The organism is Dietzia timorensis (genome assembly GCF_001659785.1).
Lineage (GTDB): Bacteria > Actinomycetota > Actinomycetes > Mycobacteriales > Mycobacteriaceae > Dietzia > Dietzia timorensis.
Genome location: NZ_CP015961.1, coordinates 1,726,706 through 1,784,376, shown reverse-complemented (window position 1 = coordinate 1,784,376; position 57,671 = coordinate 1,726,706). Strand labels below are relative to the sequence as shown.

The following is a 57,671-nucleotide window of genomic DNA, read 5'->3' as shown; positions in this document are numbered from 1 at the left end:
TTCTACGCGCGCGATGCGTTCGAAGGGCTTCGTCTGATGGACGACGTGATGCAGGCCAAGAAGTCCGGCAATCCCGTCGCCCAGTCCGCCGAGGCCGCGGCGAAGGCCGCCGAACGCAAGGCCCGCCGCGAACGCAGCGAGCGGATCGCCGCCAAGCGCAAGGCCAACGAGAAGCCCGTGGAGATTCCCGAGCGCTCGGACGTGGAAGTAGATGTACCTCTGGCGACTCCGCCGTTCTGGGGCACGAGGATCGCCAAGGGGATCAGTGTCAATGATTACCTCGATCACCTAGACCAGCGCGCCCTTTTCATGGGCCAGTGGGGGCTTCGCGGTGTGCGCGGTGGGGAAGGCCCGTCGTACGACGATCTCGTCGCCAGCGAGGGACGGCCACGACTGCGCGAATGGATCGACCGGTTGACCACGGAGGGGATTCTCGCGAACGCCGCGGTCGTCTACGGCTACTTCCCGGCAGTCTCCGAGGGTGACGACGTCCTCATTCTCAGCGATCCCCACCCGGACGCCGAGGTAGTGCGCCGGATGAGCTTCCCGCGGCAGCAGCGATCCCGGTTCCTGTGCATCTCGGACTTCGTCTGTTCCCGCGAACGGGCCCGCGAGCTCGGCCAGGTGGACGTGCTGCCGCTGCAACTTGTCACCATGGGTCAGCCGATCGCCGACTTCGCGAACAAGCTGTTCGCCGCGAACGAATACCGCGACTACCTCGAGGTCCACGGTATCGGCGTGCAATTGACGGAGGCACTCGCCGAATACTGGCACCACCGCGTGCGCGACGAGCTCCGACTCCCGGACGGCGCCGTGTCGGACGAGGACTCAGAGGACATCAACGAGTTCTTCAACCTCAAGTACCGCGGCGCCCGCTACTCCTTCGGTTACGGCGCATGCCCGGATCTCGAGTACCGCACCGACATGGTCGAGCTTCTCGACGCAGGACGAATCGGTGTAGAGATTTCCGAGGAACTCCAGCTCCATCCCGAACAGTCGACGGACGCCTTCGTGCTGTACCACCCGGAGGCAAAGTACTTCAATGTGTAGCCAGCACCCGTCTAATCACTGATAAACCGACCACAGCACACTAAAATCGACACCATGCCAGAACGTTCCCGTGTGACACGGCAGAAACTGCTCGTCTCCGGCCGCCGCCATTTCGCTGAAGAAGGCTGGATGACGGCGCGCATTCGTGACATCGTCGCGGATGCCAAACAGTCCAACGATTCCGCGATCAACTACCACTTCGGGTCGCGGGCCGGACTGTTGCGCGCCATCCTGCGCATCGGAATCGAAGCGATGGAAGAGCAGCGCCAGAACGAAATCGACGCTCTCGCCGCCAGGGGCATCAAGGTCGACAAGAACCTCGACGTGTCGACGCTGTCCACGCTCGTCATCCGGCCGATCGCGGATGTACTGCGCTACAACGAGGGCGTGGAGTTCATTCGAATCGTCGGGCAGATCGGCCCCTACACCAGGGTCCAGAGCGCTCTACGCAACGAGGTCATGCAAGACACCGTGCTGCTCACGGAAGTCGAACTCCTCGTGGATTCGATCGCCCAGTCGATCGGAGAGACACCCGGACGCTACCGGATCCACAACTTCCTCATCGCGCTCATCGCGATACTCTCTGCGCGGGCGCTGGCGATTGCCGCAATTCGCCGCAAGAACTCCTCGGACGAAGACTACTCGGCCGAGGAAATCGATGACCTACTCGAGGAATCGGGCCAGCTCCGCCACGATCAGTTCGTCGACGAGGTCGTGTCCACGCTGTCCGCCGGGCTCGCTTCCGGGATCCCGAGCAATAACTAGCGACCGAGCCCCAGAGCGTAGAGGTACTTCGACAGCGCCGCGCGAGCGTCATCTTCCGCCGCGGAGATCCCGACGAACTGCAGCTGCTGCATCCGACCGAACACGTCCTTTGCGGCTGCGTCGACCGCGGCCGGGTCCGCATCCGCGGGCAATCCTACTGCCTCGGCCGGGCTTCCGGCGGCCAAGGCGCGACGTGCTATCGCCGTCAGCGGAGACTGCGGTGAGGACGCCACGAGTCCGCGATACGAGCGGAACAAGGCCACTTTGACCATCGCCGGGCGAGAGAAGAGCACCGCGAGAATGTGGCGCACGCGATCGCGGGCGGGGTGGTGGATGGCCAGTTGCTCGAGTTCCCCGGTGATCCGAAGCGCGCGCTGCATGGCTGCGAAGGGGAGAAGCTCACCACGAAGGTAGCCATCCAGCTCGCTCACACCGGAGGACGCGTCGAGCCACCCGGACAGTTCGGAGGCGCCACGTGCAGCGCGGTCGATGCCGTGGATCGTGCCGTACTCGCCGATGAGGTCGAGAATTATCTTTCGATCCAGCGCGCTGAAGACCCCGTCATCGGTGCGTTCGAGCTCTTCGAGCACGTCCTCGTAATCGAGGGAGCTGAGCTTGCCGAGCTGTCGGGAAATATGTTCGGTGACCTGACCGGTACGGGAGGCTTCGGCGAGGAGACCCGCGATGGGGATGACCGTAGACACCAGTTCCTCCATGCGGCCGGACAACACCCTCGAATATTCGCGAGCATGAGCCATAGGGTCTTTCGCGCCCATCGCACCCTCGCCGAAGGAATCGGCCCGGGCGAGCACACCGACCACGTTGAGCGGAGTAAAGCCGAGGCGGGACACGAAGTCGCGCTCGTGTGCCCGCGGCAGGCTCTCGAACACGAACACAGCGGCGTCAGCCTCTGTCGACGCCTGACGGGTTTGGTCATAGCCGGGCAGCAGCGCGCGCTTTGCGACCTCTTCGTTCTCGGCGGTGAGCGTGGCGAGCCCCGGGGTGTCGATGAGAGTCACGTCAGCGATGGCTCGGGAGGGCAGGAACCGGTCCACGTAGGAAATGTCCTCGACCGGGACCGGCAGTTCGGTGACGACGCCGGAGGCGTTCTGCGCGAGCATCCGCTCGCCGCCGCGTGTGACGACCTCGGCGCGCGACGGGGCGCCGTTGTGGAACACGGTGACCGCGTTGGTGACCTCGAGGGCGCCTGTGGCGGCGATGCGTTCCCCTACGAGAGCGTTGACCAGCGTCGACTTGCCGGCCTTGAGGCGGCCGACGATCACGACTCGCGGCGGGGAGAACAGGATCTGCCCCAGACGGTTGGCGTGGTCGATGAGGTCTCCGCCGTTCGCTGCCAGGGCGCGAAGGGCCTGGTCCAGCTCGGCGGTGACGGGATCCATATCGGGCGCGGTCACAGTGCGTTCCTCTGTTCCTCGGGCAGTCCGGCGATCACGGCCTCCAGATAGTCGATGTGCGAGGAGATGATCTTCGAATTCTTGCGTAAGCGCTCCGACTGACCCTTGCGAGAGCTCTCGTCGGCGCGCACGGCAGACTGAGCGGCCTGCAGGCGGCTCTGGATGTTGTCCTGCTCCCACCGAAGATGAGCGCGGTAGCGAACGACCATCTCAGTGCGCGAGAGATTGATGAGTGTGTCGATCTCACGACCGGCGGCGATACGCGCGCTATTACAGGACTCGCGCACCCATGTGTGCAGATGTTGCTTGCCGTTGCGCATCGCACGATAGGCGAGGTTGATGGCGATCCAGCCGCCTCCGACGGCCACTGCAGGGAACGCCACCATACTCAGGCCGACGGTTGCCAGGGCCGATGAACCAAGGGTGGCGAGGCCCGTGCCGCCGAGAACGCCGACGCTGATGACGCTCGGGTCGATGAGGTTGTCGGTCTTCTTCCCGACCTCACGGGAGGAGTACTGCTGCGGGCCGGCGAGTCCGCGGATCGCGGCGTCGGCGATCGCGAGCCACACGTTCTGGTCCTCGAAAAGCCGATCGCACTCGGATTTCAACGCCGCGGACATCGCGTGGATCGACTGCTCGATGGCCTTGTTGACGTCTGCCTCGATTTGCGCGGTGAACACCTGGGGCTTGCTTCGCAGGACGACGAGACCCGAGCGGTTGATCTCCTGCGTCCATTTTTCCTTGATCGACTCGAGCGCCAGATCGAACTCGCCGAGGACTCGCTGGCGAGCGACCGAGATGTTGCGCGAGAGGAACTGCTCCCATTCTTGTCCGTGGTCGCGTAGGCCCTTGAGTTCTTCTTTGCGGGTCTCGAGCTCCTCCACCACCTGAGACGGCTGCTCCGTGGCACGGATTTGCTCGTCGACGGTCTCGGAGACCTTCCTGAGCGCGGCAACACCGACGTTGAGGGCGACCGCCCGAGAGAGGGCGTCCGCACTGCGGGCACGCCTGGCGATGAGCGTACGCAGGGCCGCGATGCCGGAGGTCGACTCGATTCTCTCGCGACGCCCTGCGTCATCCAGCAGGAGCGCGGACTGCGCTCGGAGGCTTGAGACGCCGAGAACGGGAACCTCCATTCCGGCGTACTCGCGGATGAGGCGGCGGTTCTCCTCGACGATGGACCGCCAGCGGGTGAGTGCCTTGTCGATCTTCGACACGACGACAATGACCGACCCGACCGTCTCCGCCGCGCGGGTGAGGATGTCGATTTCCGGGGCGGTGATGGGAGTGGTCGCGTCGCACACCATGACCAGGATCCCGGCGCCGCGAGCCGAGGACAGGGCGAGGTCCACCGCTGCGTCGTCGAGGCCGCCGGCGCCAGGGGTGTCGACGAGAACCGCCCGCAGCTCCACGCCGTGGCCGATGTGGACGGTGGCATGGGAGGGGAGTTCGACGACGTCGGCGGCGTTGACTCGCGCCCCGGCGGTGGTCGACCAGGATCCGAGCTCGGCGAGAGCATGGGACTCGGAATGATCGCCGAAGTGCAGGTCGACGCTCTCGGACGATTCGGCGTCCACGGGAAGCACCTGGATCGGCATCGACGTGGACTCGTCGACGTCGGAAGGGAGGAGCCCGGGTCGTCCGACGAGGGCGTTGACCAGGGAGCTCTTGCCGCGCTTGACCTCGCCGACCACGACGACGCTCGCCGTGGACTCGGTGGCGAAGAATTTGGATTCGATGAGAGAGGCTGCGTCGGTCTCCCCGTATTTGCGTAGGATGCCCGCGCTGTTGCGTACATAGTCGGTGAGCGATTTCTTCGCCGCTGCCGGTGCCGACACGAAAGGCACTCCCTTCCGCTCCCGGGGGAGCGATTCACTCGTCCCGCGGCGTGAATCGACCACGCCGAGACGCTGTATGTACGCACGTTTCACCAAGCACCGTAATTGGCGCCGACAATCGAGTATCCCGCAGAGGTGGCCCAACTTCTAGTGCCGCGAGGCGCCCGGCCGGCATTTCTTTGCCTCCGGCGAGCGGTGCCGGAGCTCACGGGCCCTGCGGGGTGTGGCCCAGAACGCGTAGCGTGGGCGATTGTGACGACGCCGCGCGCAGTATTTCTCGACATGGATGGCACGCTCATCGACTCGGAAAAGCTCTGGGACATCGCCGTCGGTGAGCTCAGCGAGGCGATGGGCCGCCGGGTGGACGACGAGACCCGACGCCGCACCCTCGGCGCCTCGACGGAGACGTTCTTCGCGGTTCTGTCCGAGTACACCGGGCACGCCGTGGATACCGCGGAGGAATTCGAGCGGCTCAAGGCGATCTTGCATACGCGTGTCGCCGAGCTCTTCGGCACCGATCTCGAATGGCGCCCGGGCGCGCAGCAACTGCTCGACGGGCTCGCCGAGCGGGGCGTCCCGCTCGCCCTCGTGACAAACACCGAGTCCACGCTGATGGCCGCGCCCCTGGACGTGATCGGAAAAACCCGCTTCTCCGCCGTCATAACCGGGGATGCGGTGGCCAACGCGAAGCCGGCGCCGGATCCGTATCTCGCCGCCGCGGATGCGCTGGCAGTCGCGCCGGGGGAGGCCGTGGCCATCGAGGATTCGGTGACCGGCGCGAGTGCCGCGGTCGCTGCGGGATGTCGCGTGCTCTACGTGCCGACCGAGCCGGAACAGCCCGACGTCGACGGTGCCACACGAGGGGAGAGCCTCGTCGGCGTCGACCTCGACGTACTCGCCGACCTCGGCGGTGTGGGACAATAACGCGCGTGAAATCCTTCGATTCTCTTTTCGCCGAACTCGCCCAGCGCATCGCCGAGCGTCCCGAGGGCTCGGGCACCGTCGCGGCCTTCGACAAGGGCATTCATCACCTGGGCAAGAAGATCAACGAAGAGGCCGGGGAAGTGTGGATCGCCGCCGAGTATCAGAGCGACGAGGAACTGTCCGAAGAGATTTCCCAGCTGCTCTATTGGACTCAGGTGATGATGCACAAGCGCGGCCTGAGCCTCGACGACGTCTACCGCTACCTGTAAGGAGAACGCATGCTGCGCGTGGCCATGCCGAATAAGGGCTCACTTTCCGAGTCCGCCGCCCACATGCTCGCCGAGGCCGGGTACAAGCGGCGCGGTGAGGGCAAGGACCTCACCGTTCTCGACCAGCACAACGGCGTCGAGTTCTTCTTCCTTCGTCCCAAGGACATCGCGATCTATGTCGGTAACGGCCAACTCGACCTGGGGATCACGGGCCGCGATCTCGCCGCCGACTCGAAGGGCGACGTTTCCGAGCTGCTCGCGCTCGGTTTCGGGCACTCCACGTTCCGCTACGCCGGTCCCGCAGGCGAGGGCTGGGATGTCGACAAGCTCGCCGGGGCTCGCATCGCGACCTCGTACCCGAACATCGTGCGCGACGACCTGGCCGAGCGGGGCATGGAGGCGACGGTGATCCGCCTCGACGGCGCCGTGGAGATCTCGATCCAGCTCGGCGTCGCCGACTGCATCGCGGACGTCGTCGGCTCGGGGCGAACCCTGCGCGCACACGGGCTCGAGGCATTCGGCCCGATGTTGTGCGACTCGGAGGGCGTGCTCATCGGGCGCAGGGGCGCGGAGACGACCACCCAGATGCGTCAGCTCATCGCGCGCCTGCAGGGTGTGGTTTTCGCCCAACAATTCATGATGCTCGACCTCGACTGCCCGAAAGAGCTTCTCGATACCGTGACCGAGATCGTACCCGGCATCGAGTCGCCGACCGTCTCGCCGATGGCCGACCCGAATTGGGTCGCCGTGCGCTCGATGGTTCCGCGCGCCGACATGAACACGATCATGGACCAACTCTCGGCCGCAGGCGCAAAGGCGATCCTGGCCTCCGACATCCGGTCCTGCCGGATGTGATGACGGCGGAGGCCACGAATTTCGGTGCCTCCGACGTCATCGGCGAGCCTCCAGCGGCGGCAGCGGTCGGTCTCAGCCGACCTGGCGCGTGCCCGGCCAGCCCGGATATTCCGGCGGCGTCCCACCGAATGCGGGACAGTGGGCCTTGTGGTTGCACCAACCGCACAGCTTCGACGTCTTCGGCTCGAAAGTCCCCTCCTTGCCGTCACGCTCGATATCGGCCCACAGCGCGTCGAGTTCGCGGGCGGTCTCGGCGAGCATGTGGTCGGTGGGCGACAGCGTGAGGAACGATCCGTTCTTCAGATAGATGAGCTTGAGCTGGGTCGGGATATCACCTCGGATGAGGAAATACATGAGCGCGTAGAACCTCATCTGCGCGAGCGCCGTTCGCTCGTACCCCGGCCGGGGCGGCTTGCCAGTTTTGTAGTCGACGACCCGTACCTCGCCCGTGGGCGCGACGTCGATGCGGTCGACGAACCCGTGCAATGGGGTGCCGTGTTCTGTGGCGGTGACGAGATAGTCCTCACACGACGTCGGGTCGAACCGGGTCGGGTCCTCGACGACGTAAAGGCCGCGGACGAGCTGCGCCGCCTCGCCGGTGAACGCCTCGTGCTTATCCGGCTCGATGACGTCGGCGGCGATACCGCCCTCGGCGAGCGACTTCTCGGCCTCTGCCTCGGCAAGGGCGGTGGCCTTCGCCGTCGTCCGCTCGGACTGGGGAAGGGCGTAGAGATTCTCCAACGCCGAATGAACGGTGGTGCCGAGCACCTGCGCCTTCGTCTTCGGCTCCGGCAGCTTGTCGATAGTGCGGAGGCGATAGAGCAGCGGGCACTGACGGTAATCCGAGGCTCGAGAAGCCGACAGGGCGAGCGGCCGCGGTCGCGCGACCTTCTTGGGTTCGGGCATGCCCGGGAGCTGTGCCGTTTCGGGCGTGGTTTCGGATTCGGAAGTACTGCTCATACCTGGCAGGGTAATGGGCACGAGTCGAAAGAACCCCAACCGGCGCGGGATGCCGTCGCATCCTGCGCACAGACAGAAAGGTCTAACCACGGTGCAACGCTCAGGCGCCTTCGTTCAGGGAGACCGCGTTCAGCTCACAGACGCAAAAGGTCGCAAGTACACGGTCGTGTTGCAGCCTGGTTCGGAATTCTTCACCCATGCCGGCGCCGTCCGGCACGACGACCTGATCGGCACCGCCGAGGGAAGCATCGTCACCTCGACCGGGGACGCCGCGTATCTCGCGCTGCGCCCGCTGCTCACGGACTACGTGCTATCCATGCCGCGCGGCGCCCAGGTGATCTACCCGAAGGACGCCGCGCAGATCGTCCACGAGGGAGACATCTTCCCCGGGGCGCGCGTGCTCGAGGCAGGCGCCGGCTCCGGGGCACTGACATGTTCGCTCCTCCGCGCCGTGGGCCCGGAGGGCGAGGTGATCTCCTACGAGATCCGCGAGGATCACGCGGTGCATGCCGAACGAAACGTGAAGACGTTCTACGGCGAGCACCCCGAGAACTGGCAGCTTCGCGTCGCAGACCTCGCAGACACGACGGTCGAACAACTCGGCGGGCCCGTCGACCGAATCATCCTGGACATGCTCGCGCCGTGGGAGACGCTTCCAGCGGTGCACAAGGTACTCCGACCCGGCGGCGTGCTCATCTGTTACGTCGCGACGACGACGCAGATGTCCCAGGTCGTCGAGGCGCTACGCGATCAGCAGAATTGGACCGAGCCGCGGGCCTGGGAATCGATCAACCGAGACTGGCACGTCGTCGGTCTCGCCGTCCGACCCGAGCACAGAATCCAAGGTCACACCGCTTTTCTCATTACCGCACGGCGGTTGGCGGACGGCGTGACGACCATCAAACGGCAGCGTCGTAGCGGAAAGCATTAGAGTAGGAAGGTACGCCTTAGAACTGATAGGGCCCAACAACACAGTCGTCGATGAAAGAAGGTGAGTTGCGTGACGGACCGCACTCAAAGCGGCGATTCCTCCTCGGTGGCCCAGATCTCGCGGGAAGAACTAAGCGGCCTTCGCAGCAAGCTGCAGCACTCCGAGCGGAGCGCTCGCGAGAAGACCATCAAGGTGGACGCGCTGTCGTCCCGCAACGCCAGGCTCGCAGACCTCCTGAAGGATGCGCGCGACCAGCTCGAGGCGCTCAAGGGTGAGGTCGAGCGGCTCGGAACCCCGCCGTCGACATACGGGGTCGTCGTGGCGCTCGGCGAACCCGTCGCCGGCGAGGACGACACGGTGTCCATGTCGAGCGCGGCGCGCGGCCGGATGGCGCAGGCGGACCAGCTCTCCGGGGCCAGCGGAACCTTGCCGGGATCGGCGAGCTCGGACATCGAAACAGCCGAGGTCATGACTTCCGGCCGGCGCATGCTGCTCACGATCTCGCCCAAGGTCAAACCCGCTGACCTTCGCCCCGGCACAGTCGTACGGCTCAACGAGGCCCTGACCATTGTCGAGGCGCTTCCCGAGCAGAGCGGTTTCGGAGTGACCGCCACGCTTCGTGATGTGTTGTCCGACGGTGAGCGCGCTCGCGTCGTCATGGGCAACGACGAAGAGCACATAGTTTATCTCTCGCACGAGCTGCGCGGCGAGCGGCTGCGTGGCGGGGTCTCACTACTCGTCGACACCAAGTCCTCGTTCGCGTTCGAAGTCGTTCCGAAGGCCGAGGTCGACGACCTGCTGCTCGAAGAGGTCCCAGACGTGTCCTACACCGAGATCGGCGGCCTCGGGCGCCAGATCGAGGAGATCCGGGACGCCATCGAGCTACCGTTTCTCCACCAGGACCTCTACCACGAGTTCCACTTGTCACCACCGAAAGGACTGCTGCTCTACGGTCCTCCCGGCTGCGGCAAAACGCTCATCGCCAAGGCAGTGGCTCGCTCGCTCGCCGAGGCCTCCGCGCGCCAGCACACAAACACCGCAGGTGACGGGAGACAAGACAAACTCACGGACTCCGACGTCATACCCGAATCGAGTTTTCTGTCGATCAAGGGACCGGAGCTGCTCAACAAGTACGTCGGCGAGACCGAGCGGCACATCCGCAACGTCTTCGAGCGAGCCCGGGACAAGGCCACCGACGGACACCCCGTCATCGTGTTCTTCGACGAGATGGACTCGATTTTCCGCACCCGCGGCGCCGGGGTGTCCTCGGACATGGAGACGACCGTCGTACCTCAGCTGCTCGCCGAGATCGATGGCGTAGAGGATCTGCGCAACGTCATCATCATCGGCGCCTCGAACCGTGAGGATATGATCGACCCGGCGATCCTGCGCCCCGGCCGCCTCGACCTCAAGATTCGCATCGACCGTCCCGGCCGCGACGAATCCCGCGACATCCTGTCGAAATACGTCGTCGGAGCTCTGCGGTTCGAGCCCGCCGAGGTCGGCGACGCCGATCCCTCCGCCCACGCGGCCATGATCACCGACAAGATCGTCGAGCACCTGTTCCGCAGGGAGCACTCGACGCACTACGCGACACTGCGGTTCGCCTCGGGCAAGACGCAGGACCTCTACCTCGCGGACCTCGTGTCCGGCGCCATGCTGCGCAATGTCGTGGATCGAGCGAAGAAGCTCGCGATCAAGGACATCGTCGCCGGCGACGGGCAGGGCCTCACGCTCGAGCATTTCCTCGACTCCGTGGACGCGGAATTCGGGGAAAGCACGGACCTGCCCAACACCTCCAATCCGCAGGAATGGGCCAGGCTCACCGGCGTGCGTGGCGAACGCGTCGTCGAGGTGCGCGCGGTCGCCGCGAAGGATCTCGCCGCCGACGCGAGCGCCGGGGCCGCTGGAAAGGATGCATAGATGACGTCGGAGGCAGAAACCACCGGGCGGATCCTCGGCACCGAGATCGAGTTCGGGATATCGGTACCGGGAGCGCCCCTGATTTCGTCCATCGTCACCTCCACGCAGGTCATCCGCGCTTATGACGAGCCGGAGGTCTCGCCGGTGGCGAACGCCCGATGGGACTACGATTCGGAGTCGCCGATGCGCGACGCTCGTGGCTTCGACCTGTCCGAGGCGCGCCCGACGTCCCTGATGGATCCCAGCGAGTTCGGAATCACCAACCGCGTACTGCGAAACGGCGCGCGTTTCTATGTCGATCACGCGCACCCCGAGTATTCCTCGCCGGAGGTGACCTCTCCGCGGGACGCGGTCCTGTGGGACAAGGCGGGGGAGCGGATCATGCACCAGGCCGGAGTCGACTCCGCTGCGACGGAGGGCAACGAAACCGTCCGCCTCTACAAAAATAATGTCGACGGTAAGGGCGCATCCTACGGCACACACGAGAACTATCTCGTCCGGCGCGATGTCGACTTCGACGTCATCGCCGAGAATATCGCTCCGCACTTCGTCACCCGCCAGGTGTTCACGGGATCCGGGCGCGTCGGGATCGGGCAATTCGGCGAACGCGCGGGGTTCCAGCTTTCGCAGCGCGCAGACTATATCGAGGTGTTCTCGGGCCTGGAGACGACGCTTCGTCGCGGCATCATCAACACACGCGACGAGCCGCACGCCGACGACGATAAATGGCGCCGGCTTCACGTCATCATCGGCGATGCGAACCTCGCCGAACTTGCCACCTTTCTCAAGATCGGCACTACCTCGCTCGTCCTCAATGCGATCGAGGGAGGAATTCGTTTCGACGATCTCCAGGCACTGGACCCGCCGCAGGCCGTGCAGACCATCAGCCACGACATCTCGCTCGCACGAGAGATCCACCTCGCCGACGGCCGGTCGATGACCGCTCTCGCGCAGCAGCGGGAGATCCTGCGCCGGGTCACCGAATTCTGCCGCGACCACACCGTTCCGGAATGGTCCGCCGATGTGCTGGCCGAATGGTCCGACATCCTCGACCGGCTCGCCGAGGACCCGATGGGCTGTGCGGATTGCCTCGACTGGCCGGCCAAACTTGCACTGCTCGACGGCTTGCGCACTCGCGATGGACTTGAATGGGATTCGCCGAAACTAGCCGCACTCGATATCCAGTACAGCGATATCGACCCCGACCGAGGCCTCTACAATCGTCTAGCCGCACGCGGCCGGATCCGCAGACTGCTCACCGATGAGGAGATCGAGGCGGCTGCGCTGACCCCACCCACTGACACGCGTGCGTGGTTGCGCGGGCAGGCGATCTCCAGGCTCGGCGAGCATGTGTTCGCTGCCGGTTGGGACCAGCTCACCATCGTAGATTCGGACGGCGAGCCCCGTTACGTGGAGATGCCCGATCCGTACGCAGGGAATAAGAAGGAGGTCGACGACCGAGAGCACTTGCTTTCCATCGACGGCCCCTCGCGCCTCGTCGCGGGCATATCCTAGATTCAGCACGCCAAGCCAGTACGAAGGGAAGCGTCCATATGGCTCAGATCAACACCACTCGTTCGTCCGGGGGAGAAGGCGACGACGAGGCCGGCCAGGTAGCGAAGGCAGCCAACACCTCCGAGGCGGACTCGCTGCTCGACGAGATCGACGACATCCTCGAGACCAACGCCGAAGAGTTCGTGAAGTCGTATGTGCAAAAGGGTGGACAGTGATCCGTCGTATCGTCGGTATCGAGACCGAGTTCGGCATCACCTCCGTCTCTGCGCGCGGGTCGAGAGCGTTGGGCGCCGATGAGGTAGCCCGCTTTCTCTTCCGCCCGATCGTCGAGCGTTCGCGTTCGTCCAATGTGTTTCTCGCCAACGGCTCGCGGTTATACCTGGACGTCGGCTCGCACCCCGAGTACGCGACGGCGGAATGCGACGGCCTGCGTCAACTCATCGCATACGACAAGGCCGGGGAGCGGGTAGTCGATGATCTCGCGGTCGAAGCCGAGCGGATGCTCGCCGAGCAAAGCATCCTCGCGAAGGTCTTCATCTTCAAGAACAACACCGATTCGTCCGGTCACTCCTACGGTTGCCACGAGAATTATCTCGTCGATCGAACGACCACGCTCCGCGATATCGCCGTCGAGTTGCTGCCGTTCCTCGTGTCTCGCCAACTCATCTGTGGCGCGGGCAAAATCCTCACAGAACCGAACGGGGAGGTGCGGTATTGCTTCTCTCAACGTGCAAAACACATGTGGGACGGGGTGTCCTCGGCGACGACGCGCTCCCGGCCGATGATCAACACTCGCGACGAGCCCCACGCGGATTCGAAGAAGTTCCGGCGCATGCACGTCATCGTCGGCGATTCGAACATGATAGAGGCCTCCACGATGCTCAAGGTCGCCTCCACGCGACTTGTTCTCGAGCTACTCGAGTCCGGTGTGTCGATGAGTCATCTCGCCATCGCGAACCCGGTGCGCGCCATTCGGGAAATCTCTCGTGACCTCACCGGCACTGCGGAGATCGCACTCGCCGACGGAACCACCACGAGTGCCCTCGCGCTCCAGCGCGAGTTCCTCTCCGCCGTCAAGACCTATTTTGACGGCGGCGGTTGCGACCGCTCCGACCGCGAGGATTACGCGGCAATGATCGAGCTTTGGGAGCGGGCGCTCGACGCTGTCGACAGTGGTGACTATTCGTCCATTGCCACGGAGATCGACTGGGCTGCGAAGCTTCAACTCATCCGGGCGTACCAGGACAAGGGCGGCCTCGAACTCGACGATCCGAAGCTCGCGCAGGTCGACCTGACGTACCACGATGTGCGCCCGGGGCGCGGGATCGTCTCGCTACTCGAAGCGCGGGGCAAGGCCGCGAAGATTGTCACCGACGAGGAGATCGAGGCCGCTCGTGTCGAAGCGCCGACCACGACACGGGCCAAGCTACGCGGGAAGTTCATCGCCGCAGCCGAAGCTGCCGGAGCAGAATTCACCGTCGACTGGGTACATCTCAAAGCCGGCGCCGGGACATCGACGGCAAGCAATACTGTCGCGCTGCTCGACCCCTTCGTCCAATCCGATGAGCGTGTCGACAGCCTCATCGCCACTTTTTCTTCCGTACCCTAGGATCCGTGTCCACCTCGAAGTCTCAGCGCCTGGTCAACTTGGTGATTTGTCTGCTCTCAAGGGAGCAATTCATCTCCGCCGAGCAGATCCGATATACCGTGCAGGGCTACGAGGATGCGTCGACGCAGAGCTCGTTCGAGCGCACCTTCGAGCGGGATAAGGCCGAACTCGAAGCGGCCGGGGTTCATCTCGAAACCGGCCCGACCATGGATAACGAGGCAACGCCGGGGTACCGGATTCGACGCGCCGACGTGGAATTGCCGCCGTTGGAGCTCACGCCGCGCGCTGCTGGTGTGCTCGCCATCGTCAGCGAGGTATGGAGCGGGGCTGCGCGCAATGCCGAGTTGACCGGCGCACTGACTAAGCTGCGCGCGGGCGGGATCCGGCCACAACTGGCGACTCCGGTTGCCGCCGACCCCGGCGATTCCCGGGAACTAGAGCTCGCCGCGGATCTTGCCGAATTCAGTACTAAGAACCTGGTGGTGACGTTTTGCCACACGGGCGCGGGCGAGCTCGATCCGCTGCCGCGGCGGCTTGAGCCGTGGCTCGTCGGTACCCACGAGGCGCATTGGTACGTCGTCGGTTACGACCTCGACAGGGACGACGTGCGCTGTTTTCGGCTGTCGCGGATCGCGGAGCTCTCACCGGTCAAGAACCAGACCGCCGAGCATCCCCGGCCGCCGGTCGAGGAGATCCAGCGCATTCTCGAGGAGTCCGTTCGGACCTTCGATCCGAGCATCGACGCGCGGGTGTGGGTGGCCAAGGGGTCGGGGGCGGAGCTTCGCGCCCACTCTCATCGTTCGACGGAATCCGCGCTCGGCGGCGTCGACGGGGAAGAGCTCGAACTTTCTTCGGTCTCACTGGTCACCATTGCAGAGCTCGTAGCTGGTGCCGGACCCAATGCGAGGGCACTCGAACCTCCCGAGCTCGTGGACGCGGTAACAGGGACCCTACGAGCAGCGTTGGAGGCCGTCCGATGACCCCCCGTTCGCCAGTGTCCGCGGACAAAATGCTCACCGTCCTCGCGTATTTTCGCGAACAAGGTGGTCCGGTCGCCGTAGCCGACGCCGCGCGTGAGCTCTCGCTTACCGAGAAACAACTCCGCGACACGTTGAGCCAGCTGTGGTGCTGTGGACTTCCCGGCCACGGGCCCGGCCAGCTCGTCGACCTCGCATTCTGGAGCGAGGTAAGCGACAAGGACCACGGTGGATGGGTCGACGACGCCTCCGACCCCGCTCACGAGGTGGATGCGTTCGACGACTACACCGACCTCGCAGAGGCCGACTTCGTCGAGGTTACCTTTTTCGCCGGGATAGACCGTCCCCTGCGGCTTACCTTCGAAGAGGCGATCACCCTCAAGACTGCGCTCGCCACATTGGTGGGTCGCCCGGAAGTCGTGGACCAGGAGGGGCTCGACGAAGCGCTGCGGATGCTGGGCACCATTTCGCCGGCCAACGCAAGCCTGGACGCAGCCTCGACCACGGCTCCGGCGCCGTCAACAAGTGAGAAAGCAGCCGAACACCTGCGGTCCGCCCTTGAATCGGGTTTGGCGGTCCGGTTCGTCTATCACTCGGCGGGCTCGGATTCGACGAGGATTCGTATCGTCGATGGCGGACGTCTGCACGTGCAGGCCGAGCATGCATATCTCCGCGGAGTGGACCGTGAGATCGGGGAGTGGCGTACTTTCCGCACCGACCGAATCGCGCACGTCGAACCTCTTGGCACCTCTCACCCGGTGGGGCCCGAACCGGAACAGGCGTCCACCACCCCGACACAATCCATTCGCGCGGTCGTTCCGGCCGGTTCGGCATGGTTTGTCGAGCAATACCCGTTCCGCGATATCCATTGGCGGGAGGACGGATCCGCCGAGGTGACGGTCGACTACTACAACCCGGACTGGTTGCGACGGTTCCTACTCGGAAACGCGACGACCCTACAGCCACTGGACGAGGAGCTACGTACGGAAATCGCCGAGCAGGCGCATGAGGCGCTTTCTGCGTACGGAAATTAGTGGCCTCACCCCGACGCTTAACCAAGTGTTAGCCGGGAAGTTGCTGTGAGGTCACTGTCTCCAATTGACCTGCATGACACCGTCTCCATACTCTTGAATCATCTTGAGCGGCACCCATTCCAGCAGGGGTGGAGTCCACCGCACGGCGGTCCGGCGATAGGGCTGCGGCGGGGTACGATTGTGCTGCGAGAAGCGAAAGAAACGGAAGGTACTCCCAATGGGCGGATTAAGCCCCTGGCATTTGCTTATTTTCTTGGCGGTAGTCGTGCTGCTCTTCGGCGCGAAGAAGCTCCCGGACGCCGCGCGCGGGCTCGGACGCTCGATGCGCATTTTCAAGTCCGAGGTCAAGGAGATGCAGCACGAGGGCAAGGACGGCGAGCAGCCTCAACAGGCTCTTCCGTCGAATGCCCAGTACCCGCAGGGTGATCAGCAGTACCAGCAGTATGCACAGCCGCAGCAGAACTTCCAGCAGCCCCAGCAGGCGTACCAGCAGCAGCCGCAGCAGCAGGGTGGTTTCCAGCAGGGCTACCAGCAGCCGCAGCAGCAGGGTGGTTTCCAGCAGGGCTACCAGCAGCCGCAGCAACAGAACGTGAATCCGGGTCAGCCCTACAACCCGGGCGAGAACGCCCCGTACAACCCGGGTACTCAGAACCAGTAGGCACATGCATGCCGCTCGACCCTCGTGTGCGGGGGTCAGGCGCGCTGGGGAAGGACGAACACGGCCACAATGAGCGACAGCGGAGTCTCCGCGCCACAGGCGCATCAGCCGGCTCCCGGCGATGGACCGGCCAAACCGTCCGCGAAGACTCGCCGCCGCAAGCGCACCAAGAGAGCTCCGGACGGCTCGATGCCGATCATGGAGCACATTTATGAGCTCCGGAAGCGAGTGTTGATTTCGGCGGCTGCGGTCTTGATCATGACCATCTTCGGCTTCATGTGGTACCAGTACTCGCTCGGACCTATCCAATCGCTTGGCAGTATTCTGACCGGCCCATACTGCTCTCTGCCGGAGTCCGCACGTGCGAGCTTCAACGCCACCGACGAGTGCCGTCTTCTCGCCACCGGCCCGTTTGAGCAGTTCATGCTGCGTCTCAAGGTCGCACTCACCGCCGGTGCGGTTCTTTCGTGCCCGGTGTGGCTGTACCAGCTGTGGGCGTTCATCGTGCCCGGCCTCCACCAAAAGGAGCGCCGCTTCGGGCGGATCTTCACCACCCTCGCCGCTTTGCTGTTCGTTGCAGGCGCCGTAATCGCCTATATCGTCGTCTCCCAGGCGCTCGACTTCCTGCTCACGGTTGGCGACGACGTGCAGGTAACGGCCCTTTCGGGTAGCGAATACTTCAACTTCGTCATCTACCTGATCCTGATCTTCGGCGTGAGTTTCGAGATTCCGCTGCTCGTGGCAATGCTCAATGTTGTCGGGGTGTTGTCCTACGAGCAACTGGCGAAGGCGCGGCGTGGCATCATCGTTGCCATTTTCGGGTTCGCCGCCGTCATGTCACCGGGCTCGGATCCGTTCTCCATGCTCGCCCTCGCCGTCGCCGTGTGCGTGCTGGTGGAGGTCGCCACCCAGTTCGCGCGCATCAACGACAAGCGTAGGGGCAAGAACAAGCGCGATTGGGATGAGCTCGACGACGACCAAGCGTCGCCGATCACTGCCGAGGAAGCCGGTACTTCCGGCAACGCCTACCAGCCGTCGTCCGTAGGTAGCCCGGCGCCGATCGGCACCGGCGCAGACCACTACGGAACCGCCTCTCTCGGTGTAGGTGGTAGCGCCCCACTACCTCCGCCCAGTGCCGCTCCAGGGCCCTATCCGAACCCCGGACAATCCGGTCCCGTGAATCCTGGCAACTATGACGACGTGCTTTAAATTCGTCGATGTACATGTCTCCGACGCACAAGTGATTTCTTGACTAACTCCTCTTCCGCCGGCAGCGCCACCGAGGGCCCTGACTCGATAGAGTCGCGTCCTCTGTTGACCTCATTTCTCACAGCATCGAACGTTCGGCCGGACGAGTTCCAGCAACAGGCTTTCGACGCACTCGACGACGAGCGGGATGTGCTCGTATCCGCCCCGACAGGGTCGGGCAAGACGCTCATCGGGGAGTACGCCGCACACCGCGCGCTCGCCCGCGGCGGCACCTGCGTCTACACCACTCCGATCAAGGCGCTGAGTAACCAGAAGTTCCGGCAATTCCGTTCCCGCTTCGGCACCGATGCGGTCGGCCTTCTCACCGGAGACCATTCGATCAACCCCGACGCCGACGTCGTTGTCATGACGACGGAGGTACTCCGCAACATGATCTACGCGGAATCGTCTATTCTCGAATCCCTCTCGTGCGTGGTGATGGACGAGATCCACTATCTCGGCGATCGCTCTCGAGGTGTCGTGTGGGAGGAGATCATCCTCACCCTCGGCACCCACGTTCAACTCGTCGGTTTATCGGCCACAGTCTCCAACGCGGACGAGCTGGGGGATTGGCTCTCAAGTGTGCGCGGCGATACCGCCGTGATCAGCAGCACCCATCGCCCGGTTCCGCTTCGGCATCTCCTCTTGCGCGAAGGCGAGATGGTACCGATCACCGACGGGCTGCTCCGCGAGAGCCGCGGAAGGGGAGAGGGCTATCACGATCGGCGCATGTCGACCAAGGGCCGTCCGCTGTGGGCCAAGCGTCTCGATGCGATAGAGGCTCTCGACGACGAAGAGCTTCTCCCCGCCATCTACTTCATCTTCTCCCGTGCGGGCTGCGACGGTGCCGTCGAGCAGATGCGCCGAAGCAGGCTCCGTCTCACGACAAAGGTAGAAGCACGCGATATCGGCGCGTTCGCCGACGAAGCGGTTCGCGAGGTTCCCGCCGCCGACCTTGAGGCATTGGACTACGCCGCTTTCCGATCAGGACTCACCGCGGGGATCGCGGCGCACCACGCCGGGATGCTTCCCCTGTTCCGCACAATCGTCGAGGAACTATTTTCCGACGGGCTCATCAAGGTCGTTTTCGCCACCGAAACGCTCGCCCTCGGTATCCACATGCCCGCCCGAGCGGTCGTTCTGGAAAAGCTCACCAAGTTTGACGGCGAGGGGCATGTGCCGCTCACTGCTGCGCAGTATTCGCAGATCACCGGACGCGCGGGCAGGCGCGGAATCGATATCCTCGGCACCGCCGTCACCCTCGACGATCCCGAGCTCGACCTCCACGTCCTGATCAATCTCGCCAACTCGCCGAAGTTCCCTCTACGAAGCGCGTTCGCGCCCGACTATTCGATGGCCGTCAACCTCGTGTCCACCATCGGCGACAAAGAAGCCGAGGCCCTCGTCGGACGTAGCTTCGCCCAGTTCCAAATAGACAAGGACGTCGTACGCGAAGCCTCCGCGCTCGAACACACGCGCCGTCAGGCCGCCGAACGCCGAGACGCACTCGACCGGCTCGACCCACCGGCCGAGCTCGACGACTACATGGCGCTGCGGGCGAAGCTCACCGCGCTCGAGCGTGAGCACAAGCAGAAACAACGCGAACACGCCGATGCCGAGATCGCGAAGGCGCTCACGCGAACCGATGAGGGCGACGTGCTTCTCATCGATCGCAAACGCCTCGCGTTCCTCGGAACGGTGCTTACGGTGAAGAGCGATTCGCCCACCGCTGCGCGCGTGCTGTGCCTTCTCGACAACGGTCACACCAAGTGGCTCGATGTCCGCGACTTCCACCGCCCGCCCATCACCGTCGGGCGTCTCGTGCTTCCTTCGGGGCGTCGCGCGACGACCGGAGGAAACCGTAAGCGACTCGTCGGACAGATGGATCGGCTTGCGCCGAAAGCTCGGGCGCGCGCGAAGAAACTCCGAAAGAAGGAGAACCGTCCCTCGGATCCCCGGATCGGCGCGGCGCGGCGAGAACTTGCCGCTCACCATCTGCATGGAAACGAAAAACTCGAGCTCTGGGCAAAGGCGTGGCACGCGTGGAACGAGGTCGCCGCACGAGAGCAGACACTGACCAGGCGCATCGAAGACGACCAGGCATCGCTCGCCCGGCGCTTCCGGCGAATCGTCAATCTTCTTCGTGAGTTCGGCTACCTCGAGCAAGGCCGGGGCGGACAGATCGTCGCGACCGAGGAAGGCGCCTTGCTCGCACGGGTGCACTCGGAACAGGAACTGCTCATCACCGAAGTGGTTCGCGGCGGCGCGTGGGCGGGCCTCGATTCAGCCGAACTCGCCGCGTGCGTCGCCGCAGTGGTGGCACATGGGCGGCGCCAACAAACCGTCCGGCCGCCGAGCTCTCCGAAGCTGCAGGAGGCCCTGGCCGCGACCGAGGCCTCGGCGAACAAGATTTCCGCAGCCGAGCGCAAACGCCAGCTTCCGCAGACGAGCGATATCGATCTCGCACTGGCCCCCGTGATCCACCATTGGGTATCGGGAGGTTCGCTGTCGGAGGTGCTCGCGGCCAGCTGGCAAGAAGGTGTGGACCTTACGGCGGGCGACTTCGTGCGCTCGGCAAGGCTTGTGCTCGACGGACTGATTCAGGTCGCCAAGATCGCCGACGATCAGACCGCGAAGAGAGCCCGGAACGCCGCCGACATGATCCGCCGCGGCGTCGTCGACGAGAAAATCACCTAAACACCTGAAAACCGTCTCTGCCCAGGGGCACCTGCACGAGCACACCGGCAGTGGCACAGTGGGGTCATGACGGAAAACAGCGAAAGCATCACCGTATCCCGCACGATCGACGCGCCGGCCGACAAGATCTTCGACGTCCTGTCGCTACCGGCCCGGCACAACGAGATCGATGGGTCGGGGACCGTCCGATCCGCGGAGGACACCGAACGGATCTCTGCGGTCGGCGACGTCTTCGTGATGAACATGTACGCCGAGAAAATGGGCGGCGAGTACAAGATGTTCAACCACGTCACCGGTGTCATCGAGAACAAACTCGTCAGCTGGCAACCGGCCCAGGAAAAGAATAAAGACGAACCCGCTGGCTGGGAATGGGTATGGGAAATCGAGTCCGAGGGATCGGCCGAGTCCAAGGTGACCTTGACGTACGACTGGCGCAAGGTCACCGACGAGAAGCTCAAGCAGATCCTCCCCGCGTTTTCGGAGGACGCACTCGAAGAGTCGCTCAACGCTCTCGCCAAGGCAGTCGCCTAGAGCGTTGACCCACACACGGCCCGTACCGACGTGGACATGTTTCCCATCGGTACGGGCTTTTGCACGCTAGGCGCCCACAACCTGATACTCCAGCCGGGCGAACTGGCCGTCCTGGCGTACACCGACGAGGCGGAGGCGGTCGGACTCAATACGCCTGGGAAGCAAAGGCGCGCCGCCTGCGAGCACGACCGGTGCCACAGTCAGGTAGATCGCATCGAGGGCGCCGGCATCGAAGAACTGGCCGACGAGATCGCCTCCGCCGACAAGCCAGATATCTCCGTCGCCCGCTGCGTCCCTCATCCTGTCGAGTTCGTCTGACACATGTCCGGTGACGACGCGTACCGCAGATTCCGGCGGCACCCAGAGTGTTCTCGTGGAAAACACGTGCACCGGCTTATTTCCGAAAAGCTCTGTCCATCGTCCCGGAGATTCCCGAATGTTCTCGTGCGCGAGTAGCCATTCGTAGGTGGTCGATCCCATGACGATGGCCGCGGCCTCTGCCATCGGACTGTCGGCCCACTCGTCCTTCTCGGACGGGCCGGAGGGTTCTTGCGGAACGTCGAACAACCACTGCAGAGAATGATCGGCGTCGGCGATGAAGCCATTCATCGAGGTGGCGGTGTCAAAGAAAATTCTGCCCATGTCGGAGACGCTACAGTCCCACTCTGACATACCATCGCGGATATGAAGTTGCTCTTGACGTCCCTCGGGATAGGCGCCGTACCAGGCTTCGTCGAAGGCGCGACGGGAAGAGCGTCAGAAGGCCTGCACCTCGGCTTCATCTGGGATGCTGCCGCCGCTGAGGCAGAGGACCCGGAAGGGCAGTGGCAGCTCGATCGCCTGGAGGCGCTGGGGTTCAAGGCGACCCGAATTCTGGCGGCCGACGCTACTTCGGCAGCGAATTTCGCGCGGACGCTGTCCCAGTTGGACGTGGTCTACGTTGCGGGCGGCAATTCGTTCGCACTTCTTGCGGCGCTCCGCGACAACGGGGCGGGACTCGCGCTCGTGGAGGCCGTCCGTGCGGGGCTGCCGTATATCGGGATGAGCGCCGGATCGGTCGTCGCGGGATCGGACCTCGAACCCATCACGCTGCTCGATGATCCGCGCGTGGCGCCCACGCTCGAGAACTACGAGGGTATGGGGATGATTCAGCAGGTCGTCGTTCCCCATGCCGACGGAAAGCTCACCCACTACCCACGGTCGATTTTCGAGCGCATCGATCGCGAATACGGGTCCCGGTTGCCCTTGCTCTATCTCGATGACGACGAAGCGTTGCTCGTTTCCGGCGGCAGCATTCGCGTCGTCGAATCACCGTAGCTCTGCCAAGCGTCTTTCGAGGTTCCGGATCGCGCGTTCTTGCCCGGTGCGCGCGATGAGTTCGTCGAGCACAGCAGGTTCGGTCGCACCGAGCGCACCGCTACGTGCGCCGTCACACTCGGGGGCGTGCGGGGACTCACCGAGAGCGACGATTCGCCTTGCGGCACGCACATAGTCGGCGGACGCGAGGAGGTTCTCCCGCTGGCGCGCGGGCATCTTCACCGATTCATCTTCGGCTGCGGCGAGGATCCCTTCGATATCGCCGTGCGTCGCGACGAGCGTTGCCGCGGATTTCGCTCCGATACCGGAGACTCCTGGGAGTCCGTCGGAGGGATCGCCGACCAGCACGGCGTAGTCTGCGTACCGCCTAGGGTCGGTGCCCTCCGGGAAGCCCACGCGTTCGCCCACATCGGCCGGGCCGTAGAGCACCCGCTTGCGCATTCCGGCACCGATATAGAGGACTTTCCTGTCCTCGCGGGCGATCTGGAGCAGGTCCCTGTCGCCGGTGACAATGACGGTGTTGCCCTCGGACTCGCCGGAGAAGGGGAGTGCGGCGAGAACGTCGTCGGCCTCGCCGTCGGGAATATGAGCGGTGCAGACGCCGAGTGCCTGGAGTAGCTCCCAGATGATGGGTACCTGGTAGTGAAGCGCCTCGGGCGCGTCTTCGCCTCCACTCTCGGCGACGCGCGCGGCCTTGTATTCGGGGACGAGTGCCACCCGCCAATTCGGACGCCAGTTCTCGTCTCGCGCCGCAATGAGCCCCTCCGGCGAATACTCGCGGAGGAACTCGGCGGTCATATCGCAGAAGCCGCGCACGGCGTTCATGGGCCTACCCTCGGAATCGGTGATCTTGTCCGGAATGGCGTGGAAGGCGCGGAAGTAGATCCCTGCGGTATCGAGTGCCAGGAGCGACGTGCGGTGTGGGGTGCTCATCTGAGAAGGCCTTTCGCCATCAGGGTTAGTCTTGGGACATGACTCCTTCAGTTTCGCACGAGTTCGCACGCCCCACTTCCGCACGTACGGCGAGACTTGCCTCCGAGCTTGCCGCGTCCGGTGTGGATGTGGCGTTCGCGTTCCCGGGGTCGGACTTGAAGTATCTGCTCGGCGAGGAACTCCATAGTCACGAACGTCTGACGACGTTGGTGGTGCCGGCACAGGGCACGCCCACTCTCGTCCTCCCGGATCTCGAGGCCACGGCCGCGGTTCACGAGCTCGCGGGGGCGGCAGGCGCTGCAGTGCGCACGTGGCAGGACGGCGAGGACGCGATCGCGATGGCGCTCAGCGTCGGAGGCACGCTCGACGGAAATGCATCGGCCGTCGCCGTGAGCGACGACGCGCCGGCGCGGCACGTGGTGCCGCTGCAGGATTCACTGGGGGCGCGGGTCCGTCTCCTCACCCCAGTTCTCGACACGCTTCGCGCGGTCAAGTCCGAAGAAGAAATCGCCGATCTCGCCGCTGCAGGTGAGGCCATCGATCGAGTGCATCGCCGGATGGCCGAGTTCCTGCAGGTGGGCCGCACCGAGCGCGAGGTAGCCGAACTCATCGACGCTGCGATCGTCGAAGAGGGACATACGCACGCCGAATTCATCATCGTCGGTTCCGGGCCCAATGGCGCCGACCCACATCACGACGTATCCGACCGCCGGATCGAATCCGGTGACATTGTCGTCGTCGACATCGGGGGTCCGCTTCCCAGTGGCTACAACTCGGATTCGACGCGTACCTACTCGATGGGCGAGCCCTCGGAACAGGTCGCGCGCGAGTACGCCGAGCTCGAGGAGGCGCAGGCCAGGTCGAGAGCTGCCGTTCGCCCCGGGATCAGCGCGAACGAGATCGACGCCGCGGGACGCCGCCATCTCGAATCCGTGGGACTGGGCGAACGATTCATTCATCGGACCGGGCACGGGATCGGGCTGTCCGTCCACGAAAGCCCCTACATTTCTTCGGATTCGGACACCGTCCTCGCTGAGGGGATGGCGTTCTCCATCGAGCCGGGTATCTATTTGCGCGGCTCCTGGGGTGCGCGGCTCGAGGATATCGTCGTCGTCACCTCGGACGGAGTCCGCGAGCTCAACAACGCGCCACGCGGTCTCACCGTCCTCTGATGGCTGTGCCCGGTCTCGGCGACCGTACGCGGCTCGCCGAACGACTAATTGCACACACGTGGCCGCACCTGCGCTTCGCGGATACCAGCGTCCCGACACCGGGAATGGACCATGCCGTGATCGTGCTCCGCGACGTGATCGATACGAGCGCGGGAACAGGCGATGCCGGGGCCTTCCTGGGGGATCTCGTCGTTCGTGCGCCGCTGACGTCGGACTACCGCGCCCAGTCCCACGCCGAGGCTGAGGTTCTGGAAGAGCTCCGAGCGGTGCTGGCGCGACAGGGGAGCGGGGTACGCATTCCCCGGCCGGTCCTTCGCACCACCGATGGCACGATAGGTGCCCAGACTTTTGTAGAGGGATCGCCGATCACCGCTGCCGCGTGGGACACGATGGCTTCGGCTCAGCAGGAGAAAGTCGTCGACGAGTTCGCCGAGCTATTTGCCGCGATGCATACGCGCGACGTCGATTCGGCGCCGTTCAACACCGTGGAGTCATGGTGGCTGCCCACAGAACATCGGGAACTCACCGAGGCGGTTCGCGGGGAAGGTCTGGGGCACACTCGACTCAATATCTCCTCGCCGAGGGCCTTACCGGCCAAGGCAGCAAAAGTCGCCGAAACGGCCCCCAAGGTGATTCCGGGCGAACTCTCGGATTCGGACAAGGACATCATCGAAGAGATCATCCGCGACGTGAGCGCCGTGCTGAAGACTCCGTTCTCACCACGACTGGTGCACAGTGACCTCTACGATGCCCATGCGTTGTGGGACGGAGATCACCTCGGAGTCATCGATTTCTCCGATATGAACAGAGGCGATCCAGCGATCGACTTCGCACATCTTGTCGATCTCGATCCCACGCTCGCCGACGTGGTTCTCGCCCGCACGAAAGCCACAAGTGTCGACGGGATTCGTCCGGAGTACGACGACGACATTCTCGATCGCGCATGGATCTACAAGAGATGGGACGCGGTGTTCCTGCTCATCGATCACCTGCGCACCGGGTTCACCTCTGCCGAGGAGGCGCGGGAGGCATTCGCCGCGGTGAGGAACCCGCGACGCCCGGGAGCGGTCTAACCGGGTAGGCGAGGGGAGCGGCCGAGCAGGTATGCCGTTCCGAGCACACGGTCGACGCGAATTTCGACGACCACGCGCGCAGGGTTCGGGCGGGGCTTCCGGTAGCGCTCGGCATAGAGCTGCTCGGCCCTGCGCACCTCGCTCTCCGACGTCAGCAAGCGAACCGCCCCTTCCAGCGACAGCCACCTCCGCCCATCTACCTGCGCGACGACCGCGCGCCCACCGCGACGCGCATTGGCCGCCTTCTGATTTGCGCCGGAGGTGATGACGCGAACGCACCGTTCGACGGGATCATAAGTGAAGCCGATGGCGGCGACGTGCGGAGATCCGTCGCGGCGCAGCGAGGTCAGCGTCCCGAGGTGCCGCTCGGCCAGGAACTCGAGGGCTTCGGCGGTGAGGTCGGAAGGTGTGCTCATACTTTTAAGCCTCCCACGCCCGTAACCCGGACGCACATGCGAAGATGGACGTATGACTTTCCCACCCGAAACTCCCGACACATCAGCCACAGCCGCTTCGGCGCGTGGCGAGGACGCACGCGTTGTGGCCGTTTTCGGTGGTCGAAGCGAGATCGGCGTCGCGATCGCCGAGCGGCTCGCGCCGGGGGCTACCGTCGTACTCGCCGCGCGACCTGGCCCGATGTCCGACGCGAAGGCAAAGGTCGAGGCCGCCGGGGCCGCGAAGGTCGTGTGCATGGAGTTCGACGCGGATTCGCTGGACTCGCAGCGGGAGCTTCTCGGGCGCATCGAGACAGAGGTCGGCGCGATAGACACCGCGGTCCTCGCCTTCGGGATCCTCGGAGACCAGGATCGCGCCGAGGCCGACGCGGCACATACCGCGCAAATCCTCCACACCGACTTCTCGGCGCAGGCCACGCTGCTCATCGAACTGTCGAATCGGATGAAATCCCGAACACCGAAACCGGGCGTTGAACCGCGCAAGGCGCGCGGCACGATCGTCGCGTTCTCCTCGGTCGCGGGCGTGCGTGTTCGCCGCACCAATTTCGTCTACGGCTCGGCGAAGGCCGGGCTCGACGGTTTCGCCCAGGGACTTGCGCATGCCCTGCACGGCAGCGGGGTGCACCTCATCATCGCGCGACCGGGATTCGTCATCGGCAGGATGACCGAGGGCATGGATCCCGCGCCGTTCTCCTCGACGCCGGACGAGGTAGCCGATGCCGTCGTCGAACGTATCCACGCGGGCAAGGGAACTTCGCTGTGGATCCCATGGCAGCTGCGTGCGATGTTCTCCGTAGCGCCGTTCATCCCGGATGCGTTGTGGCGCAGGATGCCGCGATGAGAGGCGCGGACGCTCGAGGAGAGGACCGGCACCTCACTATCATCGGAATCGGCGTCGATGGCCTCGCCGGCCTGAGCCCACGTGCGCGGGCCGCGCTCGATGGCGCGACGGCGATACACGGTAGCCCCCGCCAGCTCGCGCTCCTCGACGGCGCGGACGCGCTCTCCGCTATCCCGCGCAAGCCCTTGTCGCGCCCACTCATGCCCGGCCTCGTCGGCGACGTCCGCGAAGCGCTCGACCACGGCGGGGTATTCCTTGCCAGCGGCGACCCCATGTTCTTCGGGCTCGGCGCGACCATCGCGCGAATCGTTCCGGACTTCGGCGGCCACATCGTATCCATACCCTCTCCGTCGTCGGTCTCCCTCGCCGCCGCGCGCCTCGGGTGGCCGCTTGCCGAGATCCCCACGGTCAATCTTCTTACTCGTTCGCCAGCGATGCTGCTGCCGCACATGTTTCCCGGGGCGCGCTTCTTCGTGCTCTGCGCGAATGCCGAAGGCCCGGCCTCGGTCGCCGAGTACCTCGCCACCCAGGGCGCCGGGCGAGCGCGGGTGCACGTGCTCTCGGATATGACGCCGGACGCCGGTAAGCACCACGTCGCCACCGCCTCCGACCTCGCGGAACACACGGTCGGCGAGTGGTCCGACCTCGTGATGCTCGCGGTCGAGATGCCCTCCGGTACCTGGGCCGGGCCGCCACACGGACTCGCTTCGCGCACGCCGGGGCTTGCCGACGAGGTCTTCGAGCACGACGGCCAGCTCACCAAGCAGATCCCGCGCTCCGTCGTCATAGGCCTGCTTCGCCCTTATCCCGGCGCGCTACTGTGGGACATCGGCGGGGGATCGGGCAGTATCTCGATCGAGTGGATCCGAGCGGCAGCGGGGGCACGCTCAGAATGTTTCGAGGCCGATCCCGACCGCCGGGCCCGCATCGAGCGCAATGCCCGTGGTCTCGGAATCGACGTGGACCACCACGTCCTCCAGCTCAGGGGCGCCGCACCGCAGATCGCGCCCACCACGAGTTACGCCCCACTCGCAGACGCGCCGGACGCGGTGTTTATCGGCGGCGGGGTCACCGCCGAAGGCATGCTCGACTGGGCTTGGGGAGCTCTCCGCGCAGGTGGTCGCCTCGTCGCGACCGCCGTAACGGCCGAAGCCGAGGCCATCCTTCGCGCCCATCGCGACGCCCACGGAGGGCAGATGTTGCGCCTGGGTGTCGAACATCTCCGCCCCCTCGGTCGGTATTCGGGCTGGCAACCCACACGTAACCTGGTAATTTACTTCTGCGATAAGCACGAACAGCCGAACGCGGGCGAGAGTGCGCTACAGGAGGGAGGCCCGGAGGCGATATGACCGTCTACTTCATCGGTGCCGGCCCTGGCGCCGCGGATCTGCTCACCGTCCGCGCACAGCGCCTCGTGCGCTCGTGCGGTACCTGCCTCTACGCCGGCAGCATCGTCCCGCCCGAGGTGCTCGCGTTGTGTCCGCCGATCTCGCGGATCATCAACACCGCCCGGATGCCGCTCGCCGAGATCATCACCGAGCTGCGCGACGCCCATGCCCGCGGCGACGATGTCGCCCGTCTGCACTCCGGCGACCCGAGCCTGTATTCGGCGATCTCCGAACAGCTCGACGCGCTGGACTCCTACGGAATCCCGTGGGAAATCGTTCCGGGCGTTCCTGCCTACACTGCCGCAGCGGCGGCCCTGCGCACCGAGCTCACCATTCCGCACATCTCGCAAACCGTCGTGCTTACCCGGGTCGACGGCCGCTCGACATCCATGCCCGAAGGGGAGGACCTTGCCTCGGCGTGCGCCTCGGGCGGCACGGCGGTCATCCATCTGGCAGCGCATCAGGCCGAACGCGTGCGCGACGAGCTGCTGCCGGTGTACGGCGCCGACGCTCCGGTCGCGGTCGCCGCATATGTGTCGCGGCCGGAGGAAGTACTCCTACGCACGACGCTGTCCGAGCTACCGGAGAAGCTCGCCGACGCCGGGATCACGCGCACCGCCGTCATCATGGTGGGAAAGGTTTTCGCCGACGGCGTGCGCACAGGCAAGAACCCGCTTGTTGACGCCGAAGGTACCGAGCACTCGAACCGGTCCTTCCTCTATTCCGATTCCCGCCCGAGAGACGCGGAGGGCCGCACCCTCTGCGACAACGGCGAACCCCTCGACACAACGGAAGTAGAAGGGGAGCCAACGCGTCTGCGTCCCGTGCCCGACGCCTACGAGGAGGCCGAGCGCGCAGGTCGAGAGGATTCCGTCGAAGACCGCGGGAGCGGGGAGAACGCCGAAGTCGACGCGTCGCAATCGGGTGACGAACAACGAGGTTCGGACGACCCGGTCGACACGGAAGAGTTCGTCCCCGAGCCGCTCACGGCAACGCCGCTCGAGCGCACACGCGACGAGGTCGACGAGTCCGAACTCGCCGTTCCCGACCCCGTCCTCACGCCCGAACATAAGGCCGCCGTCATCGACTCTCATCGCCACGATGGCCCGCCGAACAAGATCCTCATCCTCGGCGGCACGGCGGAGGGCCGCAAGCTCGCGGATCTCATCACCGAGGCAGGCCTCGACGTGGTCACCTCGCTCGCCGGAAGAGTCAAGCGTCCGCGGCTTCCGCAGGGGGAGGTTCGCATCGGTGGCTTCGGCGGTCCGCAGCGCATGGGCCGCTACCTGATGGAAAGTTCTGTCGATCTCGTCATCGACGCCACACACCCCTTCGCGGAAAAGATTTCCGCGTCCGCCCTCGAGGCGTCGACCTCGACGGGGACGCCTCTACTGCGACTCAATCGGCCGCAGTGGACTCCCGGGGAGGGAGACAACTGGCTGTCTGTCTCGTCCGCGGAGGAGGCTGCCCGTCTCGTGCAGGAACGGTTCAAGCGCCCCCTGCTCACCATCGGTAGGCAGCAGCTCAGCGCCTTTGCCGGAGACGCGCGCAGCTCGTACCTCATCCGCTGCGTCGAGCCCCCGGAGGGAAAGCTGCCGCGGCGCTACCTACTCATGTTCGACCGAGGACCGTTTGATTTCGATTCGGAACATTCGCTCCTGCGACGCCATCGCATCGATGTAGTCGTTACCAAGAACAGCGGCGGGGACGCCACTGCGGCCAAGTTAGAGGCTGCACGGTCACTGCACATACCGGTGATCATGATCGAACGTCCTCCCTCGCCACCCGTGCCGACGGTCCACACCGTCGCCGAGGCGGCGCAATGGATCGTCGAGGTGTTTGGCTCCTCCCGCGTTTAGGGTTTCGGCTCCGAAAGACCACACGAGGATCTCTGGGAGCAAATATGAGCCGAATCTTTTCCATCAGCCCACGTTCTGGACACCGTCCGCTGACTATGGGGCAGTTGATGGCTCTTGGGCCGGCGGACCTGCGCCCTTATAACATCGACTTCGACCACGTCGAAAGCTTCCTGGCGGCGTCACCTGCTCAGTTGGTGAGCACGTGGGGTATCGATCCGTACAGTTCGCGCGGGTTCGAACTGGAATTCTCCGGAGGGGCCTATCGGGCAATAGTGAGCACTCCGTCCTCGCCCAACGATTGGCGCATCACGCTCGATTTCCTCGCCGCTCTGGCGGGACACCTGGATGCTCCGATCCTCGATGAGGACGGCACGGCGTATTCGCCGGACTCCATCACGGCGTTCCCATTCACGAGAGACATCGGCATCGGGCTCGCCTCACTGCAGTCTTCGCTGGACAACGGCAATACGGTGATGCTCGACGGGGTGCGAAGGCGGGTCGCCGTCACCCCTGCCATGCTGCGCCGCATTACGGGCGCGCCCTCGCCGGCGGACGAGTTCGGGGAGACCATGCGTGTCATCCAACAGCTCGATGCCTACGACGCGAGCCAGATGGTCGCGCGTTCACCGAAGGGGGAGATCCTCGGGATGTACACGATCACCCAGTCGGTACGCACGATTCTGCCTCTCGCGCCGACGGTGTCGCGCGGGATCAGAGAGCAGATCGGCACGAACACTGCAGTCGATTGGAGGATCAACCTCATCGCCTGCGATGGCCCATCCGATCGCGCCGAGTCCTACGTTCCCGCGGGCGAGGTGGCATACCGCGAAGCCGTGGAGCGGCTTCCACGGGACAAAGTGCGCGTGCTCGACGGTGCCTCGATGCTCATCGAGGCACTCGACCGCGATGAACTCGACGCGCTGCGTGCCTAATAGCTACGGGGAGTGTAGGCGCGTGGCCCAACGCTCGTCTGCATCACGCGCGTGCGGCTGGAACCGACAATGAGCAGCGTGCGCATGTCGACGGTGTCGGGATCGAATTCGGCTGCGCTCACCACCTCGACCTTTTCCCCGGGGCCGCCGATGTCGCGGCCCTGGACGATCACCCGATCGTCCCCACCGATCTCGCGGACGAGTTCGGCGAGACGGCGGACCTGCTCGCGCCGGCTCTTGGATGCCGGATTGTAGATGGCGATAGCCAGGTCAGCTCCGAGCAGCGCACGCAGCCGCTGCTCGATGACTTCCCACCCCTTGAGTCTGTCCGAAAGCGATACGAGCGCCAGATCGTGGCCGAGTGGCGCACCCGCCTTCGCCGCTACAGCTGTAGCAGCGGTAACTCCCGGCAACACAGCGATCTCTACATCTGAATAGTTGCCGGCATCGGCGGCCTCGAACACCGCGGTGGCCATGGCGAAGATCCCTGGGTCGCCGCCGGAAACGACCACCACTTTCTTGCCTGCACGGGCGAGATCCAACGCGAAGGTCGCACGCTCGATCTCGACGCGATTGTCAGAGGAGTGAACCCGAAGCCCTGGGCGCTCGGGCACGCGCGCGGTATAGGTGGCATAACCAACCAGGTCGGAGGCGTTCGCAAGGGCAGCTTCGGTCTCCGGCGTCATCCAGTAATCGGGTCCGGGACCGGTGCCGACGACTGTGACGCTCGCTGCACCTTCATCCGCGCGCACCGTGGCGCCCTCGGCTGCGCCTTTCGCGACGCGCGGGGCTGCCGCGCTGTGGCCGCCGCGCGCCCGGGTATCTGTGGGGCTGGGGATGACGGCGGCGGAGAAATACGGCACCTCGTTCGGGGCCACCTCGGCAAGTGGCGCCACTCGCTGCTCACTGGTCGAAGCTCGCTCGACATACCGAGCCTCGGCCAAGCGGCCGGACGCCTCCAGCGCGCTACGCACCTTCCCGAATGTGCGGCCCAGCTTCATGATGACGGCGGAGTCCGTGTCCGCGAGCCGCCGAGTCAGCTCCGGTTCGTCAAGTGTGCCCGGCAGGACGGTCAGTATCTCCTCGTGCTCGGTGAGCGGGCGGCCTGCCGCCGCCGACACTGCTGAAACCGACGTGATCCCCGGGATGATCTCGCACGGATAGCGCTGTTCGAGTCGGGTGTACATGTGCATGAACGAGCTGTAGAACAGGGGATCACCGGCGGCGAGCAGGGCGATGGAGCGACCTGCTTCGAGGTGCGCGGCCAGTCGCGCGGACGCTTCTTCGTAGAACTCCTCGATCGCGGCAGCGTATCCGCCCTCGTGATCGGTGTCCTCGACGGTGAGGGGATACTTGAGCAGCTCTTCGATGTGGCCTGGGCGCAGATGCGCCTCGGCGGTACGGCGGGCGATCGACCTGCCGTGGCGTGCGGCGTGGAAGGCGACTACGTCCGCGGATTCGATGATGCGTGCGGCCTTGATGGTGATGAGCTCCGGGTCGCCGGGACCGATGCCGACGCCATACAACGTTCCTGATTCGGCGCTCATTCGGCCACGCTCGCTAGTGCGTTCACGGCAGCCGCGGTGATAGCGGAACCGCCCCTCCGGCCACGCACGGTGATGAAGGGCACGCCGAGGTCGGCGGCATCGCTGGCGAGCGCCTCCTTGGATTCGGCGGCGCCGATGAACCCGACCGGGCATCCGATAATGGCGGCGGGAACCGGGGCGCCCAGCCTCAGCATTTCGAGCAGATGGAACAGCGCGGTCGGCGCGTTACCAATTGCGACGACCGAACCACCGAGTCTCGGCAACCATGCCTCGAGTGCGGCTGCGGACCGGGTGGTGCCGATGTCCGCGGCCAGCGCGGGCACGCCTTCGTCTCGCAAGTGGCACAGCACTTCGTTGTCTGCAGGGAGTCGGCTGCGGGTGATACCGGAAGCGACCATGTGGGCGTCGGTGAAGATTGGCGCCCCACCGGCGAGGGCCGCCCGGGCACTGTTCACCACGTCATCGGAATACTCGACAACACCGGCGAGATCGGTCTGGCCGGCAGCGTGGATCATGCGCACCACGATCCGGGAAACATCCTCCGGGAAACGGACGAGTTCGGCCTCTGCCCGAATGGTCGCAAATGAGGCGTCGTAGATCGCCTGGCCATCGCGTTCGTAGTCGTAATGGAAGACGTGGTGCTCTCGGCCTCGCGCGTCGGTCACTTCTCGTCCTTAGGTGAATCGTGTGTGGCGTAGCCGTCGGGGCCCGCCTGGTACAAGGTGGATTCGTGGTCCCAACCACATGCTCGGTCGCAACCGACCCAGTGTTGTCCGACAGGCTCCAGCCGCAATTCGTTGGCCGCGGCACGGATATCGCTGTGGACGTCGGCGTGAGACTTACTGCAGCCCGACGATCCGATGCAGGCGGTTGCATGCACCCAGGGAGAATTCGCATCAAAGATCAGTCCCATGGGGGCGAGAACGCGCACGACCTGTTCGGCCTGGGCCTCGCTGAGACCGTGGATGCCGACAATTCGGTCGGGTGAAACCGTGGTGTCGGTGTCGATCGCGCCGAGGAATTCGGCGAGGCGGTGGTCGATGATCGCCAGCTCGGTGACCGCGAGAAGGGATACCGATCCATCCGGTGAATCTATCCAACCCACCGGCGGATGAGGCTCGGGAAGTGGATGGACTTCTCCTACGCTCTGCGTCAATCCGGCTGCGTCTGAGGGAGAGTCCGTCGTGCTCTCGTGCAAACGCGCCGACGAAAGAACGCTGAGGTGTGGGTCGGTGCCCTGCGCGAGCCGCCAATCGTGTTCGGGAATGGAAACGAAGTGCTCGGCGAGGTCGGCGAGGATCACTGCGATCGCGTCGAATCCGGCATACATACCCACCGCCTCACCGGCGACGAGTAGTTCCAGAGCGCCGGCGCGGTGCCAGCGCGCGCCGAGATCGGGACGACGTTTCGCGATATCGCCTGCGCCGTCATCCAGCCCGAAAAGGAATTTCCCCGACAGTCCGGCGAGGGCGGGTCGGGAAAGAAGTTCTGTCTCCAACCGTGGAACGAGACCTCCGATGGGGCCGTGTCCGGAGAGACGTCCGGCGAGGGGTGAGGCGAGGATATTGCGGGCTCGGTCGTGGGTGTCGCTCGGAGCGAGTCCCGCTTGGGACAGGAGGCCGAGAAGCTCCTGTTGATCGGTGTCGGCCAGTCCCCGGATCTGCACGTTGCCGCGTGAGGTGAGGTGGAGGTTGCCGTCCCCGAGTCTGGCGGCCGCGGCAAGCGCCTGCCAGGCGATCGGGGACATGCGGCCGCCTGGTACGCGAACGCGGGCGAGCAATCCGTCCGCGGCCTCGTGCAGGCGGACCACGCCTGGGCAGCGATCTTCGCGGGTCGCGGAGGTGTCCGATGGGCAAGTCACCCATCCAGGTTAAGCCGCGTGCAGGCTAGGCTGTCCACTAGCCCGCCGATCGGGAAGCCGGTGAGATTCCGGCGCGGTCGCGCCACCGTGAGATCGGCCCGAAAACGGATCGATCGAGTCGGACCTCGACGTGCGGGAGAAGTTCGCACACGCGGCGGGCTCCGGATTTTTGCCTCGCGGGACGCGTACCCACCCACGGAAGGTCACGATGACGATTTTGTTGCTGTCCACCTCGGACACCGATCTGCTCTCTGCACACGCCTCGGGCGCCGACTTCCGGGTAGCGAACCCGGCACGCAACAGCGCCGAACGCAATGCCGAGCTCGCCGCCGATTGTTTCGTGGTGGTGCTGCGTTATCTCGGCAGTAGGCAGTCGATCGAGGAGCACACCGAGGCCATCAAGGCCACGGGCTCCCAGCTCATCGTGGTTTCCGGCGAGCAGGCCCACGATGCGGACCTGATGAGCGTGTCGACCGTGCCGGCCGGTGTCGCGAGAGAAACCCACGACTATCTCGCCCACGGTGGGCCGGGCAATCTCCAGAACCTGCACGCGTTCCTTTCCGACACGATCGCATTGACCGGCGACACCTTCGAGCCGCCGCAGGAAATGCCCGCTTGGGGTTACCTCGACGGGGAGTGGACCCCCGCCTCCACGGGTCTGGCCGCGGAGATCGCCCCGAACGCCTCCGCGCCGCGCGTTGCTGTCGTGTACTACCGTGCGCAGCATCTCGCCGGCAACACCGCGTACGTCTCCGCGTTGTGCGACGCCATTTCCGCGGCCGGTGGCCAGCCCGTGCCGATCTATGCGGCCTCGTTGCGCCAGCCCGCTGAGGGGCTGCTGGATGTTCTCGAAGGCGTGGACGCGGCGATCGTGACGGTGTTGGCCGCGGGAGGAGCTACGCCGGCGCTCGCCGGTGCCGGGGAATCGGATGATTCGTGGAACGTGGCGCACCTTGCCGCCCTCGATATCCCCATCCTGCAGGGATTGTGCCTGACCAATAGCCGCGCCCAGTGGGCGGACTCCGACGATGGTCTGTCCCCGCTCGACGTGGCCACGCAGGTGGCGGTGCCCGAGTTCGACGGCCGAGTGATCACCGTGCCGTTCTCGTTCAAGGAGTACGACGACGAGGGCCTGGCACGCTACGTGCCCGATCACGAGCGGGCCGCGCGTCTCGCGGGGCTGGCCGCTCGGCACGGCCTGCTCGGAAAGATCGACGCAGCGGACAAGCGGGTCGTGGTCATGCTTTCCGCCTATCCCACGAAGCACGCACGCATCGGCAATGCGGTCGGCCTGGATACCGGCGCCTCGGTCGTCGAGCTGCTGCGCGCGATGCGGGAAGCCGGCTACGATCTCGGCTCCGCGTCGATCCCCGGTTTGGACACCGAGCACTCGGACGATCTCATCCACGCGATTATCGCCGCCGGCGGGCAGGATCCGGACTGGCTCACCGAGGAGCAGATGGAGGCGAGCCCTCACCGCATTCCCGCGGAAACCTACCGACGCTGGTTTGCCACGCTCCCGGACGAACTGCGCACGGAGGTCGTCGACGCGTGGGGAGAGGCGCCGGGTGAGCTCTACGTCCATGACGACACCATCTATCTCGCGGCGCTGGAGTTCGGCAACGTCCTCGTCATGGTCCAGCCGCCGCGCGGATTCGGCGAGAACCCGGTTGCGATCTATCACGATCCCGATCTAGCGCCGAGCCACCATTACCTCGCGGCTTACCGTTGGCTCCGGGAGCCGGCCGCGAACGGCGGCTTCGGCGCGCACATCGTGTGCCACGTCGGAAAGCACGGCAATATGGAATGGCTGCCGGGCAAGAACGTCGGGCTTTCCGCGGAGTGCGGCCCCGACGCCGCGATCGGGGATCTTCCGCTCATCTACCCGTTTCTTGTCAATGATCCCGGAGAGGGCTCGCAGGCCAAGCGTCGCGCCCACGCGGTCCTCGTCGATCACCTCATCCCGCCGATGGCGCGAGCCGAGTCCTACGGCGACATCAACCGTCTCGAGCAACTGCTCGACGAGCACGCCACCGTCGCGGCGATGGACCCGGCGAAGCTCCCCGCGCTGCGCCAGCAGATCTGGACTCTCATCACCGCCGCTCGGATGGACCGGGAGCTGGGGTGGGAACAGCGCCCAGACGAAGAGGTCTTCGACGACATGCTCATGCATGTCGACGGCTGGCTGTGCGAGATCAAGGACGTACAGATCCGCGATGGACTCCACACTCTCGGCCGCGCTCCGCAAGGCCAGGAGCTCGTGGAACTTGTCACCGCGATGCTGCGGGCGCGGCGCATGTGGGGAGGGGACAGATCCTCCGACGGACTACGCGAGGCACTCGGGCTGATTGAGGACGGCTCGGAATCGCGTGTCCGCACCGACGAAATCGAGCAGCTGGCGGCCTCGCTCGTCGCCGGGATCGCAGAGAAGGACTGGGATCCGGACGCGGTAGGGGACGTTCTCGGCGCCGCGACGCTTCCGGACACGGCCAACCGCGAGGCCCTTGCCGATCTACTCGACTTCACCTGTCGGGAAATCGTTCCGCGCCTCGCGGCGACCGCGGAGGAGATCCCTCGTGTCCTGCACGCCCTGGACGGCGGGTTCATCCCGGCCGGCCCTTCGGGTTCGCCGCTGCGCGGGCTCATCAACGTGCTGCCGACCGGGCGCAACTTCTACTCGGTCGATCCCCGCGCGCTGCCGAGTCCGCTCGCGTGGGAAACCGGGCAGCTCATGGCGGATTCGCTCCTGCGACGTCATAAAGAAGATACGGGTGAGTACCCGAAATCCGTGGGGCTGTCGGTGTGGGGCACCTCGGCGATGCGCACCAGCGGCGACGACGTGGCCGAGGTTTTCGCGCTTCTCGGCATCCGTCCACGCTGGGACGAAGCGTCTCGACGTATCGTCGGGCTCGAACCGATCCCGCTCGACGAGCTCGGTAGGCCGCGCGTCGATGTCACCGTGCGCATCTCCGGATTCTTCCGCGACGCCTTCCCGCACGTGCTCGCGCTCATCGACGACGCGGTGCGCATGGCCGCCGCCCAGGACGAGCCGACCGATTCCAACTTCCTGCGCGCCAACGTCGACGCCGACACCGCCGCAGGGGTCGATCCCGAACGGGCCACCGACCGCGTATTCGGTTCGAAGCCGGGCACCTATGGCGCTGGCATACTCCAGGCGATCGATTCCGGGAATTGGCGCGACGATGCCGACCTCGCGGCCGTCTACACCGAGTGGGGCGGCTACTCCTACGGGCGCGGCCGCGACGGAGTGCCCGCGGGCGCAGACATGCAACGCGTGTACGGCCGAATCGACGTGGCAGCTAAGAACGTCGACTCCCTCGAACATGACGTGCTCGATTCGGACGACTACTACCAGTTCCACGGAGGCATGGTGGCGACCGTCAAGGCCCTGCGCGGTTCGGCGCCAGCCGCGTATGTCGGAGACTCGACTCGACCGGACTCGGTGCGCACGCGGTCACTACTCGAGGAAACCTCCCGGGTTATCCGCGCGCGCGTGCTCAATCCCCGGTGGATCGAGGGTATGCGCAAGCACGGCTACAAGGGCGCATTCGAGATGGCGGCAACGGTCGACTATCTCTTCGGTTTCGACGCGACGACTTCGGTGATCGACGACTGGACCTACGATGCGGTCACCCGCGAGTACGTCCTCGATCCGGACAACCGGGAGTTTCTGGAGAAGTCCAACCCCTGGGCAATGCACTCGATGGCCGAGCGGCTCCTCGAGGCCGCGGACCGTGGCCTGTGGTCCGAACCCGACCCTCAGGTGCTCGAGGATCTACGCGAGGCGTTCCTCGATGCGGAGGGAAAAATCGAAGGTGGAGACGAATAGCTGCCGTGGCGGCCCACGCCTCGCGCCGCGAGCGACCACGCCTGTGCGCCATAATTGAACGCATGCCACAAAAATCGAGTTCGTCGGAAATTGCACGCCAGCTCGGTCCGACGTTGATTCACGGGGCACGCGTCCTCAGTCCCGCCTCTCGCGACGCTACCTCGCTAGCCGTGGATAACCGTTCCGTCGCATGGATCGGCCAGGACGCGCCAGGCCCCACGCTGTTCCCGGAAGCCTCTTCCGTCGATGCCGAAGGCGCATGGTGCGCGCCCGCGTTCCTCGAATTCGCGCCCGGCGACGACGCCGGGGCGGACGCGTCCGCAGCGGGCCGGGGCGTCGTGAGAATGAAGGCGGATGCTCCCGTTTTGCAGAACCCCGGCTCCGCCGTCATCGATTCGTTGGTTGCCGGGGACCTCGACAAGCTCACGCTCCGGGCGGATCCCGCGGCAGGCGGTCTACAAGGGGTTCTGGACTTCCTCGCTGCCGCGGCGGAGAAGGCGGGGGACGTCCGCGTGGCCGGACGCGCTCCCGCAATCGTGGGTCTCGGGGCCGCCGATCTCGGCGCAATCTCGTCCGAGCAGATCGATCAGCTATCGAAGTACGGTGTCTCGCTCGTGCTCGCACCGTTACTGGGCGATGGGGTATCAGGGGCGGACCTCATCGGTCTTGCGGCGGCTGGGATTCCGATGGCCGGAACGTGCTGGGATGGTGTCGAGTTCCGGCCCTGGGATGCGCTCGCTGCACTCACCGGCGTAGGCGACGCGGCGCCCGCTCCGGCGCGTGCACTGTCCCCGCGCGCGGCATTCACGGCGGCGACCCGAGGCGCGGTTCGAGCATTCCTCGGGCAGGGAAGTGGTCTCGGAGTCCTGCAGCCAGGCGCACCGGCCTCCTTCGCGTTGTGGCACACGGGCGAGCTCGTCGCCAAGGCCGCCGACGATGCCGTGCAAAGGTGGTCCACGGATCCCCGGTCGGGGGTTCCGCCCATGCCGGATCTGGAAGGACCGGCTCCCACGTGTCTCGCGGTGGTCGATCGCGGCGAGGTGCTGTTCGAAAGCGGTGTCCTTGGCACGGCCACGGGTTCCGGATCGGAGAAGGCACTATGAAGCTCGGGAAGAAGCCCGCCGCAACGAAGGACGCCGCAGGTAAGGCCGAGGGTGTAGAGCTCACCGCCGGCTACTCTCGGTTCCTCACCCTGCTGAGGTTCGGCCTGGCCGCGCTGGGCGGCGTCCTGGTGTTCCTGTCGTTCCCGCCAGTCGCCTGGTGGTTCACGGCGCCGTTCGGAATCGCGCTGTTTCTCGTATCGCTGACCCCCTGGGATATGGGGCCGAAGCCGAAACCGGACAGCAAATTCGAAAGGCACACCGCGCACATTCCGGGATCGTGGATGGCCATCGGACTCGGCATCGTGTTCGGGATGGCGTTCTTCGGGCTGCTCTTGCCATGGGTGGGCATGTACGTCGGGTGGTATGCGGCGGTCGGTCTGTCGCTCGTGGAATCGCTGTATACGGCGCTCTTCGCTCTCGGCGCATCGTTGATGCTTCGGGTACTTCACCGCTCGACGATGACCACGCTCACGTACTTGTCCACGGCGCTGTTTCTCCCGGCGTGGTGGCTGGCGACCGAATTCCTTCGCTCGTCGTGGCCCTGGAACGGATTCCCGTGGGGTCGGCTCGCATTCGGTCAGGCCAACGGCCCGCTCGTGTTTCTCACACCGATCACCACGACACCCGGACTCAGTTATATCGTCGCGCTCATCGGCGCAATGCTCGCGATCTTCGTCGTCGCGTGGCAGTGGCGTCATGTCACCGCGCCGAGTAGTTATCGCGCCCCGATCACGCTCGCGGGATATGTGGTCGTCTTACTCTCGGTGACCGTCGGCCTCGCCTTCACGCCGATGGCGAGCGGCACCAGGCATCCGGACGACCAGGTTCCCCTCAATGTGGCAGCCGTGCAGGGCAACGTCCCACGTACCGGACTGGACTTCAATTCGCAGCGTTTCCAGGTGCTACAAAATCACGTCGACGAGACGCTGCGGCTGGCCGATGATGTGGCCTCCGGACGCGCCGAGCAGCCCGACATCGTGTTGTGGCCCGAGAACGCTGCCGACGTCAATCCCGTCTACAACGAACAGGCACGCGAACTCGTCGACGAGGCCACGGATGCCATCAATGTCCCGATCATCGTCGGTTCGGTCATTCCGACAGGAAGCGAAGAGGAGCCATCGGCCACAAACTCGATGCTCGTATGGGAGCCGGGAAAGGGTGAAACAGCCCGGCACGACAAGTACTTCGTCCAACCGTTCGGCGAGTGGCTCCCGTGGCGCGGCTTCTGGGAATCGATCTTCCCCATCGCCGAGCGCGCCGGATATTTCGAACCCGGCCCGCCTGACTGGACTCTTCGCGTCGGGGACACGAAGATCGGCGTCGCCACGTGTTTCGAGATCGCGTTCACCCGCGCGGCGACAGACGCGGTAAAGGACGGTGCCCGGATCCTTACGGTACCCACCAACAACGCAACGTTCGGCGAGTCACCGATGACCTACCAGCAGCTCGCCATGAGCCGCGTCCAGGCCGTAGAGCACCACATCCCCGTGGTAGTCGCCTCAACCAACGGTGTGTCGGCTGTGATCAACGAACGGGGACGAATCGAGTCGGAGACGGAGTTGTCCACCGCTGACGTGCTCACCGCGTCGTTCGGCGACGTCCCCACTGGTACGCTCGCTACGCGACTGGGAGCGAAAGTCGAATACGTCCTCGCGTTCTTCGGGCTTCTCGGGGCACTGGGCGCCATGCTCGTGCTCAATAGACTTCCGACCCTCGAGCGTCGCCGTCGCCATAGCACCGTCTAGGAAAGAGGGAGAATGAGCAATTCCGAATCGTTGGTGATCATGCCGACATACAACGAACGGGAAAATCTTCCCTCGATAATCGCGCGCCTCTTGGTGGCTGTGCCTGACACAGATGTCCTCATCGCCGATGACAACAGCCCTGACGGCACCGGGGAGGTTGCCGACGAACTCGCCGCGGGCGATATCCACGGCCGGATCCATGTACTCCACCGCAAGGGCAAGGAGGGACTAGGAGCGGCATACATCGCGGGTTTCCGTTGGGCACTCGAACGTGGCTATGGCGTCATCATCGAGATGGATGCAGACGGCTCGCATCCGCCCGAATCACTTCCCACGCTTATCGGCGCCGTCCAACAGGGAGCGGATCTCGCGATCGGTTCGCGTTACGTGCCGGGCGGCCGGATCGAGAACTGGCCGCTGAGCCGCCATCTCATCTCGCGCGGCGGTAACCTGTACTCCAAGATCATGCTCGGCGCCGAGGTCAACGACATCACCGCCGGGTATCGCGCCTACAAGGCAGAAGCTTTGGCATCCCTGGATTTCGGTACGATCGACTCCGCTGGCTATTGCTTTCAAATCGATATGACCTGGCGTCTGCGACAAGCCGGATGCCGAATCGTCGAGGTGCCCATTACTTTCGTAGAGCGCACTGTCGGGCAGTCGAAAATGAGCGAATCGATTTTCCGCGAAGCCGCGGTCAACGTCGCCCGTTGGGGGTTCGAGCACCGCGCATCGCAGCTGCGATCGCTCTTCGGGCGCTCGTAGCCGGCCGGTCCAAGGGCTCGCGAAAGGAGCATGCATGCACGAGACTCAGTCCGACCCCACCGAGTTCTGGGAAGACCTTTACGCCGGAAAGTCCCGGTGGAGCGGCAACCCGAACCCCGTGCTCGTTGACGTCGTCGGAGCTCTTTCCCCTGGGAGAAGCCTCGATCTCGGCTGCGGTGAGGGTGCGGACGTGCTGTGGCTCGCCGGTCAGGGCTGGGACGCGACCGGGGTCGATATTTCGTCCACCGCCGTCTCCCGGGCGCGTGCCGCCGCAGAGCAGAACCGGGATTCGATGCCGGGGTCGGCTACGTTCGATTCCGGAGATCTAGCACCGTGGCTGGCTCGTGCGCGGGTCGAGGCTCTTGGCCCCCTTGATCTCGTGACTGCAAGCTTCTTCCAGTCGCCGCTGGACGATTTCGACCGGGTCGGAATCATCAACCTCGCCGGAGAAATGGTGCGCCCCGGCGGCTATCTCTTCGCTCTAAGCCACTTTGCACCGCCGGACTGGGCCCCAGCTGAGCATCGCGGCCACGGCGACATGCCAACGCCCTGGGGCGAGGTGCTCGACCTGTCCGTCCCAGCCGGATCCTGGACTGTGCAGATCAGCGAGGTACGAGAACGCAAGGCGACCGGGCCTGAGGGCCAGATCGGGCACATGAAGGACACGGTCGTGCTTCTGCGCCGCGAGCGCTGAGCACGCCCCGCGCGGCCCGCGGCCCCAAGGCGGGGTAAATAGAGATCGGCGGACACCTTTTCGGTGTCCGCCGTCATCGATGAGAAAACCGCGTGGGAATGGGCCCCGATCTGCTAGCGGCTGCCGGCGCGCCGACGCTTCTTAAGCACGTCGAGGCGCTCCTTGAGCAGATCGTCGAGCTCGTCCATGGAACGACGCTCGAGCAACATGTCCCAGTGGGTACGCGGCGGCTTCACCTTCTTGGATTCTGGGGCCGGGCCGTCGAGCAGCTTGCCCTCCTGGCCGTTCTTGCACATCCAGGTGCCGGGGATCTCCGCCTCGTCCGCGAAGGGGATCTCGTAGATATCGCCGTTCTCGGTCTGGTAACGGGCTGTGCGGCGCGGGGCGAGATCGTGATCCCGGTCCGTCTCGTAACTGACCGCACCGAGGCGACTTCCGCGCAATACTCGATCTGCCATAAAAGGGCTCCTTCGCTTGGTGCCTAGATGTTTCCAGCATGTATAACGCGCGAGACTGGGCAATTGTTCCCGCTGCAACTTCCCGCGGGGCCGCGAGCCCCGCGTGCGCGCGTGTAACGTCTCCGCGTATTGTAGCCGCCGTGACCGACGAACATCCAGACTCCCGGGCAGGGGACGACACCGCGGCGCATCTTGATGATGTCGCACCGTGCCAGTGGTGTGGTCGCCCGGTGTCGCAGCCAGCGAGCGGTCGCCGCCGGAAATACTGCAAGCGATCGTGCCGTCAGCGGGCATACGAACACCGCCAGATGACGTCGCGTTTGCACCTTCCCGAGGGGACCGTGGTGCTCACCGAAGCCGAGGCCACTTCGATTTCGGAGCGAGCATTCATGCTCCGCTGTGCCGCCGAAGACCTCCAGACGGCAGTGGACGAGGGCGCAAGCACGAAGGAGATCGGGGACCTCGCGGCCAAGTTGGTGCGTAGCGCCCGCGAAGCCGAGCGCATCAGATGAGTCGACAGGCGATTTCGGCGCGCGATACACGGCAAGTTCTCTATCCGCGGTGGTTCGTCGCACTGCACGGCCTCACCAACCGCTGGAAGCTACGCGATTCCGGACTGATCGGGGCCGCGGTCCTCGCCTGGATCTCGTTCATGCCCTCGCTTCTGCCGAGGGTGTGGTACTTCCAGGGCCTTATCACCGGAATCGCACTTTTCACCGGGTACGTTCTCGCGATCATTATCCGCAGTATCCACCTGCGCTACGTAGCACCGCAGATCACGCTCACCGACAGTTGGCGCCGGATCGGCGATTCGCTCATCTACTGGTCGCACAAACTCATCCCGTTCCTGGTCATCGTGTACGTCGTGATCGGCTCGATCTCCGCGGTGCGGTGGCACGACCAATCCGCGGCACTCGTCGACGCATCGACCCAGTCGTGGCTGCTTTACCTCGGTATCCCGGTGATCGCGCTCGCCGTGTTCTTCGTCATCCTGACAATTGGCAGGGAAGTGGTCTGGCTCGTCGCGTGGGTGTCGCGGTTTCTACAACGAAGGCTCCGGGTCCCGCGTCCGGCCGCCCGGTTCGTCGGTATTGTCGCCGTAGTCATCCTGGCACTTGGGCTGGGACAGGGCGTCGTGCTACGCGTGTTCTTCGAAGGCGCGAACATGCTCTTCAGCGCGCAAAACGACAACGCCATCGACGGCGTCACCGAGCCTGCCGAGTCCGAACGTTCGGGGAGCCCCGACTCCGTCGTCGATTTCGAGGACCTCGGGATGCAGGGCCGTCGGTTCGTCGACGGCGGGCTGCGCGCCGACGAACTCTCCATGCTGCTCGGCGAGGAGGCGAAAGAACCGATCCGGCTGTATTCGGGAATCGAATCAGCATCCGATGACGACGGACGTGCCTCACTCGTAGTGGACGAACTCAACCGCACTCGAGCCTGGGAACGGGAATCCGTGGCGATCGTCCCCACCACCGGCACGGGATGGATCAACCCGAACGCCGCACAGGCCATCGAGTTACTCGGCGCAGGAGATACCGCGATCGTCGGCACGCAGTATTCGTTCCTGCCCAGCTGGATTTCGTTCCTCGCAGACCAGGACAAGGCCCGTGCGGCGGGAAGTGCACTGGTCAGCGCGGTCGCCGCGTGGCGCGATTCCCTTCCCGCCGATGCGCACAAACCGAAGCTCTACGTCTACGGGGAATCGCTTGGAACTCTCGCCGGCGAGGGTGCCTTCTCCGGTCTGCGCGACATTCGTTCGACCGTCGATGGAGTGCTCTGGATGGGTCCGCCGAACTCGAGCACGATCTGGAACTCGCTGGTCTCACGAAGAGACCCGGGCACGACAGAAGTAGAGCCGACGTACGCCGACGGTTTGCTGGTCCGGTTTTCCGAGAACCCTGCCGAGTTTCGCGAAGGAGTGGGAGAGTGGCTGTCTCCCCGGATTCTCTACGTGCAGCACGCCACCGACCCGGTGGTGTGGTGGAACAGCGATCTACTTTTCGAACGTCCCGATTGGCTCGAGGAGGAGCCGGGCGAGGGGCGCCATCCTGATATGACGTACCTACCCATCGGCACCTTTTGGCAGGTCACCGCGGATCTTGGCAACGCCGTCGGGGGAGGCCAGGGCTACGGTCATTTATACGACAACGAGATCATCGACGGTTGGGCGACCATCACCGAACGGCCAGGATGGGGCGAGGAGGCCGCGGAGAGGTTCCAGCGACTGCACAATGAGGCGATGGAGTCGCAGCCGCGCGGATAGCTACCGCTCCGTGATCTCGATGCTCGCCGCCAGTTGGGTGAGGAGCGAATCGATTCTCGCGTCCATCTGGCGCCCTCCGTCACCGAGTTCCTCGGACGCGTTGAGCATGAGAGTGCGCACCTTCTCGATCCGTGCATCGTTCCAGCGGGCGGCGTCGAGAGTGCGAGTGCCGATGAGCAGATAGCCGATATTTGCGATCTCACGACCGTTGTGAACAGCGTCCGAACCACCCTCTTCGGTCGTGACGGCGCCGGCCACAGAATCGAGCAGTCGGAGATCGGTGTACAGGGAATCTCGCGAATCCGAATCGTCAGGCGCCGAGATGAACGCTGCGGCCGAACGCAGTGTCCGCGATGTTTGGGCACGAAGTACCTTTGCCGGCATCGCGCGGCCGAACAACCAGATCGCGATGAATGCCGCGACCACGCCGATCACCGTGTCGAGAAGGCGTTCGGCCATGATCGGCCACGGGTCGTCGGGTATCTGGCCCCCCACAGAAATGAGGAGCGCGAGCGGGGTAATGAACAGCGTGGCCAACGCGTACTGCTTGGCGACGAAGAGTTCGACGAGCAATTGCAGGGACACGAGGATGACCACCAGGCTCCAGGGGGAAGGCGAGGCCCAGACGATCAACGTGAAAAGCCCGATACCGAGGACTGTGCCCGCAAGGCGGTTAACGGCGCGGTAGGACTGGATGATGCGTGCGCCACCCATGTGGAGCGCCACCGCGGCGAAAGCCGTCGACCAATAGATGTGTTCGCCGTTTAGCGCGAGGGTCACGAGCCCCGCGATGATCGTCGCCACGGCGACGCGAGAAGCGGTCACCAGGTTCTCTGATGGCCACGAAAGAGCATGGGACAGTAGGACTCGCGCCTTCGGCCGACCGCTCGATGCTCCTGCCGACCCCACCATGCGGTCGAACAATCCCGACGACGCGTCCGAATTCAAACGATTGCCCGTGAAGTAGTGCGCGGCGGCATCGCCGAGCCGGACGTTGAACCGGTACTCGGCGCTTTCGACGTCGTCGCGAAGCGCGTTCAGCGTCGTCATCCTTCGCCCCGCCCATGGACCTCGAGGAAAGAGGGGAGCGGCATCATCCAACGCCGTCCAGGCACTGTGGAGTGCGGCAGACGCCTTCCGTTGCAGCGGCCGCGCCGATTCTCCTGGCGCGGACTCGGCGTACGTATCAACAGCGGCGATGGCGGCGCTGACCGCCTTCTTCTCCGGCAAATGCGGCTGCGTTGCAAGCTCTGCCATAGTCCCGACGACGGCCACCGCGCCACCAACCAGGGTCATCAGCAGCACGTGACTCGCCGGCATGTCGTGCTGATAAACCATGTAGTTGACCACGCCACAGCCGAGCATCAAGAAGTACGCTGCCGGCGGACCAACCAGGAGCGCCGTACAGGCAAAGCTCGCCGCGGACGACAGCACGATCACCGCGACGAGCAGAAGCGGGGAGCTTCCACCAACGGCAATTCCGAGAAGCGCACACACGAACAGCGCGAGCGCCACGGTGGACACGACGATCAGCCGTCGACGGTACGGCGCATCTGGAGCATAAAGTACTGCGAACAGCCCGAGGCTTGCGAGGAGAGCGAGATCGAATCGACCGAACGCCGTAAAGGCAGAAAGGGTGATCAGCTGGATGATGGCCACCTTTGTGGCGGGGCGTCGCCTCGAAGGAAGATTATTAACGCTGAATGCTGCACCCAGATGTCGGAGAATTACGGTCACGTGTGTACCGTACTCCTCACGACCAGCATTCCCGCAGATGGCAGGGTAGTGGCTGCACCTAGCCGGCCCATTGCGCTGCGTGGTGCGTTATCCGTATCGGCCCCGAAGAAGGTGGAGTGACCATGGAGAGCCTCCTGCTTCCCACGCAGATTTCCATTGCGTCCGCAGCGGGAATGTTGCTCCTCGGGATGGTTCTCGGCATCTGGAAGTTTTTCGGAATGGTGAACAGCGAGAATGGTCTCGCACACCCTTACGTCGATATCGCCCATCGGGCAGCCCTCATGTATGCGGCAGCGACATTGATCCTCGTCCCGCTCGCGCAATTCAATGAATGGTCAACCGTGGCCAACACGATCGCCGTGAGCGTCGTAGTATTTCTCTTCGTTGCGAACATTGTTAACTATGCGTTCCACGGATGGAAAGAAGACACCACCAACCAGGTCCATCCGGTCACGCCGTTGGTTATCGGCGGCATAGTCGCGATTATCGTGGGGGAGATCGGAGGAGTCGGATTCTTGCTTGCCGGATTCCTCGACACCCAGTTCGGCTAGGCCCGTGGCAGCGGCGTTTCCCTGCCCTCAAGCGTGCGCTGGAGAAATGCGAGATCGAGCCATCGCCCAAATTTGACGCCGACCTGCGGCATCCGCCCGACGATCTCGAATCCGAGTTTTTCGTGGAGCGCGATCGACGCCGAATTACTGGCGTCGATTCCTGCGACCATAACGTGAACGCCAGACTGCTGGGCACGCTCTATAAGCCGTTCCATGAGCATGGTTCCGATGCCTTTGCCGTGCTGATCGCTGCGTACGTACACCGAATGCTCGACCGTATGCCGATAACCATCGAACGGGCGCCACTGCGAATAGGTCGCGTAACCTAACACCTCGTATTCGTTAATTGGCGAACTACACACAAGTACAGGAAACCCCGCATTCGTTCGTTCCACGAGCCATCGTGCACGGTTATCCTGGTCCACGGTCTGGTCGTTCCAAATTGCTGTCGTGTTTTCCACGGCATCGTTGTATATCGCGGCGATCGCTGCGACATGGTCAGCGGTGGCGTCGTGTATCTGCACCCGGTCCTCGATTCTCATGCAGCGACTGCGGCTAGGCTTCGAAGATTACCCGGAGCGAGGACATGCACATCCCGGCGTCTCCCATCACGCCCAGCCTGCCGCCAACTGACCCACGAGCCCGTTGGTAATCATCTCTACCGAACAACCGTGAGACCCCATTCAACCGCTATACATTCGTCACTGTGACGTTTTTGTGGTACATTCGGGGCCGGCGGAGAGACGGTTCCCAGCCGGGGCTCCAGCCACTCCGGTGACCCAAACGCAGATTCAATGCCATGTCGACTCAATAACGACTTCGACTTCATTTTCATACCTACGACATGGACCAAGTTCAGAATCGGCTGTCACGCGCGCGAAAGTCGTCGTTCCACCGAGAACGACGCCACGACAGCGACCCGCAGAATTCATACGGATATCGACGGACTAACACCGGGATCGACAACACCGGCTCACAACTCGCGCGTACGACACGGGGAGCCCCGAATGACGGCTTAATGAAGTCGGGCGGGCTCTTGATCCCGCCCTCGCAGTTAGTCACTTCGCCGATAATCTACATTATGTAAAGTAATTCATTGCATATTCCATCAGATGAAACCTCGTCGGCCCTCCAACGCCGTCCCTCTGGCCCAAAGATCCCCAGCTACAAGCCAACGACCCGAGCAAGCCGAACCAATCAAACGTCAGTGCTCGGCAAGCTTCCCGTGAATAATTCACAACCCTTCTACCTGCACGCTTGACATGCGTGTTTCATCTGTTGCACCATTGTTGCATCTAATGAAACGTCGGAGGTGTGCGAGTGTGGACCACGTAGTCAAGCTAGTACGTCCGCTAGATCCTGCAGAGCACTACTTTCGCGAAATGCTGTCGGGCTGGACGAATCAGCAGATGGCTCGAAACCTGAACACCTCTACTATCGAGTCAAGATCCAGCATTGTTCAGCGATTCGTGTTGAGTACCGAAACCTACCCGTGGGAATGGACACCGAAGGTCGTTGACGAATACTTCTCGGACCTCCGGGCCGAAAACCAGCTTCAGCGGTCAACGATTCGCAGCTATCAGGGCGCTCTTCGGGCGTTCTGTTCCTACGTCAGCGAGCCATCAAATGGTTGGGTCGATCTATGTATCGAAGAATTTAACGATCACCCAACGCAGGTATTCTTCGACTGGAACACAGCTCAGCACGTGCAAGACTACGAAGGGTCCCCCACTAAACGTGCATTCACCAAGACCGAGCTGCAAGATTTCTTTGACTATGCAGACGATCAAGTCGACAGGATTCTGAGAAACGGACACAAGGGTGCGATCGCCGCATACCGGGACTCCATGGCCTTTAAGATCGCCTACTCGTACGGACTACGTGTTAATGAACTGCGGCACCTCCGCCAAGAGGACTTTTCAAGAAATCCTCACGCGCGCGAGTTTGGGCGCTTTGGCCAATTGAATGTCTTACACGGAAAAGCGTCACGTGGTTCGAGCCCCAAGCGTCGCGGAGTATTCACCGTGTTTTCATGGACCCCAGATATTGTTGAAGATACTATAGGTCTCGCTGGCGACAAATATGGAGAACGTTCTCTACTATTCCCCACTGAGCGCGGAACCTTTGTATCATCCTCCGTGCTTTGGAGGCGGTTCAGGCTTTATTGCGACGAATTGGAGCTGCCGCCTGGTCTCGATTTCCATTCGTTTCGCAGATCGTATATTACCCATCTAATAGAAGATGGATGGGACCCGTTGTTCGTTCAGAAGCAGGTCGGTCATGAATATGCGTCCACAACGGCTATCTACACGTGTGTAAGTAGTGACTTCCGAACCCGCACTCTTCGATCCGCGCTCAACGACACTATCGTTAGGTCCTCAGACAGAAAGAATAACCTCCAATGAGACTGATTGAATACGACTGGCACTTATCAGAAATCATGGCTAGGCAGGGCATCCGTAACAGCACAGATCTAGTTCCTCTACTAGCGGAGAGAGGAATCAACTTGTCTCGCACTCAGGTGTACCGCCTTTCCCACCAGAAGCCCGAACGAGTCAGCCTTGTCGTCGTCGGCGCGCTCTGCGACATTTTCAGTTGCGATATCGGGGACCTTCTGACGTTCACCGTCGCGGCGAAACCTATTGCCAGAACAGGAACAACGGCGTCGAGAGGTAGCAAATCCGGTAGTACGCTCGCACCAAGACGGGTGAAGATTACTGACGATGAATGATTCGGCTGGTAACCGTCCAAGAACTAAAGGTCGACCTCGTAATAACACTGGAAAATATAGCTGTGGGCGATGCGGTCTCAAGTTCAATCATGGAATCGCAAATTTCCCTGAGGGCCGCCTTTGCCTTACCTGCTACCGCAAGGCGACTGATACCTATGGACGCTGCCCACATTGCGGCCAACACCGGATGCTGCCTGGAGTCTCTCCTGCGACCGATAATCCTATCTGTGCGGAATGTGCTGGAATCACCCGGAACCTTCATTGTAAGACCTGCGGTAAAGAGCGCCGCCCCTATCGGGGCGGGTCGTGCGCCACCTGCGCACTTCGAGCAGATCTTTATGAAATGATGGGGAAACAAGCAGATGTAGATAAATTCGCAATTCTTACCGAAGCCCTCTGTGCAGCTGATAGGCCAGAAAGCGTACTCACATGGAAACTGAATCCAAAAGTATCGCAATTTCTAAAATTTCTTGGAGCAGGAAACTTCGAATGGGCCCACACCACGTTTGATGAATACATCCGCGAGAATCCCAAATCAAAGCGAGAAGTTGAACACGTCCGAGCAATTTTGATAAAGAACGAAGCTCTTCGTGCTCGTGACTACGACCTTCACGCTTTTGGTCAATGGTGGAAAAACAAACTTCAGACCGTCGACTCACCAAGTTTCCGCAAAGTCCTGAATCAGTTCATATCTTGGGATGTGACCCCTCGCATCAACGAGTCGATCAAAGATGGCCGCAACACGCGGCGCGCGACGCACGCTGCCAAACAACATGTCTCAACCACAATCGACTTTCTAAACTGGCTGCACTCTCAGGGCTTCGAAGACTTGTCACGCGCTCGGCAGCCCGATGTTGACTTTTGGCTCACGTCAGGGCCATCAACGCGTAGAAACCTCCGCCCATTTCTTTCCTGGACTTCGCGTAACGGCTATACAAGGAAGCTGAAGGTTCCAGTATTTGAAGCGTCAAATCATAAGCTAATCTCTAAGGACGAACGTAGTTACTGGATCATGACCTTTATTGAAGATGATTCAATACATTTGCATGTCCGTGTAGCTGGGCTATTGCTACTTGTTTTTGCGCAACCTTTAGCGAATATTGTTGAGCTAGAAATTAATGACGTCACGGACCTCGATGGGAAGCTTTTCCTGAAACTTGGAAGTCAAGCAGTACCGATTCCCTCCCCGATAGTAGGTCTGTTCCGTGACTATCTTGATCACCGACCGAACCTTAGAGGAGCGAATGCCGGAAGCTCTTGGCTTTTCCCTGGTGTAAAAGCCGGCAGATTCATCACGGTCGATTCAATCAAGGAACAGTTTAGAAAGATTGGTTTCACTCAGTTCCTCGGGGCACGCTCAAGTTCATTTGAAGAACTTCTGGCGATCGCACCCGCTCCTCTTGTGGCGGACGCATTGGGATACTCGTACAAGTCTGCCGATAAGCATTCTTTGGTTACAAATCAATCTTGGGCGCATTACGTTGGGGTTCGCACAAAGAGGGAAACAGAACAAAAGGAGCCGTGAGTAAGAACTGCTAGAGGGACCGCCGGATCCGTTGCGCTACGATGCTCCGAGTTGCGAAAGTGGGACTGGCCACGCTGTCTTAGGTGCTCTCGTTCAACTGCAACTGGCTACACTCCTCGATCGACTGCCCCACACCCATCGAGATAGAAGAATTGTACGAGTGGGAAATGACCTCCCGTAGCCAGCCGGCATTGGGAAAACTCGCCCTCCCTATATACACGTTCCTATTCGGGAATGAGACTCGACTCAACAGATTGCGCTTGAGCGTCTGTCGCTCCATTCGCGAACCGCGTCCACTTACCGTTGGATACGTTTGTCCGTGTTGGCGAACCTCTCTGCCGCGACGCCAGCTTCGAGAAGAAGTCTGAACATCAGAAGCCCACGGCAGGGACTGATTGAGGCCGGTGATCTGTTTCACCGCTTGTGTTCAAGTCGAGTTCTCTAGTCAAGAGTATCCACGGAGGGCCCAGGATTTAGCTCCATTCCTTTCCGACAGCTTCGCACATCACGGACCGTCGCGTAGGAGCTTTCTCAATTGACTGCCATTGCGCCACCCCGGTTCCGCAGCTATTTGAACAGGCTCGGCCTGCGACCCTGACGATTTCCCGCATGATTCTTGTACCAGTTGGGTGCAGCGACGAATAAACAAAAACGGTCCCTACTTTTGACCACGAGATCGTAGTTGTCCACCAGATTAGGGTCGGCGTAGGCAAAATAGAGGATTGACTCGATAGCCCAGCGTTTGGGCTACTTGCCATTCGGATTCGCACCTATCGCTTGTTTGGCCTTCCATCGCTCTACTTGTTCTCTGTATTCGAAGTTGCAAGCCTTGTCGTTGCGTCTATACGTGTCGCGGAGTTATCGCAACTGTTCTCTCAAGTAGGTCTTTTGGTTCTGGGTCCACTCAGACTAATTGATTCGCAAATAGTGAGGTTCTTCCGGAGTTGTTCTCCCCGCACGAGCTTCGCTGGCAAGTAAAGGATGCGAATGTAATCGTCGGTGTCCACGATAGATTCCTTGTAAAAAAGCGGCGCTGCCGCGCAAACCGAAAGTTGAAAATTTCTCCTGCGTAAACGCCGATGTTGAAGTCCCGTGCGCAGCGAATGCTGAAAATCAACAAGGTAACCCTAACACTTTATTTTCCATCGAATGACTCAGAACACTGGCAGTCGAACAATCGGGATTACTCGCGCCACCGCCGGATCCGGTGGACGCCTTAGATCAGAAGCCACCCCTTAACGCGGCGCCCTCATGCGACAGCGCTGTGCACATCTTCCACGCGCACTCCACATGGCCGAAGCACTGACTGGAATCGGCGAACAAGGGTCAATGCGCTCACATCACGTCGACCGTCCCGTTCCGAGTGTGTGGCTGCAGGCCATAATGAGTACATGCGTATATCCCCGGATCCATCCTCTGCCTGCCTCAAGCGGCGCCGAATCGCGGCTCCCGTCGCAGCACTCTTGCTCACCGCGGTCGCGGCCCCCTCCGTAACGACATTGCTCGTGACGCCCGCTGCCCAGGCACACTCCACAGTCGTCGCGAGCTCGCCCGGGCAGAACTCCACAGTGCAGACGCCACCGAAGGATGTCAGCATCACGTTCAACGAGGACATCTCGCCCGAATTCGTCAGGCTCACGGTGATGAAGGATGGGTCCGACAGGGCAAAGGGGGCACCGAAGGTGGAGGTCGCGAAGATGTCCGTGGAAGTTGGCGAGCTCGATCCCGCTAAATACACGGTGGGCTACCGCGTGGTGAGCGCCGACGGTCACCCGATCCAGGGTTCTTACGAATTCACGATCGCCGGGTCCGAATCCAGCTCCTCGAATGCGGGTTCCGCGCCCGGCGCGGGCTCTTCCACCGCGCAAAACGGCCAGGCCGGCGCGGAGACCTCGGCGGGAGAAAAGCCTGGTGGCGAGACCTCAAACGCGCAAACCGGAGAGACCGCCGAGAAGACGGACAGCTCCTCTCCGTGGCTCGCCTTCGTTATCTTCGGCGCGATCGCTCTGGTACTCATCGGCGGCTTGTATTTCTTTGCCCGCCAGTACAAGCGACTCCAGGAAAGCTCCGACTCGGACGAGAACTACGGATAGCGCCGGGGCAGGGATACCGAGGTAAACGAATCAGTTCCCGCCTACTATCGAATTCCCCCTCTGGAACATGATCGCCCGCCCGACATCCGGTAGGTACGGCTGAGACGGATGTCGGACCGACGCTCGGGACGAACAGCGAGACCAGCGCTCGCTTCAAAATTGCCTCTCGACGCTAGGAAATCCTCTCAGATACCACGCCAGGGTGGATCGCACCCTTCCAACTGTTCAGCAATCGATGTATAGTCACTGCATGCTGACTATTGCTTCACGGGTCGATGTCATGAATCGGTTGGGTCGAGCCATGGCAGATCCGACGCGTTCACGTATCTTGCTTTCCCTACTCTCGGAACCGGGCTATCCCGCGCAGCTCGCGCGGACTTTGGACTTATCACGAACCAACGTGTCGAATCACTTGGCTTGTCTGCGCGGGTGCGGGATCGTGGTTGCCGAGCCCGAGGGGCGTCAGACGCGGTATGAGATAGCTGATCCGCATCTCGCTTCAGCATTGACCGCGCTCGTCGACGTCACTCTTGCCGTCGACGAGCATCAACCGTGCGTTGATCCGGTGTGTGCGGTCCCGGGGTGTTGCGATTCAGTTGACGACAAGCTCGATGCGAGTCACTCGGAGGGTTCGCGGTGAGCCGGGAATGTTGCGGCCCCGACGAGCCGGTGGTTCCCGTCGCCGTCGATTCATGTTGTGGCTCACCCGAGCCCCTCCCTATCGATGACGGCGTCGATCTTGCTCCCTGGTGGCGCGATCGCGCATTGGCGTTGCCGGCCGCGTCAGGCGCCTTAGTGGCGATAGGGCTCGTGCTGGAATGGCGCGGGGTGGGCGTCGCCTCGGTGGTCATTTTTTCCCTTGCGCTTGTGGCGGGAGCGCGGACGTTCGTGCCCTCCACTCTCAAGCGATTGTTCACTGCCAAAGGCCGCGGCAGAATGGGCGTGGGCTTGTTGATGACAATCGCCGCGATTGGCGCGGTGCTTCTCGGGCATGTCGGCGAAGCGGCAGCTCTGGCATTCCTGTTCTCAATCGCTGAGGCGTTAGAAGATCGCGCCATGGATCGCGCCCGGCTGGGACTACGCTCACTTCTCTCGCTGATCCCCGAAACGGCACGGGTCCACCGATTCGGCGAAGAACAGTCCGTCTCGGCCGTCGATGTGAGGGCATCGGACATCCTCGTCGTTGGTGCCGGGGAGCGCGTCGCTACGGACGGAGTGGTGTCCAGGGGTCGCTCTTGGTTGGACACCTCTGCCATTACGGGCGAGTCGATCCCGGTCGAGGTCGGGCCCGGCGACGAGGTGATTGCCGGTTCCGTTAATGGGTCGGGCACCCTGCGTATCGAGGCAACGGCAGATGGAAAAGACAACTCGCTGACGCAAATCGTGCGTCTGGTCGAGCAAGCTCACGCGAACAAGGGTGAGCGAGCGAGGTTAGCTGACAGTATCGCCCGGCCACTTGTTCCCCTCGTACTTGTTGCGGCGACATTGATCGCCGCCTTCGGATTCGCCGTGGGCGATCCGGGCACATGGATTGAGCGCGCGCTCGTCGTCCTCGTGGCGGCTTCGCCGTGCGCGCTCGCTATCGCCGTGCCGGTCACGGTGATCTCTGCCATTGGATCGGCGTCCAAGCTCGGGGTTGTCATCAAGTCCGGCGCCGCGTTCGAACGACTTGGCACAATCCGAAAAGTCGCCTTCGACAAGACGGGCACCCTGACACGAAACCAGCCCGAGGTCGTCGAAACTCATTGCGCTAGCGGATACGACGAGTCCCAAGTCCTCTCTTTAGCGGCCGCGCTCGAGGCGAACAGCACCCACCCACTTGCACAAGCAATCATCACCTCTGCCAACGAACGACTGGAAGCTGTCGAGGTGCAAGAAAGTCCCGGGCTCGGGATCACAGGTCGGGTCGAGGGGCGAAGTGTCCGCGTCGGAAGCCCACGTTGGATCGATGCCCAAGGACTGTCCGAGAGTGTCGCGTCGCTGGCAGAACAGGGCATGAGTGTCATTGTGGTCGAGGTAGCGCACCGAGCGATCGGTGTGATCGGGATTCGCGACGAGCTGCGCCCCGAAGCAGCCGAGGCAATCGCCCACATTAATGCCCAGGGCATTTCAACCATGATGCTCACCGGCGACAACACCCGCACGGCCAAGGCAATCGCACATCGAGCCGGCGTTGACGAGGTTCATGCAGAACAACTCCCGGCCGACAAGACGAATCATATCCGGCATTCCGCAGCTCAGGTTCCCACTGTGATGATCGGCGATGGAATCAACGATGCTCCCGCATTGGCCACGGCGACAGTGGGCATCGCGATGGGCGTCACTGGTTCTGCCGCCGCGGTGGAATCTGCAGATGTCGCGTTCACCGGCCACGACCTGCGACTCATTCCTGACGCATTGGCGCATGCGCGTCGCGGCAGGTCGATCATGACGGGGAATATCGCTCTTGCTCTCGCCATCGTCGCTGTGTTGTTCCCTTTAGCGCTTTTCGGCGTTCTCGGCCTCACCTCGGTCGTCTTAGTTCATGAACTTGCCGAAGTAGTCATCATCCTCAACGGAATTCGCGCAGCCCGCCCACCGCGCCATTCTGGCCGACAGGTACCGACCGAGTCTTTGGCTTCTCCTCTCTCCCTAGAAGCGAGTCCCCGGTGAATCGCAATTTCAGACTCTCAATTGTGACGATCGACTTCGCAGAAAAGGCCCACATTGGCACGGACTGTAAGAACGACATAACGCCACAACGCTGCACCCCACGCAGCTTGAACAAGGAAATGGTAGCTCCGCGAAGACAGTCCCCACTTCTCAGAGGGAAGGGACGCGGTGTTCGTCGAATTCCTCGACTCCGATTGCGAGGAGCGCCTTGCCGATATCCGGCAATTGAAGAACTTCGCAAGGAATACTGCGCCCGTGTGACCTTCGTAGTTCGGCGCATGCCTTCGCATAAAAGCTCTACGCATGCCGCGTTAGCTATACACGGTGCAGATAACGCATGGCGGCGCGAACGTCACTCGCTTGCCGAACGCCAACGTTCCAACAAGCCTAAAAGGGCGTCGGTCGTTTCTTCTGGCCGAGTCAAGAGGCCAGCATGGCCCGCGTTTTCCACGGTCACAATCTCTGTACGCGAACCCAAGTGCCGCGCGACTGCAGAGGCTTCGTGAGCCGGAAACAGCGAGTCTTGGCCGAAATAGAGCAGTGATATTCGAACCGAGTCAGGAAATGGCGACCCAGTCGTTCCCCCAGAGTTCTTCCAGTCCAATGCGACCTGCGCCTGACCGATCTCACCATGAGGCTGTGCCCACTGATCTCCCTGGTGGGCCAGGAGTTCCCACCACTGCTTAATTGTCTCGGGATTGGTTAATTCGTCCCCGCCCAACGCGGTCATCAAAGTCATAAGGCGGCTGAAGTGCACGGGAACTTGACCCGCTTGTTTCGCGAACGCATTCTCTGCGTCAATGAAGCCATTGCGCACAATTCCATCGGCGCCGCCAGCACTTGCCATCAATACCGCTGCTGCGATCCTCTCCGGCCGGCGAAGAGCCATCCGCTCGAGCGTGAACCCTCCCAGAGAATAACCAA

General features: G+C 63.3%; 49 protein-coding genes, 2 pseudogenes and 1 riboswitch (2 of these 52 running past the window's edge). Of the genes and pseudogenes, 38 read left to right on the top strand and 13 right to left on the bottom strand.

Annotated elements, in window-relative coordinates:
* Both metH and BJL86_RS08155 read left to right on the top strand, forming a co-directional pair.
* Positions 1–1,050: the end of a methionine synthase gene (gene metH / locus BJL86_RS08160; protein ID WP_067471170.1), read on the top strand. 2,532 nt of this gene lie to the left of the window's left edge; the window shows 1,050 of its 3,582 coding nt (coding positions 2,533–3,582); the start codon falls outside the window, past its left edge; it ends in the stop codon at positions 1,048–1,050.
* Between the two features lie 54 nt (positions 1,051–1,104).
* Complete coding sequence (locus tag BJL86_RS08155) at positions 1,105–1,815, top strand: TetR/AcrR family transcriptional regulator (protein WP_156515175.1); 711 nt, start codon at positions 1,105–1,107, stop codon at positions 1,813–1,815.
* Here BJL86_RS08155 and BJL86_RS08150 read toward each other — a convergent pair.
* Together BJL86_RS08150 and BJL86_RS08145 are read right to left on the bottom strand one after the other, a co-directional pair.
* Positions 1,812–3,230, bottom strand: a complete 1,419-nt coding sequence (locus tag BJL86_RS08150; RefSeq protein ID WP_082908285.1) for a dynamin family protein — start codon at positions 3,228–3,230, stop codon at positions 1,812–1,814. The two genes, BJL86_RS08155 and BJL86_RS08150, sit on opposite strands and share 4 nt — an antisense overlap.
* Positions 3,227–5,068 (bottom strand): dynamin family protein, encoded by a 1,842-nt coding sequence (locus BJL86_RS08145; RefSeq protein ID WP_067471374.1) that lies wholly within the window; start codon positions 5,066–5,068, stop codon positions 3,227–3,229. The genes BJL86_RS08150 and BJL86_RS08145 overlap by 4 nt, the downstream gene beginning before the upstream one ends.
* 252 nt (positions 5,069–5,320) lie before the next feature.
* Here BJL86_RS08145 and BJL86_RS08140 point away from each other — a divergent pair, with 252 nt between their 5' ends.
* The 3 genes from BJL86_RS08140 to hisG are packed head-to-tail and all read left to right on the top strand — an operon-like array spanning position 5,321 to position 7,116.
* Entirely contained in the window at positions 5,321–5,992 is a 672-nt protein-coding gene (locus BJL86_RS08140; protein WP_067471174.1) for an HAD family hydrolase, read from the top strand.
* A gap of 5 nt (positions 5,993–5,997) precedes the next feature.
* Positions 5,998–6,261, top strand: a complete 264-nt coding sequence (locus BJL86_RS08135) for a phosphoribosyl-ATP diphosphatase (protein ID WP_067471176.1) — start codon at positions 5,998–6,000, stop codon at positions 6,259–6,261.
* Positions 6,262–6,270: 9 nt separating this feature from the next.
* Complete coding sequence (hisG, locus tag BJL86_RS08130) at positions 6,271–7,116, top strand: ATP phosphoribosyltransferase (RefSeq protein ID WP_067471178.1); 846 nt, start codon at positions 6,271–6,273, stop codon at positions 7,114–7,116.
* A 72-nt stretch (positions 7,117–7,188) separates the two neighbouring features.
* Here the strand turns inward: hisG and BJL86_RS08125 are convergent, their stop codons facing one another.
* The gene (locus tag BJL86_RS08125) at positions 7,189–8,076 is read right to left on the bottom strand and encodes a RecB family exonuclease (protein WP_082908287.1); all 888 of its coding nucleotides are present in this window, start codon (positions 8,074–8,076) and stop codon (positions 7,189–7,191) included.
* A gap of 49 nt (positions 8,077–8,125) precedes the next feature.
* Here BJL86_RS08125 and BJL86_RS08120 point away from each other — a divergent pair, with 49 nt between their 5' ends.
* The 11 genes and pseudogenes from BJL86_RS08120 (at position 8,126) to BJL86_RS08070 (ending at position 21,199) form a co-directional block, all read left to right on the top strand.
* On the top strand, positions 8,126–9,007 hold the full coding sequence (locus BJL86_RS08120; RefSeq protein WP_067471181.1) for a tRNA (adenine-N1)-methyltransferase: 882 nt from the start codon (positions 8,126–8,128) through the stop codon (positions 9,005–9,007).
* 69 nt (positions 9,008–9,076) lie between these two features.
* Entirely contained in the window at positions 9,077–10,930 is a 1,854-nt protein-coding gene (gene arc / locus BJL86_RS08115) for a proteasome ATPase (RefSeq protein ID WP_067471183.1), read from the top strand.
* The gene (gene dop, locus BJL86_RS08110; RefSeq protein WP_067471186.1) at positions 10,931–12,445 is read left to right on the top strand and encodes a depupylase/deamidase Dop; all 1,515 of its coding nucleotides are present in this window, start codon (positions 10,931–10,933) and stop codon (positions 12,443–12,445) included.
* A gap of 38 nt (positions 12,446–12,483) precedes the next feature.
* Entirely contained in the window at positions 12,484–12,660 is a 177-nt protein-coding gene (locus tag BJL86_RS08105) for a ubiquitin-like protein Pup (RefSeq protein ID WP_067471188.1), read from the top strand.
* A complete protein-coding gene (gene pafA, locus BJL86_RS08100) occupies positions 12,657–14,054 on the top strand; it encodes a Pup--protein ligase (RefSeq protein ID WP_067471191.1) in 1,398 nt (465 codons plus the stop codon). Before BJL86_RS08105 ends, pafA begins: the two co-directional genes overlap by 4 nt.
* A 5-nt stretch (positions 14,055–14,059) precedes the next feature.
* On the top strand, positions 14,060–15,034 hold the full coding sequence (locus BJL86_RS08095; RefSeq protein ID WP_067471192.1) for a helix-turn-helix transcriptional regulator: 975 nt from the start codon (positions 14,060–14,062) through the stop codon (positions 15,032–15,034).
* Entirely contained in the window at positions 15,031–16,065 is a 1,035-nt protein-coding gene (locus BJL86_RS08090) for a helix-turn-helix transcriptional regulator (protein ID WP_067471194.1), read from the top strand. Before BJL86_RS08095 ends, BJL86_RS08090 begins: the two co-directional genes overlap by 4 nt.
* 217 nt (positions 16,066–16,282) lie before the next feature.
* A pseudogene (gene tatA / locus BJL86_RS08085) lies at positions 16,283–16,609 on the top strand (Sec-independent protein translocase subunit TatA); the annotation flags it as partial.
* 303 nt (positions 16,610–16,912) lie between these two features.
* Positions 16,913–17,932 carry a twin-arginine translocase subunit TatC gene (gene tatC, locus BJL86_RS08080; RefSeq protein ID WP_156515183.1) on the top strand — a complete coding sequence of 340 codons (1,020 nt, stop codon included), beginning with the start codon at positions 16,913–16,915 and terminating at the stop codon, positions 17,930–17,932.
* A gap of 105 nt (positions 17,933–18,037) precedes the next feature.
* The gene (locus tag BJL86_RS08075) at positions 18,038–20,668 is read left to right on the top strand and encodes a DEAD/DEAH box helicase (RefSeq protein ID WP_156515176.1); all 2,631 of its coding nucleotides are present in this window, start codon (positions 18,038–18,040) and stop codon (positions 20,666–20,668) included.
* Positions 20,669–20,734: 66 nt separating this feature from the next.
* Positions 20,735–21,199 (top strand): SRPBCC family protein, encoded by a 465-nt coding sequence (locus BJL86_RS08070; RefSeq protein WP_067471200.1) that lies wholly within the window; start codon positions 20,735–20,737, stop codon positions 21,197–21,199.
* A 66-nt stretch (positions 21,200–21,265) separates the two neighbouring features.
* Here BJL86_RS08070 and BJL86_RS08065 read toward each other — a convergent pair whose 3' ends face one another.
* Positions 21,266–21,841: a dihydrofolate reductase family protein gene (locus BJL86_RS08065; RefSeq protein ID WP_067471202.1), complete on the bottom strand. Its 576-nt coding sequence runs from the start codon at positions 21,839–21,841 to the stop codon at positions 21,266–21,268.
* A 42-nt stretch (positions 21,842–21,883) separates the two neighbouring features.
* Here BJL86_RS08065 and BJL86_RS08060 point away from each other — a divergent pair, with 42 nt between their 5' ends.
* Positions 21,884–22,516: a Type 1 glutamine amidotransferase-like domain-containing protein gene (locus BJL86_RS08060; RefSeq protein ID WP_067471204.1), complete on the top strand. Its 633-nt coding sequence runs from the start codon at positions 21,884–21,886 to the stop codon at positions 22,514–22,516.
* Here the strand turns inward: BJL86_RS08060 and BJL86_RS08055 are convergent.
* Positions 22,508–23,449, bottom strand: coding sequence for a 5'-3' exonuclease (locus tag BJL86_RS08055; protein ID WP_067471206.1), 942 nt, complete (start codon positions 23,447–23,449; stop codon positions 22,508–22,510). The genes BJL86_RS08060 and BJL86_RS08055 overlap by 9 nt on opposite strands.
* A 38-nt stretch (positions 23,450–23,487) precedes the next feature.
* Between BJL86_RS08055 and BJL86_RS08050 the strand changes: the two genes are divergently transcribed.
* Positions 23,488–24,621, top strand: a complete 1,134-nt coding sequence (locus BJL86_RS08050) for a M24 family metallopeptidase (protein ID WP_067471208.1) — start codon at positions 23,488–23,490, stop codon at positions 24,619–24,621.
* Positions 24,621–25,694: a phosphotransferase family protein gene (locus tag BJL86_RS08045; protein ID WP_067471210.1), complete on the top strand. Its 1,074-nt coding sequence runs from the start codon at positions 24,621–24,623 to the stop codon at positions 25,692–25,694. The genes BJL86_RS08050 and BJL86_RS08045 overlap by 1 nt, the downstream gene beginning before the upstream one ends.
* Here BJL86_RS08045 and BJL86_RS08040 read toward each other — a convergent pair.
* Complete coding sequence (locus tag BJL86_RS08040) at positions 25,691–26,110, bottom strand: pyridoxamine 5'-phosphate oxidase family protein (RefSeq protein WP_067471213.1); 420 nt, start codon at positions 26,108–26,110, stop codon at positions 25,691–25,693. The two genes, BJL86_RS08045 and BJL86_RS08040, sit on opposite strands and share 4 nt — an antisense overlap.
* 52 nt (positions 26,111–26,162) lie before the next feature.
* Between BJL86_RS08040 and BJL86_RS08035 the strand changes: the two genes are divergently transcribed.
* From BJL86_RS08035 to BJL86_RS08020, 5 genes and pseudogenes are all read left to right on the top strand, one after another.
* Positions 26,163–26,990, top strand: a complete 828-nt coding sequence (locus tag BJL86_RS08035) for an SDR family NAD(P)-dependent oxidoreductase (protein WP_067471215.1) — start codon at positions 26,163–26,165, stop codon at positions 26,988–26,990.
* Positions 26,987–28,339: a precorrin-6y C5,15-methyltransferase (decarboxylating) subunit CbiE gene (cbiE, locus tag BJL86_RS08030; protein WP_197487506.1), complete on the top strand. Its 1,353-nt coding sequence runs from the start codon at positions 26,987–26,989 to the stop codon at positions 28,337–28,339. Before BJL86_RS08035 ends, cbiE begins: the two co-directional genes overlap by 4 nt.
* A pseudogene (cobM, locus tag BJL86_RS17575) lies at positions 28,336–29,139 on the top strand (precorrin-4 C(11)-methyltransferase); the annotation flags it as partial. The gene cbiE and the pseudogene cobM, both read left to right, overlap by 4 nt.
* Before the next feature lie 63 nt (positions 29,140–29,202).
* On the top strand, positions 29,203–30,237 hold the full coding sequence (locus BJL86_RS16750) for a cobalt-precorrin-6A reductase (protein WP_231887094.1): 1,035 nt from the start codon (positions 29,203–29,205) through the stop codon (positions 30,235–30,237).
* Entirely contained in the window at positions 30,201–31,169 is a 969-nt protein-coding gene (locus BJL86_RS08020; protein ID WP_082908289.1) for a DUF4299 family protein, read from the top strand. Before BJL86_RS16750 ends, BJL86_RS08020 begins: the two co-directional genes overlap by 37 nt.
* Here BJL86_RS08020 and BJL86_RS08015 read toward each other — a convergent pair.
* From BJL86_RS08015 to BJL86_RS08005, 3 genes are read right to left on the bottom strand one after another with little or no spacing between them, the layout of a single operon-like run.
* Positions 31,166–32,716: a precorrin-2 C(20)-methyltransferase gene (locus tag BJL86_RS08015; protein WP_067471223.1), complete on the bottom strand. Its 1,551-nt coding sequence runs from the start codon at positions 32,714–32,716 to the stop codon at positions 31,166–31,168. The genes BJL86_RS08020 and BJL86_RS08015 overlap by 4 nt on opposite strands.
* Entirely contained in the window at positions 32,713–33,381 is a 669-nt protein-coding gene (locus tag BJL86_RS08010) for a precorrin-8X methylmutase (RefSeq protein ID WP_067471225.1), read from the bottom strand. Before BJL86_RS08010 ends, BJL86_RS08015 begins: the two co-directional genes overlap by 4 nt.
* Positions 33,378–34,577 carry a hypothetical protein gene (locus BJL86_RS08005; protein ID WP_082908290.1) on the bottom strand — a complete coding sequence of 400 codons (1,200 nt, stop codon included), beginning with the start codon at positions 34,575–34,577 and terminating at the stop codon, positions 33,378–33,380. The genes BJL86_RS08010 and BJL86_RS08005 overlap by 4 nt, the downstream gene beginning before the upstream one ends.
* A gap of 5 nt (positions 34,578–34,582) precedes the next feature.
* Positions 34,583–34,693: riboswitch (cobalamin riboswitch) on the top strand.
* A gap of 92 nt (positions 34,694–34,785) precedes the next feature.
* Here BJL86_RS08005 and cobN point away from each other — a divergent pair.
* The 5 genes from cobN to BJL86_RS07980 all read left to right on the top strand — a co-directional run bounded on the left by cobN (position 34,786) and on the right by BJL86_RS07980 (position 42,734).
* Entirely contained in the window at positions 34,786–38,427 is a 3,642-nt protein-coding gene (gene cobN / locus BJL86_RS08000) for a cobaltochelatase subunit CobN (protein WP_067471229.1), read from the top strand.
* Positions 38,428–38,597: 170 nt separating this feature from the next.
* Positions 38,598–39,530 (top strand): hypothetical protein, encoded by a 933-nt coding sequence (locus BJL86_RS07995; protein WP_067471231.1) that lies wholly within the window; start codon positions 38,598–38,600, stop codon positions 39,528–39,530.
* Positions 39,527–41,275, top strand: coding sequence for an apolipoprotein N-acyltransferase (gene lnt, locus BJL86_RS07990; RefSeq protein WP_082908291.1), 1,749 nt, complete (start codon positions 39,527–39,529; stop codon positions 41,273–41,275). The genes BJL86_RS07995 and lnt overlap by 4 nt, the downstream gene beginning before the upstream one ends.
* Positions 41,276–41,287: 12 nt before the next feature.
* Positions 41,288–42,040: a polyprenol monophosphomannose synthase gene (locus BJL86_RS07985; protein WP_067471233.1), complete on the top strand. Its 753-nt coding sequence runs from the start codon at positions 41,288–41,290 to the stop codon at positions 42,038–42,040.
* Positions 42,041–42,074: 34 nt separating this feature from the next.
* On the top strand, positions 42,075–42,734 hold the full coding sequence (locus BJL86_RS07980) for a class I SAM-dependent methyltransferase (protein WP_067471234.1): 660 nt from the start codon (positions 42,075–42,077) through the stop codon (positions 42,732–42,734).
* A 113-nt stretch (positions 42,735–42,847) separates the two neighbouring features.
* Here BJL86_RS07980 and BJL86_RS07975 read toward each other — a convergent pair whose 3' ends face one another.
* Positions 42,848–43,192, bottom strand: a complete 345-nt coding sequence (locus tag BJL86_RS07975; RefSeq protein WP_067471235.1) for an RNA polymerase-binding protein RbpA — start codon at positions 43,190–43,192, stop codon at positions 42,848–42,850.
* Between the two features lie 230 nt (positions 43,193–43,422).
* Between BJL86_RS07975 and BJL86_RS07970 the strand changes: the two genes are divergently transcribed.
* Both BJL86_RS07970 and BJL86_RS07965 read left to right on the top strand, forming a co-directional pair.
* Entirely contained in the window at positions 43,423–43,704 is a 282-nt protein-coding gene (locus tag BJL86_RS07970) for a hypothetical protein (protein WP_067471236.1), read from the top strand.
* On the top strand, positions 43,701–45,458 hold the full coding sequence (locus BJL86_RS07965) for an alpha/beta hydrolase (RefSeq protein WP_082908292.1): 1,758 nt from the start codon (positions 43,701–43,703) through the stop codon (positions 45,456–45,458). The genes BJL86_RS07970 and BJL86_RS07965 overlap by 4 nt, the downstream gene beginning before the upstream one ends.
* Here the strand turns inward: BJL86_RS07965 and BJL86_RS07960 are convergent, their stop codons facing one another.
* Positions 45,459–47,117 (bottom strand): FUSC family protein, encoded by a 1,659-nt coding sequence (locus BJL86_RS07960; RefSeq protein WP_067471238.1) that lies wholly within the window; start codon positions 47,115–47,117, stop codon positions 45,459–45,461.
* A gap of 200 nt (positions 47,118–47,317) precedes the next feature.
* Between BJL86_RS07960 and BJL86_RS07955 the strand changes: the two genes are divergently transcribed.
* Positions 47,318–47,746 carry a hypothetical protein gene (locus BJL86_RS07955; RefSeq protein ID WP_067471240.1) on the top strand — a complete coding sequence of 143 codons (429 nt, stop codon included), beginning with the start codon at positions 47,318–47,320 and terminating at the stop codon, positions 47,744–47,746.
* On the opposite strand, the gene BJL86_RS07950 is transcribed toward BJL86_RS07955, so the two are convergent.
* On the bottom strand, positions 47,743–48,288 hold the full coding sequence (locus BJL86_RS07950; RefSeq protein ID WP_156515177.1) for a GNAT family N-acetyltransferase: 546 nt from the start codon (positions 48,286–48,288) through the stop codon (positions 47,743–47,745). The genes BJL86_RS07955 and BJL86_RS07950 overlap by 4 nt on opposite strands.
* 840 nt (positions 48,289–49,128) lie before the next feature.
* Between BJL86_RS07950 and BJL86_RS07945 the strand changes: the two genes are divergently transcribed.
* From BJL86_RS07945 to BJL86_RS07920, 6 genes are all read left to right on the top strand, one after another.
* Entirely contained in the window at positions 49,129–50,151 is a 1,023-nt protein-coding gene (locus tag BJL86_RS07945) for a tyrosine-type recombinase/integrase (protein ID WP_414836051.1), read from the top strand.
* Positions 50,148–50,477 carry a helix-turn-helix domain-containing protein gene (locus tag BJL86_RS07940; RefSeq protein ID WP_075844910.1) on the top strand — a complete coding sequence of 110 codons (330 nt, stop codon included), beginning with the start codon at positions 50,148–50,150 and terminating at the stop codon, positions 50,475–50,477. The genes BJL86_RS07945 and BJL86_RS07940 overlap by 4 nt, the downstream gene beginning before the upstream one ends.
* A complete protein-coding gene (locus BJL86_RS17115) occupies positions 50,470–52,002 on the top strand; it encodes a site-specific integrase (protein WP_156515178.1) in 1,533 nt (510 codons plus the stop codon). The genes BJL86_RS07940 and BJL86_RS17115 overlap by 8 nt, the downstream gene beginning before the upstream one ends.
* 1,391 nt (positions 52,003–53,393) lie before the next feature.
* The gene (locus BJL86_RS07930) at positions 53,394–54,095 is read left to right on the top strand and encodes a copper resistance CopC family protein (RefSeq protein WP_075844909.1); all 702 of its coding nucleotides are present in this window, start codon (positions 53,394–53,396) and stop codon (positions 54,093–54,095) included.
* A gap of 250 nt (positions 54,096–54,345) precedes the next feature.
* Positions 54,346–54,735 carry a Cd(II)/Pb(II)-sensing metalloregulatory transcriptional regulator CmtR gene (cmtR, locus tag BJL86_RS07925; protein ID WP_075844908.1) on the top strand — a complete coding sequence of 130 codons (390 nt, stop codon included), beginning with the start codon at positions 54,346–54,348 and terminating at the stop codon, positions 54,733–54,735.
* A 29-nt stretch (positions 54,736–54,764) separates the two neighbouring features.
* Positions 54,765–56,747, top strand: a complete 1,983-nt coding sequence (locus BJL86_RS07920; protein WP_156515184.1) for a heavy metal translocating P-type ATPase — start codon at positions 54,765–54,767, stop codon at positions 56,745–56,747.
* A gap of 352 nt (positions 56,748–57,099) precedes the next feature.
* On the opposite strand, the gene BJL86_RS07915 is transcribed toward BJL86_RS07920, so the two are convergent.
* Positions 57,100–57,671, bottom strand: partial view of an alpha/beta fold hydrolase gene (locus tag BJL86_RS07915; protein WP_257787305.1) — the 3' portion only. The gene runs 268 nt beyond the window's last position; only the last 572 of its 840 coding nucleotides appear in the window; the start codon falls outside the window, past its right edge; the stop codon is at positions 57,100–57,102.

What these genes read in the sequence shown, in the direction of transcription:
- BJL86_RS08040 (WP_067471213.1), bottom strand. Translation starts at nt 26,110, where the DNA reads ATGAGCACACCTTCCGACCTCACCGCCGAAGCCCTCGAGTTCCTGGCC.
- BJL86_RS08060 (WP_067471204.1), top strand. Translation starts at nt 21,884, where the DNA reads ATGAAGTTGCTCTTGACGTCCCTCGGGATAGGCGCCGTACCAGGCTTC.
- BJL86_RS07965 (WP_082908292.1), top strand. Translation starts at nt 43,701, where the DNA reads ATGAGTCGACAGGCGATTTCGGCGCGCGATACACGGCAAGTTCTCTAT.
- tatC (WP_156515183.1), top strand. Translation starts at nt 16,913, where the DNA reads ATGCCGATCATGGAGCACATTTATGAGCTCCGGAAGCGAGTGTTGATT.
- BJL86_RS07985 (WP_067471233.1), top strand. Translation starts at nt 41,288, where the DNA reads ATGAGCAATTCCGAATCGTTGGTGATCATGCCGACATACAACGAACGG.
- BJL86_RS08065 (WP_067471202.1), bottom strand. Translation starts at nt 21,841, where the DNA reads ATGGGCAGAATTTTCTTTGACACCGCCACCTCGATGAATGGCTTCATC.
- BJL86_RS07940 (WP_075844910.1), top strand. Translation starts at nt 50,148, where the DNA reads ATGAGACTGATTGAATACGACTGGCACTTATCAGAAATCATGGCTAGG.
- hisG (WP_067471178.1), top strand. Translation starts at nt 6,271, where the DNA reads ATGCTGCGCGTGGCCATGCCGAATAAGGGCTCACTTTCCGAGTCCGCC.
- BJL86_RS08045 (WP_067471210.1), top strand. Translation starts at nt 24,621, where the DNA reads ATGGCTGTGCCCGGTCTCGGCGACCGTACGCGGCTCGCCGAACGACTA.
- BJL86_RS08120 (WP_067471181.1), top strand. Translation starts at nt 8,126, where the DNA reads ATGCCGTCGCATCCTGCGCACAGACAGAAAGGTCTAACCACGGTGCAA.
- BJL86_RS08035 (WP_067471215.1), top strand. Translation starts at nt 26,163, where the DNA reads ATGACTTTCCCACCCGAAACTCCCGACACATCAGCCACAGCCGCTTCG.
- BJL86_RS07955 (WP_067471240.1), top strand. Translation starts at nt 47,318, where the DNA reads ATGGAGAGCCTCCTGCTTCCCACGCAGATTTCCATTGCGTCCGCAGCG.
- BJL86_RS08015 (WP_067471223.1), bottom strand. Translation starts at nt 32,716, where the DNA reads ATGAGCGCCGAATCAGGAACGTTGTATGGCGTCGGCATCGGTCCCGGC.
- dop (WP_067471186.1), top strand. Translation starts at nt 10,931, where the DNA reads ATGACGTCGGAGGCAGAAACCACCGGGCGGATCCTCGGCACCGAGATC.
- BJL86_RS07950 (WP_156515177.1), bottom strand. Translation starts at nt 48,288, where the DNA reads ATGAGAATCGAGGACCGGGTGCAGATACACGACGCCACCGCTGACCAT.
- BJL86_RS08020 (WP_082908289.1), top strand. Translation starts at nt 30,201, where the DNA reads ATGGATCGTCGAGGTGTTTGGCTCCTCCCGCGTTTAGGGTTTCGGCTC.
- BJL86_RS08105 (WP_067471188.1), top strand. Translation starts at nt 12,484, where the DNA reads ATGGCTCAGATCAACACCACTCGTTCGTCCGGGGGAGAAGGCGACGAC.
- BJL86_RS08155 (WP_156515175.1), top strand. Translation starts at nt 1,105, where the DNA reads ATGCCAGAACGTTCCCGTGTGACACGGCAGAAACTGCTCGTCTCCGGC.
- BJL86_RS17115 (WP_156515178.1), top strand. Translation starts at nt 50,470, where the DNA reads ATGAATGATTCGGCTGGTAACCGTCCAAGAACTAAAGGTCGACCTCGT.
- cobN (WP_067471229.1), top strand. Translation starts at nt 34,786, where the DNA reads ATGACGATTTTGTTGCTGTCCACCTCGGACACCGATCTGCTCTCTGCA.
- BJL86_RS07930 (WP_075844909.1), top strand. Translation starts at nt 53,394, where the DNA reads ATGCGTATATCCCCGGATCCATCCTCTGCCTGCCTCAAGCGGCGCCGA.
- BJL86_RS07975 (WP_067471235.1), bottom strand. Translation starts at nt 43,192, where the DNA reads ATGGCAGATCGAGTATTGCGCGGAAGTCGCCTCGGTGCGGTCAGTTAC.
- cmtR (WP_075844908.1), top strand. Translation starts at nt 54,346, where the DNA reads ATGCTGACTATTGCTTCACGGGTCGATGTCATGAATCGGTTGGGTCGA.
- lnt (WP_082908291.1), top strand. Translation starts at nt 39,527, where the DNA reads ATGAAGCTCGGGAAGAAGCCCGCCGCAACGAAGGACGCCGCAGGTAAG.
- BJL86_RS08070 (WP_067471200.1), top strand. Translation starts at nt 20,735, where the DNA reads ATGACGGAAAACAGCGAAAGCATCACCGTATCCCGCACGATCGACGCG.
- BJL86_RS08090 (WP_067471194.1), top strand. Translation starts at nt 15,031, where the DNA reads ATGACCCCCCGTTCGCCAGTGTCCGCGGACAAAATGCTCACCGTCCTC.
- cbiE (WP_197487506.1), top strand. Translation starts at nt 26,987, where the DNA reads ATGAGAGGCGCGGACGCTCGAGGAGAGGACCGGCACCTCACTATCATC.
- BJL86_RS08050 (WP_067471208.1), top strand. Translation starts at nt 23,488, where the DNA reads ATGACTCCTTCAGTTTCGCACGAGTTCGCACGCCCCACTTCCGCACGT.
- BJL86_RS08125 (WP_082908287.1), bottom strand. Translation starts at nt 8,076, where the DNA reads ATGAGCAGTACTTCCGAATCCGAAACCACGCCCGAAACGGCACAGCTC.
- BJL86_RS08055 (WP_067471206.1), bottom strand. Translation starts at nt 23,449, where the DNA reads ATGAGCACCCCACACCGCACGTCGCTCCTGGCACTCGATACCGCAGGG.
- BJL86_RS07980 (WP_067471234.1), top strand. Translation starts at nt 42,075, where the DNA reads ATGCACGAGACTCAGTCCGACCCCACCGAGTTCTGGGAAGACCTTTAC.
- BJL86_RS07945 (WP_414836051.1), top strand. Translation starts at nt 49,129, where the DNA reads ATGCTGTCGGGCTGGACGAATCAGCAGATGGCTCGAAACCTGAACACC.